At 73.7% G+C, this 57671-nt stretch carries 45 protein-coding genes (1 of these 45 cut by a window edge); 26 read left to right on the top strand and 19 right to left on the bottom strand.

The features are described from left to right. The 5 genes from ACFY0X_RS01235 to ACFY0X_RS01215 form a co-directional block, all read right to left on the bottom strand. Positions 1–151, bottom strand: the start of a protein-coding gene (locus tag ACFY0X_RS01235) for an acyl-CoA thioesterase (RefSeq protein ID WP_387747470.1). Its footprint begins 347 nt before the window's first position; only the first 151 of its 498 coding nucleotides appear in the window; it begins with the start codon at positions 149–151; the stop codon falls past the left edge of the window. After that, positions 151–6042 (bottom strand): SDR family NAD(P)-dependent oxidoreductase, encoded by a 5892-nt coding sequence (locus tag ACFY0X_RS01230; protein ID WP_387747468.1) that lies wholly within the window; start codon positions 6040–6042, stop codon positions 151–153. The genes ACFY0X_RS01235 and ACFY0X_RS01230 overlap by 1 nt, the downstream gene beginning before the upstream one ends. A gap of 275 nt (positions 6043–6317) precedes the next feature. Continuing rightward, positions 6318–7379 carry a carboxymuconolactone decarboxylase family protein gene (locus ACFY0X_RS01225; RefSeq protein ID WP_387747466.1) on the bottom strand — a complete coding sequence of 354 codons (1062 nt, stop codon included), beginning with the start codon at positions 7377–7379 and terminating at the stop codon, positions 6318–6320. A 39-nt stretch (positions 7380–7418) separates the two neighbouring features. After that, positions 7419–9074, bottom strand: coding sequence for a GMC family oxidoreductase N-terminal domain-containing protein (locus ACFY0X_RS01220; RefSeq protein ID WP_387747464.1), 1656 nt, complete (start codon positions 9072–9074; stop codon positions 7419–7421). After that, positions 9071–9601 (bottom strand): DUF5987 family protein, encoded by a 531-nt coding sequence (locus ACFY0X_RS01215; RefSeq protein WP_387747462.1) that lies wholly within the window; start codon positions 9599–9601, stop codon positions 9071–9073. The genes ACFY0X_RS01220 and ACFY0X_RS01215 overlap by 4 nt, the downstream gene beginning before the upstream one ends. A 447-nt stretch (positions 9602–10048) precedes the next feature. Between ACFY0X_RS01215 and ACFY0X_RS01210 the strand changes: the two genes are divergently transcribed. Next, positions 10049–10828 (top strand): helix-turn-helix transcriptional regulator, encoded by a 780-nt coding sequence (locus ACFY0X_RS01210; protein ID WP_387747460.1) that lies wholly within the window; start codon positions 10049–10051, stop codon positions 10826–10828. Positions 10829–10935: 107 nt separating this feature from the next. Here the strand turns inward: ACFY0X_RS01210 and ACFY0X_RS01205 are convergent, their stop codons facing one another. From ACFY0X_RS01205 to ACFY0X_RS01195, 3 genes are all read right to left on the bottom strand, one after another. Further along, complete coding sequence (locus tag ACFY0X_RS01205) at positions 10936–12294, bottom strand: cytochrome P450 (protein WP_387747458.1); 1359 nt, start codon at positions 12292–12294, stop codon at positions 10936–10938. A gap of 2 nt (positions 12295–12296) precedes the next feature. Beyond that, positions 12297–13271, bottom strand: coding sequence for a DUF1702 family protein (locus ACFY0X_RS01200; protein ID WP_387747456.1), 975 nt, complete (start codon positions 13269–13271; stop codon positions 12297–12299). Between the two features lie 91 nt (positions 13272–13362). Continuing rightward, positions 13363–14388, bottom strand: a complete 1026-nt coding sequence (locus tag ACFY0X_RS01195; protein ID WP_387748052.1) for a DUF1702 family protein — start codon at positions 14386–14388, stop codon at positions 13363–13365. A 237-nt stretch (positions 14389–14625) separates the two neighbouring features. Between ACFY0X_RS01195 and ACFY0X_RS01190 the strand changes: the two genes are divergently transcribed. Beyond that, on the top strand, positions 14626–15351 hold the full coding sequence (locus ACFY0X_RS01190; RefSeq protein WP_387747454.1) for a maleylpyruvate isomerase family mycothiol-dependent enzyme: 726 nt from the start codon (positions 14626–14628) through the stop codon (positions 15349–15351). A gap of 121 nt (positions 15352–15472) precedes the next feature. Here the strand turns inward: ACFY0X_RS01190 and ACFY0X_RS01185 are convergent, their stop codons facing one another. The 4 genes from ACFY0X_RS01185 to ACFY0X_RS01170 all read right to left on the bottom strand — a co-directional run bounded on the left by ACFY0X_RS01185 (position 15473) and on the right by ACFY0X_RS01170 (position 21551). Continuing rightward, entirely contained in the window at positions 15473–16480 is a 1008-nt protein-coding gene (locus tag ACFY0X_RS01185) for an enediyne biosynthesis protein (RefSeq protein WP_387747452.1), read from the bottom strand. Continuing rightward, on the bottom strand, positions 16477–18405 hold the full coding sequence (locus tag ACFY0X_RS01180) for a CRTAC1 family protein (RefSeq protein WP_387748050.1): 1929 nt from the start codon (positions 18403–18405) through the stop codon (positions 16477–16479). The genes ACFY0X_RS01185 and ACFY0X_RS01180 overlap by 4 nt, the downstream gene beginning before the upstream one ends. A 402-nt stretch (positions 18406–18807) precedes the next feature. Next, positions 18808–20184 (bottom strand): FAD-binding oxidoreductase, encoded by a 1377-nt coding sequence (locus tag ACFY0X_RS01175; protein WP_387747450.1) that lies wholly within the window; start codon positions 20182–20184, stop codon positions 18808–18810. 125 nt (positions 20185–20309) lie between these two features. Next, entirely contained in the window at positions 20310–21551 is a 1242-nt protein-coding gene (locus ACFY0X_RS01170; protein WP_387747448.1) for an acyl-CoA dehydrogenase family protein, read from the bottom strand. Positions 21552–21732: 181 nt separating this feature from the next. Between ACFY0X_RS01170 and ACFY0X_RS01165 the strand changes: the two genes are divergently transcribed. Continuing rightward, on the top strand, positions 21733–23121 hold the full coding sequence (locus ACFY0X_RS01165) for a condensation domain-containing protein (RefSeq protein ID WP_387747446.1): 1389 nt from the start codon (positions 21733–21735) through the stop codon (positions 23119–23121). 58 nt (positions 23122–23179) lie between these two features. Here ACFY0X_RS01165 and ACFY0X_RS01160 read toward each other — a convergent pair whose 3' ends face one another. Next, a complete protein-coding gene (locus ACFY0X_RS01160; RefSeq protein ID WP_387747444.1) occupies positions 23180–24517 on the bottom strand; it encodes an extracellular solute-binding protein in 1338 nt (445 codons plus the stop codon). A gap of 203 nt (positions 24518–24720) precedes the next feature. Between ACFY0X_RS01160 and ACFY0X_RS01155 the strand changes: the two genes are divergently transcribed. The 10 genes from ACFY0X_RS01155 (at position 24721) to ACFY0X_RS01110 (ending at position 35313) form a co-directional block, all read left to right on the top strand. After that, complete coding sequence (locus ACFY0X_RS01155; protein WP_387747442.1) at positions 24721–26295, top strand: 4-hydroxyphenylacetate 3-hydroxylase family protein; 1575 nt, start codon at positions 24721–24723, stop codon at positions 26293–26295. A gap of 38 nt (positions 26296–26333) precedes the next feature. Beyond that, on the top strand, positions 26334–28085 hold the full coding sequence (locus ACFY0X_RS01150) for an amino acid adenylation domain-containing protein (RefSeq protein WP_387747440.1): 1752 nt from the start codon (positions 26334–26336) through the stop codon (positions 28083–28085). Beyond that, positions 28082–28303, top strand: a complete 222-nt coding sequence (locus ACFY0X_RS01145) for an MbtH family protein (RefSeq protein WP_387747438.1) — start codon at positions 28082–28084, stop codon at positions 28301–28303. The genes ACFY0X_RS01150 and ACFY0X_RS01145 overlap by 4 nt, the downstream gene beginning before the upstream one ends. 13 nt (positions 28304–28316) lie before the next feature. Continuing rightward, the gene (gene hppD, locus ACFY0X_RS01140) at positions 28317–29399 is read left to right on the top strand and encodes a 4-hydroxyphenylpyruvate dioxygenase (RefSeq protein WP_387747436.1); all 1083 of its coding nucleotides are present in this window, start codon (positions 28317–28319) and stop codon (positions 29397–29399) included. After that, positions 29389–30231, top strand: a complete 843-nt coding sequence (locus ACFY0X_RS01135) for a hypothetical protein (RefSeq protein ID WP_387747434.1) — start codon at positions 29389–29391, stop codon at positions 30229–30231. The genes hppD and ACFY0X_RS01135 overlap by 11 nt, the downstream gene beginning before the upstream one ends. A gap of 107 nt (positions 30232–30338) precedes the next feature. Continuing rightward, positions 30339–31487 carry an LLM class flavin-dependent oxidoreductase gene (locus tag ACFY0X_RS01130; protein WP_387747432.1) on the top strand — a complete coding sequence of 383 codons (1149 nt, stop codon included), beginning with the start codon at positions 30339–30341 and terminating at the stop codon, positions 31485–31487. A gap of 153 nt (positions 31488–31640) precedes the next feature. Further along, complete coding sequence (locus ACFY0X_RS01125) at positions 31641–33194, top strand: FAD-binding oxidoreductase (RefSeq protein ID WP_387747430.1); 1554 nt, start codon at positions 31641–31643, stop codon at positions 33192–33194. After that, the gene (locus ACFY0X_RS01120; RefSeq protein ID WP_387747428.1) at positions 33187–33960 is read left to right on the top strand and encodes an SDR family oxidoreductase; all 774 of its coding nucleotides are present in this window, start codon (positions 33187–33189) and stop codon (positions 33958–33960) included. Before ACFY0X_RS01125 ends, ACFY0X_RS01120 begins: the two co-directional genes overlap by 8 nt. A 34-nt stretch (positions 33961–33994) precedes the next feature. Further along, positions 33995–34711, top strand: a complete 717-nt coding sequence (locus ACFY0X_RS01115) for a DUF2306 domain-containing protein (protein WP_387747426.1) — start codon at positions 33995–33997, stop codon at positions 34709–34711. A gap of 239 nt (positions 34712–34950) precedes the next feature. Continuing rightward, positions 34951–35313, top strand: a complete 363-nt coding sequence (locus tag ACFY0X_RS01110; RefSeq protein ID WP_387747424.1) for a YciI family protein — start codon at positions 34951–34953, stop codon at positions 35311–35313. Between the two features lie 261 nt (positions 35314–35574). Here the strand turns inward: ACFY0X_RS01110 and ACFY0X_RS01105 are convergent, their stop codons facing one another. From ACFY0X_RS01105 to ACFY0X_RS01090, 4 genes are all read right to left on the bottom strand, one after another. Continuing rightward, positions 35575–36969 carry a multicopper oxidase family protein gene (locus ACFY0X_RS01105; RefSeq protein WP_387747422.1) on the bottom strand — a complete coding sequence of 465 codons (1395 nt, stop codon included), beginning with the start codon at positions 36967–36969 and terminating at the stop codon, positions 35575–35577. Between the two features lie 117 nt (positions 36970–37086). Next, on the bottom strand, positions 37087–38106 hold the full coding sequence (locus tag ACFY0X_RS01100) for an alcohol dehydrogenase catalytic domain-containing protein (protein WP_387747420.1): 1020 nt from the start codon (positions 38104–38106) through the stop codon (positions 37087–37089). Between the two features lie 21 nt (positions 38107–38127). Next, positions 38128–39360 (bottom strand): cytochrome P450, encoded by a 1233-nt coding sequence (locus tag ACFY0X_RS01095; protein ID WP_387747418.1) that lies wholly within the window; start codon positions 39358–39360, stop codon positions 38128–38130. 89 nt (positions 39361–39449) lie between these two features. Next, positions 39450–40628, bottom strand: coding sequence for an acyl-CoA dehydrogenase family protein (locus tag ACFY0X_RS01090; protein ID WP_387747416.1), 1179 nt, complete (start codon positions 40626–40628; stop codon positions 39450–39452). Positions 40629–40889: 261 nt separating this feature from the next. Between ACFY0X_RS01090 and ACFY0X_RS01085 the strand changes: the two genes are divergently transcribed. The 11 genes from ACFY0X_RS01085 to ACFY0X_RS01035 all read left to right on the top strand — a co-directional run bounded on the left by ACFY0X_RS01085 (position 40890) and on the right by ACFY0X_RS01035 (position 53242). Continuing rightward, positions 40890–41303, top strand: coding sequence for an SgcJ/EcaC family oxidoreductase (locus ACFY0X_RS01085; protein WP_387747414.1), 414 nt, complete (start codon positions 40890–40892; stop codon positions 41301–41303). A gap of 83 nt (positions 41304–41386) precedes the next feature. Continuing rightward, positions 41387–42544 (top strand): epoxide hydrolase family protein, encoded by a 1158-nt coding sequence (locus ACFY0X_RS01080; RefSeq protein WP_387747412.1) that lies wholly within the window; start codon positions 41387–41389, stop codon positions 42542–42544. Between the two features lie 82 nt (positions 42545–42626). Next, on the top strand, positions 42627–44216 hold the full coding sequence (locus ACFY0X_RS01075) for a PQQ-binding-like beta-propeller repeat protein (RefSeq protein WP_387747410.1): 1590 nt from the start codon (positions 42627–42629) through the stop codon (positions 44214–44216). Between the two features lie 657 nt (positions 44217–44873). After that, entirely contained in the window at positions 44874–46157 is a 1284-nt protein-coding gene (locus tag ACFY0X_RS01070; RefSeq protein WP_387747408.1) for a PQQ-dependent sugar dehydrogenase, read from the top strand. A gap of 38 nt (positions 46158–46195) precedes the next feature. Further along, the gene (locus tag ACFY0X_RS01065; protein WP_387747406.1) at positions 46196–47362 is read left to right on the top strand and encodes an inositol-3-phosphate synthase; all 1167 of its coding nucleotides are present in this window, start codon (positions 46196–46198) and stop codon (positions 47360–47362) included. Continuing rightward, a complete protein-coding gene (locus tag ACFY0X_RS01060; protein ID WP_387747404.1) occupies positions 47359–48285 on the top strand; it encodes an SCO3242 family prenyltransferase in 927 nt (308 codons plus the stop codon). Before ACFY0X_RS01065 ends, ACFY0X_RS01060 begins: the two co-directional genes overlap by 4 nt. Then, on the top strand, positions 48282–49181 hold the full coding sequence (locus tag ACFY0X_RS01055) for a sugar phosphate isomerase/epimerase family protein (RefSeq protein ID WP_387747402.1): 900 nt from the start codon (positions 48282–48284) through the stop codon (positions 49179–49181). Before ACFY0X_RS01060 ends, ACFY0X_RS01055 begins: the two co-directional genes overlap by 4 nt. Beyond that, positions 49178–49885, top strand: coding sequence for an EboA domain-containing protein (locus ACFY0X_RS01050; RefSeq protein WP_387747400.1), 708 nt, complete (start codon positions 49178–49180; stop codon positions 49883–49885). The genes ACFY0X_RS01055 and ACFY0X_RS01050 overlap by 4 nt, the downstream gene beginning before the upstream one ends. Next, a complete protein-coding gene (locus ACFY0X_RS01045; protein WP_387747398.1) occupies positions 49882–50742 on the top strand; it encodes a TatD family hydrolase in 861 nt (286 codons plus the stop codon). The genes ACFY0X_RS01050 and ACFY0X_RS01045 overlap by 4 nt, the downstream gene beginning before the upstream one ends. After that, positions 50739–51857 carry a metabolite traffic protein EboE gene (gene eboE, locus ACFY0X_RS01040; RefSeq protein WP_387747396.1) on the top strand — a complete coding sequence of 373 codons (1119 nt, stop codon included), beginning with the start codon at positions 50739–50741 and terminating at the stop codon, positions 51855–51857. Before ACFY0X_RS01045 ends, eboE begins: the two co-directional genes overlap by 4 nt. Next, the gene (locus tag ACFY0X_RS01035; RefSeq protein ID WP_387747394.1) at positions 51854–53242 is read left to right on the top strand and encodes an alkaline phosphatase family protein; all 1389 of its coding nucleotides are present in this window, start codon (positions 51854–51856) and stop codon (positions 53240–53242) included. The genes eboE and ACFY0X_RS01035 overlap by 4 nt, the downstream gene beginning before the upstream one ends. Positions 53243–53248: 6 nt before the next feature. Here ACFY0X_RS01035 and ACFY0X_RS01030 read toward each other — a convergent pair whose 3' ends face one another. Both ACFY0X_RS01030 and ACFY0X_RS01025 read right to left on the bottom strand, forming a co-directional pair. Further along, complete coding sequence (locus tag ACFY0X_RS01030) at positions 53249–54499, bottom strand: RNA polymerase sigma factor (protein WP_387747392.1); 1251 nt, start codon at positions 54497–54499, stop codon at positions 53249–53251. 4 nt (positions 54500–54503) lie between these two features. Then, complete coding sequence (locus tag ACFY0X_RS01025; RefSeq protein ID WP_387747390.1) at positions 54504–54866, bottom strand: YciI family protein; 363 nt, start codon at positions 54864–54866, stop codon at positions 54504–54506. Positions 54867–55077: 211 nt separating this feature from the next. Between ACFY0X_RS01025 and ACFY0X_RS01020 the strand changes: the two genes are divergently transcribed. After that, positions 55078–56670 carry an MFS transporter gene (locus ACFY0X_RS01020; RefSeq protein ID WP_387747388.1) on the top strand — a complete coding sequence of 531 codons (1593 nt, stop codon included), beginning with the start codon at positions 55078–55080 and terminating at the stop codon, positions 56668–56670. A gap of 144 nt (positions 56671–56814) precedes the next feature. Continuing rightward, on the top strand, positions 56815–57459 hold the full coding sequence (locus tag ACFY0X_RS01015; protein ID WP_387747386.1) for a dihydrofolate reductase family protein: 645 nt from the start codon (positions 56815–56817) through the stop codon (positions 57457–57459). The last annotated feature ends 212 nt before the right edge of the window (positions 57460–57671 follow it).

The raw sequence follows: 57671 nt of genomic DNA, 5'->3' as shown, positions 1-57671 counted from the left end.
GCAGCTCGGCGAGCACCTCCGGCGCCTTGTCCTTGAGGAACATCTCCCGACAGCGCCCCTGCCAGCGCAGGTAGTTCACGTAGTAGACGTTGCCGACGAGGTTGGTCTCCTCGAACCCGACGGTGTGCCGGATCTCGTAGTAGGCCGACATCAGTTCTCCTTTCCGACGAGGACCGCGAAGAGCACCGGCTCCGTCCGGTCGTTGACGGTGGTCACCCAGGTGGCGACGGACGCGTCACCGGCGGACAGCACCACCCAGCCGCCCGGGTGGACCCGGTCGAGGGTCAGCGCCTGGGTGGTGGCGCCGGACTTGCGCAGGCATTCCAGCGCGCTCCAGACCCGGGTGCCGGCCACCGCCGGGCTGCAGCCCGCATCGGTCACCAGCAGGTCCCGCAGGGCGAGTTGGCCGGCGCCCAGCAGCGCGTCCCAGTCCTCGGCGGTCCGCTCCAGGACGGTCTCGACGTCGCAGGCGAGCCGCCCGCGTCCGGCCACCGCGAGGGTCAGGCCGGCGGCGTGCGAGGCCGACACCGTGGTGCCGTCGAGTTCCGGCGCACCGGCGAGTTCGGGCTTGCCGTCCGGCCGGTGGCGCAGTTCCACCGGCCGGCCCAGCGCCCGGCCGAGTGCGGTCGCGGTGCGGGCCCTGCGGTCCCCGTCCCGGGCGGCGGCCTGGGCCGTGCCGTCCGCGGCGGGCTTCGCCTCGGGTTCGACCACCACCGCGCGGCGGCCGCCCAGCACCCGTTCCAGACCGCGTTCCAGGTACGAGCCGAGCATCGCGGGCACCCAGGGCCCGGCTCCGTCGCGCTTGCGGACGGCGACCAGGGTCAGCCCCTCCCAGCGCTCGACCACCTTCCCGGCCGGGGTGCGCACGTCGAGGTCGTAGACGTAGCTGTCCCCGTCCTGCCAGCGCTCCCTGGCGTCGAGCACGACGTACTCGGAGTCCTGGTCGGCCGGGTCGGCCAGCCAGAGCCGTTCGATGCCCTGCGGCAGCAGGGTGGCGTCCGGCACGCAGCACTGGATGGCGTGCATCATCGCGTCCCGGGTGCCGGGGTCGGCGAGCCGCTGGTCCTGCGGCAGGAAGGCCGCGAACCACGGCGCCTGGGCGGTGGTGGAGATCTCCGCCAGCGCGTGCCGGGCGCTCGCCCGCCGGTACTCCAGCAGCCGCTGGAACCGCTTGCCCTGGAAGAGCACGCTGCCGTACAGCTCGGTCACCGGGTCCACCGGCACCGCCGGCAGGCCGAACTCGGCCGGCACCGGCGTCCCGGGCACCTCGGGCCGCGGGTAGCGCAGCGTGGCCCGGAAGTGGTCGGTGGCGAAGTCGGTGCCCTCGCTGCGCAGCACCACGTCGACCGTCCCGGGATCCCGGACCAGGGCCGCGATCCGGATGGTGGTCGAGCCGCCCGGCCGGACCACCACGGGCCGCCGGAACTCGACGTCCTCCAGCAGCGGCGGGCCCTGGTGGCCACTCACCGCGGCGGCGACCTGGGCCATCGCCTCCATGCCGAGCACGGCCGGGAAGAGCAGGTCGTCCTGGAGCCGGTGGTCGGTCAGGTACGGGTCGCCGCCCTCGGTGAGCTCGGTCTCGGTGATCAGCTCGATGCCGGGGTGGTGCGCCACCACCCGCTCCACGAACCTGGTCAGCGGCAGCTCCTGGCGGACGGTGGCGAGGGTCGGCAGGCCGCCGGCCCGTCCGCTCACCACCAGGACGGGGCCCGCCGACGGGTCCGCGAGCACCTCGCGGAGCACCTGGATGCCGTTCTCGGTGGAGATCGGCGTGATGCCCTCGCGGATCAGCGCCTCGACGACGCCGAGCCGTTCGCCCATGCCCGCGCCCGACCAGACCGACCACTCCAGCGCGAGGGCCCGGGCCTTCGGGTACCGCTGCTGGAAGCGGAGGGTCAGTTCGGTCATCCAGTCGTTGGCGGTGGCGTAGTGCGCCTCGCCGCGCAGGCCGGCCCGGCCGATGATCGAGCCGAAGGTGATCAGCAGCTTGAGGCGCTCCGGCCGGACGGCCGCGAGGACCGCCTCCAGGCCGTCGGTCTTGGGCGCCAGGGTCTGCCGGAAGTCCTCGGCGGTCAGCGCGTCGAGGGCGGCCGGGTGGTTGCGGCCGGCGCCGTGCAGCACCGCGGTGACCGGGCCGAGCCCGCTCTCCAGCAGGGCCACCGCGGCGGCGACCTCCTCGGCCGAGGTGACGTCGGCGCGGGCGTAGCGATAGCGCAGGCCCGCGTCGTCCATCCTGGCGAGGTTGCCGGCGAGTTCGCGGTCGGTGGCCGGGTCGGCGCGGCCGATCAGGGCCAGGGCGGCCCCGGAGTCCTTGGCCATCGCGATGGCGCACTCCGCGGTGATGCCCTTGCCGCCGCCGGTGACCAGCAGGACGTCCCCGGCGTCGAGCGGGGAGCCGCCCTCCGCTGCCGGGCGCAGCTGCAGCGGCCGCAGCAGCGGGACGGTCCGGCCGCCGTCCGCCTGGTAGCGGACCTCCGCGAAGCCGGCCGTGGCGGCGGTCTCGGCGACCACCCGGGCCACCGCCTCGTCGCGGGCGGCCCCCTCGGGCGCGGTGTCGGGCAGTTCGACGACCGTGGTCGGGACGGTCGGGTGCTCCAGGTGCAGGGTCTTGGCCAGCCCGGCGGCGCCGAGCCGGTGCTGGACCACGACCAGCCGGGTGCCCTCGGGGGCGGCCAGCACGGCCCGCCCGGCGGCCAGGAAGAGCTCCGTCTCGTCCGGTCCGCACGCGTCCGGGAGGCAGAGCAGCACGCCGTTGCCGAGGCCCGCGGCGGCGAGCGCGGTGCGCAGCGGCTCGGCCAGCGGGTGGCCGGGCGTGCTGTGGACCGTCCAGTCCCCGGCCGGGCCCGCGGGGCCGGGCTGCGGGCGGGCCGGCAGGGCGGTCGGGACGTGCTCGACCGCGAAGGGCCGCACCCACGGGGCCACGCCGTCGACCTCGCCCGCCGGCGCGGCGCCGTCCTGCGCGGTCCCGGCCAGCTGGTCGATCAGCTCGGCGATCCCGCCCAGGTTCACGGTCGCGTAGTTGGGCGTGGCGGCGAGCACGGGCCGGCCGAGCGCCCGGGTGACGTCGTTGACGATCTGGCCGATGGTGATCGAGCTCAGGTGCAGGTCGTCCATCGGGTGGGTCTGCGCGGTGACGGAGTCCAGCGGCAGTTCGACCCGCTCGGCGGCGAGCCGGCGCAGCAGCTCCAGGGTGGAGTCCTGGGCCGCGTCGGTGTCCGCGGACGCCCGCGCGCCGTCCCGCTCGTCCCGGCCCGGTCCGCCGTCCCGGGCCACCGGGTCGGCCAGGTCCGCGTCGATGGCCGGAGCCGCCTCGCAGGGGTTGGCCAGGAAGGTCATCGCACCGTCGGCCGGCAGCGGCCGCACCAGGCGGTCGCCGAACAGGGCCTCGGTCCGCAGCGGCACGCCGAGCACGTAGGCGGCGCCGGCGACCCTGAGCAGCGGGCCGAGCGAGGCGCTGTCGGTGTCGACCGCCAGGGTGGTGAGGTCCGGGGCGATCTCCGCCAGCAGGCCGGACAGCACCCGGCCCGGGCCGACCTCCACGACCAGGTCGGCGCCGGCGGCCGCCGCGGTGGCGGCCTCCTGGAACCGGACCGGGAGCAGCACCTGCTCGCGCAGGACCTCCCGCAGGTCGGCGGACGGGTCCAGGAACCGGCCGGTGACGGTGGAGGCGATCGGGCGGACCGGCTCGCTGAAGTCGAACTCCGCCAGTTCGGCCGCCATCGCGACCGCGGCCGGCTCGACCAGCGGCGAGTGGAAGGCGTGCGACACGTTCAGCCGGGTCGCCGTGACGCCCTCGGCCGCGGCCCGGCGGCAGACCTCGTCGACCGCCTCGGCGGGGCCGGAGAGCACGGTCTGCCGGGGCCCGTTGTAGCCCGCGACGACCACGTCCTGACCGGCGGACAGCCGGGCGGCCTGCTCCGGGGTCGCCGCCAGGCCGGCCATCGCGCCGCCGCCGCGGCTCGCCCGCGCCATCACCCGGCCGCGGACGGTGGCCAGGCGCACCACCTGCTCCTCGGTCATCGTGCCCGCCCAGTGCAGGGCGGTCAGCTCCCCCAGGCTGTGGCCGACGGCGGTGTCGGCCCGGATGCCGATCGCGTCGAGCACCCGCAGGGCGGCCAGCGAGCCGGTGACGATCCGCGGCTGGGCCACCTGGGTGGCGACCTGGTCGTCGCCGGTGGGCACCGCGGCCGCCCGGAACACCTCCTCCGCCGCGGCGAACCGGCGCCGGATCGCGCCGACGGCGCCGCGGCCGGAGCCCTGGCCCGGGAAGAGGTAGACGATCCGCGGGGCGGTCCGGGCGCGGCCGAGGAAGACTCCCTCACCGGCCGAGAACGCCTCCCGCGCGCCGGAGTCGAGCAGGGCCAGCAGCCGTTCGAGGCCGCGTACGGCGTCGTCCGGCGTGGTCGCGACGACGGCGGCGCGCACCGGGCCGCCGGCCTGCCGGTCGGCCAGCGTGCCGGCCAGGTCGGCCAGTTCGGCCTGGGCCAGCTTCGGCACGAGTTCCAGCAGCCGGGTCGCTTCCGCGCGCAGCGCGGCCGTGTCCGGCCCGTCCAGCAGCAGCAGTTCGGCGTCCTGGCGGCCGGCGACCAGCCGGGTGGTGCGCTCGTCGAGCGCCTCGCGCCGGGTGCTGCCGGGCGCCTGGGCGACCGCGACGTGGGTGTTGATCCCGCCGAAGCCCATCGCCGACACCCCGGCCCGGACCGGCTGGTCGGCCGGCCAGAGTTCGGCCTGGCGCGGGACGTACATCGCCGCGTCGTCACCGAGCAGGCCGGGGTGCGGGTCGACGTGGCCGGTGGCCGGGGGGATCACCTGGTGGTGCACGGCGAGGGCCGCCTTGATCAGACCGGCGACGCCCGCGGCGGCCTTGGTGTGCCCGAAGTTCCCCTTGACCGTCCCCAGCGCGGCCGGACGGGCCGTCGGGTCGGCGAGGCGGCGGGCGGAGGACAGCGCCTCGATCTCGGTCGCGTCGCCGAGGGCGGTGCCGGTGCCGTGGCCCTCGAAGTAGGAGACCGTCTCGACGCCGTAGCCCGCCCGCTGGTAGGCGCGGGTCAGCGCCAGCCGGTGGCCGCCGGCCTCCGGCCGGGTGATGCCGCCCTTGCCGTCGGAGGAGACGCCCCAGCCGCTGATGCTCGCGTAGATCCGCCGGCCCTGCGCCACCGCGTCCCGCTCGCGCATCAGCACGAGCATGCCGGAGCCCTCGCCGGGCCAGAAGCCGTTGGAGTCCCGGTCGTAGACCTTCATCTCGCCGGTGGCCAGCGCGCCGGTCTTGGCGAAGCCGATCACCTCGAACGGGTCGATGGAGAGGTCGACGCCGCCGGCGACGGCCACGTCCAGCTCGCCGTCGGCGAGCGCCTTGGCCGCCGTGACGACGGACAGCAGGGAGGAGGAGCAGGCGCCGTCGACCGTGTAGCCGCCACCGCGCAGGTCGAAGTGGTTGCAGATCCGGCCGGCGATGGTGTTGGCGAGGCCGCCGGCCAGCGAGTCCTCGTCGATGGCCGGGAACGGCGCCTTGTACTGCGGCTCCAGCTCCTGGAGGAACTTGGCGACGTCGCCCTCGGACCAGCCCTGGCCGGCCAGCGCGGCGGCCACCGTGCGGCGCACGTACGGCCACCGCAGCCGCATGATGTTGGCCCGCGAGAATTCCCCGGTGAGGCTGTTTCCGACCACCACGCCGGTGCTCTGGTGGGGAAGGCCCGAACCGTCCGGGAATCCGGCGTCGGCGAGCGCCTCGGCGGCCACGTCGAGGGCCAGCCAGTGCGTCAGGTCGGTCGCCCGGTAGGTGCTCCCGGCGACGCTGTACTTGATGCGGTCGAACGCGTAGTCCCGGAGGACGGCGGCCTTCTTCGTGTAGTGCCGGTCGGGCGCGCTCCGGTCCTCCGACCAGTAGTCCGCCTGGTTCATCCGCTCGTCCGGCAGCCGCCGGAAGGCCCGCCGACCACCCAGTACGTTGTCCCACAGTTCGCTCGCCGAATTGGCGTCCGGGTAACGGAGGCCAATTCCCACGATAGCGATCCGCTCACTGCTCACGTATTCACCACCCATGGAGATGAATTGACGGCGAATATTGTCGCCGGCTCGACTCTCTGCACTGTCGTCAAGCGTGCATCCGCGGCCGTCCGGATGTCTTCTCCGAGTTTGCTTTCCGGCTGGTCCGGGCCGGTGCTTTTCCATAACGGCGTGATGCCGCTTTTCCATAACGGTGTGATTTCCTGGCCGCGCTATTCGATAACGCCGTGATTCGCCGGCCGGCCGCGCCGGGAACGCACCGAGGCCCCCGCCGGTCGGCGGGGGCCTCGGTGGTGCGGGCGTACGCGGGGTCAGGGGCCGGCGGCCGCCGGGACGCGGTCGCCGAGCCGGGCGCCCAGCTCCCGGGCCGCCGTCAGGGCGGCCCAGGAGGTGAGCTCGATCAGCGCGGCGTCGCCCGGCCGGTCGCGCCGGAATCCGGCGACGGTACCGTCGTCGACCTGGTACGAGGCCTTGGCGGTCAGCAGGGCCAGCCGGCCCGCCGCACGCTCGTCCTCGGGCAGCGCCGACACCGCCTCCTCGACCCAGCCGCGGCCGAGCCCCGGCGGCCGGCCGTCCCACCCGGCCAGCTGGTCCACGACCAGGCCGCGGACGCCGTCCGGCACGGACCGGGCGCCCGCCGCGTCGATCACGGCGGCCGCCCGGGCGAACGCCCCGGCGACGCTCGGGGTGCCCGCCGCCCAGCGCAGGTCCCCGGGCAGCGGCGCGGACGCCAGCAGGTCGAGCGAGGTCCCGGCCGGCGGGGCGACCCGCGCGCCGCGGCGCATCAGCCGGCCGAGGACGGCCCGCGCCGCCGACCGCGCGGCCGCCGGGAGGCCGGCCGGGAGCGGGCTGTCCGCGAGGAACAGGTTGACCATGCGGTTGAGGTAGTGGAAGGTGACCGCCACCCCGACCAGTTCGGGCGCCGCCTCCGCCGGGAACGGCGGCCCGGCGTCCGGCGTCCGCCCGTGGTCCCCGTCCGCGCGGAACCAGTCGGCCGCCGCCTCCGCCGCCGCGCGGGCCGCACCCGGGGCGCCCGCCCCGGGCAGCAGCGCGCCCAGCGTCGTGCTGTGCACCTCCACGCAGTACGGGCAGGCGTTGGCGGCCGAGACGGCCGCGGCCACCGCCTCCTTGGTCGCCCGGTCGACCCGCCCGCCGGCGACCAGGGTCTCCCGCAGCATCACCCAGGAGGCGGCGAGCACCTCCGGCGCGGCGGCGTGCAGGCCGATCGGCGGTGCGAGCATCCCGAACTCCCGCTCGACCTCGGCGAAGACGCGGGCCACCTCCTCCCCCGCGTCGGCCGGCCGCACCGGGGCGACCCGGTGGATCCCCGCCATGGACCTCCGCAGGGCCGGCCGCAGGAACGGTGTCGTCATGTGCCCTCCTCGATGGCTCGATCCGGCGCCGGGTGTCCGCTACCGGCGCATCAGGCCGGGCAGCTGCACCTGCACGCCCCGCCGTCCGCTGGTGCCGCCGTCCGGCGCGGGCGCGCCGTACCTGACGTTCACGCCGCGCTCCTGGGCGGCGGCCACGATGCCGGGGATCGCGCGCTCGGCGAGCGCGGAGATGGTCAGCGCGGGGTTGACCGTCAGCGCCCCCGGGACGGCGGAGCCGTCGGTGACGAAGATGCCCGGGTGGTCGCGCAGCTCCTGCCGGTCGTCGAGCGCCGAGGTCCCCGGGTCGTCGCCGATCCGGCAGGACGCCAGCGGGTGCACGGTGTAGGCGCCCACCAGGTCGTTGGTCCACGGCATCACGCGGGCCAGGCCGTCGCGCTCCAGGATGTCCTTCACGACCGCGTCCGACTCCTCCCAGGCGCGCAGGGTGTTGGCGGTCGGCCGGTAGGAGATCGTCCCGCGCCCGAGCATCTGCTGGGAGATCCGCTGCGCGTTGCCGGTGGCCGGCGGCGGGCCGAAGACGCCCTCGTTGTCGTCCTCGATCATGGTGAAGACGGTCAGCCAGGACTGCCACTGCCGGACCAGTTCCTTCTTCTCCACGCCGAACCAGCTGGGCCCGCTCGCGTCGGGCACCTGGGCCAGGATGGTGCCGAACCCCGGCGGGAAGTAGAGCTGCTCCAGGGAGAACCGGCGGTGCTCCGGCAGCGAGCCGTCGAGGTTGTCCCAGCTGGCCACGACCGGGCCCTTGCCGATCTGGTTGGCCCGGAACGCCCGGCCGTCGGAGCGCTTGAGCCCCAGCAGGTCGCGGGCCCGGTCCTCGTCGACGACGGCCGTGTTGAGGCGCTCCCCGTTGCCGGAGAAGTAGCGGCCCACGGCGTGCGGCATGGTGCCCAGGGTCGCCTCGGAGCGCTGGAGGATCACCGGGGTGGCGCCGGCGCCGGCGGCGAGCACGATGATCTTCGCGTCGATCGTGCCGCTGCCGACGTGCACCCGGTAGTCCTCGTCGTCGACGACCGAGTAGTGCACCCGGTAGCCGCCGTCGTCCGTCCGGGACAGCTGCTGCACCTCGTGCAGCGGCCGGATCTCGGCGCCGTGCGCGAGGGCCGCGGGCAGGTAGTTCAGCAGCAGCGACCGCTTGGCGTCGAAGCGGCAACCGGACATCATCCAGTTGCAGTTGGTGCACTTGGCCCGGTCGATGGCGGCCGGGACGGGGTTGGCGCTGCGTCCCGCGTGCTCGCAGGCGGCGGCGAACAGCCCGCCCGCGTACGTGACGTCGTTCCAGTCCTGCCGGGTGATGGGCAGCGCCTCCTCCACCCGGTCGTACCAGGGGTCGAGGACGTCCCGATCGATGGCGGCCGGCCACATGCGCCGGCCGATGCTGCCGCGGCGCTCGAAGACGAACCGCGGCGCGCGCGGCATCGCGGCGAAGTACACCACGCTGCCGCCGCCGACGCAGTTGCCGCCGAGCAGGCTCATGCCGTCGCCCACCACGAAGTCGAAGATCCGGGTGTACGAGGAGCCGAGCATGAAGTCGTGGTCGAAGTCGTCCGCCTTGAGCCACGGGCCGCGCTCCAGGATGGTGACCTTCGCGCCGCCGGCCGCCAGGTGGTACGCCGCGATCGCGCCGCCGAAGCCGCTGCCCACGATCAGGACGTCGGTGCTCTCGGTGCTCGTCATGCGGGACTCCCTGAAGACGTGGTGTCCGGGTGGGGATCGGCCAGCTGCTTGCCGTACGAGAAGTCGGGGAACCGCCACAGGCCGTCCTCGTCCGGCTTCATGAAGCCCATCCCGGTGAGGCCCGGGTGGCCCGCCGCGAGCGCGTCCGTGGTGTGCATGTGGGCGGCGGTGTCGAAGGCCATGTTGGCGAACAGCGCCAGCAGGACCCAGAGTTCGCGTTCCTGGTGGTCCTTCCCGGTCAGTGCCTGCACCAGGCTGGTCCGGTCGGCGAACGGCAGGGCGACGAACGGCGGCACCGAGTCGTCGAGCCGCAGGCCGTGCTCGTCCGCGTACGTGGCCGCGTGGCGGTTCAGCGCCTGCTCGTAGTCGTCCAGGGCGTCCGTGAGTCCGGTCGCGGGGGTCTCCAGCAGCTCGATGGCGCCCGCCTGGACGGCGCCGCCGCCGGTCGAGGCCCCGGCCACCGCCCGGTCGTCGGGGGAACGCTTCTCGCCCGGGACGATGGTGTCCGCGAACGCTTCGAGCGTCATGGTCCGGTAATCGTGTCGATCTGAGGTAGGCGAGCCCACCGGCATCTCCTCAGGTTCTTGTCGAAAAGCGGGCCGGCGCGCATCGGCCGATCCCGATTCGCATACGCGACTGTGGCATCGTGCGCGCAATTCGCCCTCGCCTGCATCTCCCGTGTTGCTGAGGGCCACCGGCGGCCGTTCAAACCTGAATTCCGGGACTTCTCACCGGTCGGGCATGCCAGCGGCAAGTGCCACCGAACCATTGCGACTGTCATGTGCCTGCTGCTACGGTCGTCACTTGCTATGGCGGCGACAATTGTCAGCTTCGCCTTTCCGAAGGGGGTCCTCCCTTCGCTTGCCTGGCACGGACGGTCGGTCGGTCACCGCGGCCGCGACTTTCGTTCCCGATCATCGCCAGGATGGAATTTCCGTTCATCCGCAGGTGCAGCGGAGAATCTGGAGCCAAAGATGACATCTGCCATCGAGCAAGCCGTTTCCCGGGCCATCGAGACCATGCACGACAACATCGGTGAGCTGCTGACCATCGACGACATGGCGCAGGCGGCCATGTACAGCAAATTCCACTTCTCCCGGGAATTCCAGCGGATGACCGGGGTCTCGCCGCGGCGGTTCCTCTCCGCCATCCGCCTCGAAACGGCCAAGCGCCTCCTCATCGAAACGTCGTTCACGGTGACCGAGATCAGCCACCGCGTGGGCTACAACAGCGTCGGTACGTTCAGCTCGCGGTTCGCCAGCAGCGTCGGCGTCCCCCCCACCACCTACCGCCAGCTCGGGGGTTTCACTCCCCGGATCGAGGTCGACTTGCGCGGCGTGGCCCGCGGCACGGAGCTCTCCGCCTTCCGCGGCGAGATCCGCGCCCCGATCGCCGGGGACCTCGGCCGGGTCTACGTCGGGCTGTTCCCGACCCGGGTCCCGGAGGGGCGGCCGGCCGCGTGTACCGTCCTCCCCCGCCCCGGGGTCTTCTTATTCGACCAGGTGCCGGCCGGCACCTGGTACCTGCTGGCGCACTCCGTCCCGGCCGCGTTCGACGAGGTGCTGACGGGTGACCGCGAGGTCTCGGTGGGATCGGTCGGACCGGTCGAGGTGCGGCCGGACGTCCCGCTGCTGCCGATCGAACTGCGCCTGCGCCCGGCCCGCGTCCTCGACCCGCCGGTCCTGCTGGCCCTGCTGGACGCCCGGGCGGTGGCGCTGGCCACCGAACGTGCCCTGATCACCGACACCGCCTGATCCGGCGCGGCCGGCACCACGGCGGCCTCCGCACGGAGCCCCCGCGACGGACGTCGCGGGGGCTCTGCCGTGCGGGCTCCGCCGGACGGGACCGGCGGGGCGGTTCCTCAGCCGACGGACCGCACGGTCATCGGCAGGCCGCCGCGCACCCGCAGCGACAGCATCGGCTCGGCCACCACGCGGTAGCCGGGCACCTTGGCCAGCCGGAGGTCGCGGGCGACCATGGCGATCGTGAAGGTCGCCTCCAGCAGCCCGAGGTGGTTGCCGATGCAGAACCGCGGCCCCGCCCCGAACGGGATGTAGGCGTAGCGCGGCCGCTCGGTGGCCCGGTCCCGGTCGAACCGCTCCGGGTCGAACTGCTCCGGGGCGTCCCAGAACCGGGGGTGGCGGTGCAGGGTGTACGGGCAGATCAGGACGTCGGCGCCGGCCGGGACGTGGTACCCGCCGACCTCGTCGTCCGCCTGGGCCTGCCGGGGCAGGATCCACACCGGCGGGTAGAGCCGCATGACCTCCTCCACCACCATCGAGGTGTACCGCAGGCGGTGCAGGTCGTCGAACCCGGGCAGCCGGTCGCCGAGCACCTCGACGGCCTCGGCGTGCAGCCGGTCCATCACCTCGGGGTGCCGGTCGGCCAGGTAGAAGGTCCAGCCGAGGGTGCTCGCCGTGGTCTCGTGGCCGGCCAGCAGCAGGGTGACCAGCTCGTCGCGCATCCGCTGCCGGGCGACCGCGGCGTCGGGCTCCTGGCGGGTGGCGACGATCAGCCGGGACAGCGCGTCGTCGCCCTCGACCTCCCCGCCGTCGCGGGAGACCCGCTCCGCCACCAGCCGGTCGACCACCTTCTGCAGGTCCTGCCGGGCCTTGCGGAAGCGCAGTTGGGTGGACAGCGGCACCCAGCCGGGCACCATGCCCATGGTGACCATGTCGAACATCGCCTGGTCCTGCACGGCCTCGAAGTCGTGCCCGACCGCCTCGAAGGCGCTGAGGTCGACGTCGAGCAGGGTGCGGCCGAGCACCCCGAGGGTCAGCGCCGTCACCTCCTTGACCACGTCGACCGGTCCGCCGCCCTCGTGCGCCCGCAGCCGGCCGACCAGCTTGGCCGCCTCCTCCGCGACGGCGTCGGCCTGTTGGACGATCCGCTTGTGCTGGAAGGCGGGCTGGATCTGCCGGCGCTGCTTGCGCCAGAGCTCGCCCTCGCTGGTCAGCAGGCCGTTGCCGAGGGCGCGCCGGGCCTGGGCCAGCCCGATCCCCTTGTGGTAGTTGGCCGCGTTGTCCGCGAGCACGTGCTTGGCGTGGTCGGGGTGGTTGAAGAAGTAGAGCGTCTTGGGGCCCATGGAGATCCGCACCGCGTCGCCGTACTCCGCGGCGGCGGAGCGCATCATCGAGAGCCGGTCCCCGACCAGCCTGCGCAGCAGGACGGGGGCGGCCCGGCGCGGCGGGCCCGGCGGCACCCGGTGGCCGGCGGCCACGGCTAGCACCCCCCGACGGCGGGGAAGCGGTCGGCGATGGCCTGGCGCCACACCTCGTACGCGGGCAGCGCGCCCGGCACCGGCCCGGCCGGCCGCACCTCCTGGGTCACCGCGGCCGCCTGGGCGGACGACATGCCGCAGAAGACGCGGGTGGCCAGCTCGGTGTGCGGCACCAGCAGCCCGGCCCGGATCCGGGCCTCCGCGGCGAACGCGCTGCCCTGGGCGACCATCGCCCGGTGGACGCCGGCCCGCTCGCGGAACGCGCACAGTTCGGCCTCGCCCACGCCCCCGGCGTAGGTGGCCGCGAGGCCGGCCCCGCCGTAGAGGTCGGACCACCGGGACTCCGGGAACTTCTCGATCATGGTCGCGACCAGGTCCGCGTCGGTGCCGCCGACGAACCACAGGGCCCGGCCGATGCCCTGGTCGATGGCCCGGCCCGCGTACGACGGGTGGTCGTGCGCCGGCCAGGGGAACGCCGGGTCCCGGTACTGCTGGTGGACGTACCGGTCGGTGCGGAAGTAGGCCTGGTGGAAGCCGTACCCGTCGAGCACCAGCCAGCGCAGCAGCGGGTCGAGCGCGTCGATGTCGGGCCAGCGGAACCTCGGCAGCCGGGCCATCGCCCAGCCGATCCCGACGTAGACCATGTAGACGTGGTCGGCGCCCCGGCCGGCGAGGAAGCGGGCCACCGAGTCGCGGCCGGTCAGCCGCAGCCCGTCGAGCATGGCGAAGCCCATTCCGGCGCCCTCGTAGGCGAAGCCGCGGAACCGGACCGGGATCTCCTCCAGCGGGTGTTCCGCCTCCGCCGGGTTCCGGGCCTCCACGGCGTGGGCGTAGCCCTCCAGGAAGCGCGCGCCGACCGTCTCCAGGATTTCCTGGGCGGCCGGCGACTTCCGGTGGAAACCACGCGTCTCCAAGAGCGTTTCAGAGGTGTTCGGGGTGAGAATTCGACGTCGGAGCGTCCGCCATGCACTGGCCACGCCATACTCCTCTCAGGTTCTCCCGCGAGGCGGCCGATCCGCCCCGCGGCTGGGTTCGCACCCGTCCGGCCCGGGCCCTGCGCGCGGGCGCTCAGCGCGTCCGGGCCGTCGGGAGCGGCGCGGGCCCGCCGTCCCCGAAGTGCGCGCGCACGTTCGCCCGCCACAGCTCGTACGGGGGCGTCCCGCCGGCGGCGCCCGGGGCGGGACCGTCCACCGCGCAGTCGTCGGCGAGCTTCGCGGCCGCCTCCACCGACAGGCCGGTCAGGCTCGTCGAGGCCACCTCGGAGTGCGCGGGGACGAAGCCCGCGTACGCGCGCGCCTTGGCGGCGAACACCGACCCCTGGGCGAGCTCCGCCCGGTGCGGTCCCGCCGTGTCGGCCAGCCCGGCCAGGCCCTCGGCCGTGCCGCCCCCGGCGAAGGTCGCGGCCAGTCCCACGCCGCTCCACAGGTCGCCCTGCCGGTCCGCGCCGAACTTCCGTACCGCGGCCGCGACATGGGTCGGCGATCCGCCGTGGATGAACCACAGCGCCCGTCCGACGCCCTGGTCGACCGCCCGCTGGAAGTAGCCGGGCGCGCCCTGCCACGGGTACGGCTTCGGCCGGCTCTGCTCGTCCACCCAGCGCCGGGTGTGGAAGTAGGCGAGGTCGAAGCCGTAGCCGTCGACGGCCAGCCAGCTCATCGTCGGGTGGTAGGGCGTCCCGGTGAGGTCCGGCAGCACCTTGCGCCACAGCGACCTCGGCAGCCGCGCCATCGCGAAGCCGATGCCGATGTACGCCAGGAAGATGTGCGGCTGCCCGGGCCCGGCCAGCAGGTCGCGGGTGCGGTGGCCGCCGCCCGTCGCGTCCAGGACGGTGAAGGCCATCGTGGCGCCCTCGTACGCGAATCCGCGCTGTTCCGGCTCGACCAGGCCGAGCCTGCGCTCGACCTCCCACTGGCTCCGGGCGTCGATCCCCCACTCGAAGCCGCAGACCACCGCCTGGGGCACCGCCTCCAGCCGTTCGGTGGCCTCCGTCGGCGTCACCGGGAAGCCGCGCCCGGCGAAGGTCACCGAGGCCAGTGACGGTGTCAGTACCAGCCGGCGCAGCGATCCGAAGGTCGTCGGCACGATGCCTCCCATGCTCACGTCCAGAAATCCACGGTCCCCCCATGGTCCTGACGTCCTGTCACGGTCCGCATCTCCGCGGTTGCGTTCCTGGCCCCGCCCGGCCCGCGGGCATCTTCGGACGTGCTCCGCCCGCCTGCGCCGGCCTTCCCGCGGGGCCCCGGCACCACAATGGAACCGGCCCGCGCGAGACCGGAGTTCCGGCGTCGCCGGTCCGTCCCGTCACGGCCGTCCAACCGAAGGAGAGCCCGTATGAGCACGTACCAGCGCAACGCCGAGGCCACGTCCGGGTCGCTCTGGGAGCGGGTGCCCGACCACCTCGCCTACCGCGGTTCCCGGGAGTACATCACCGGATTGGTGGAGCGCCCCGGGGTGGCCGGCGTTCCGGTGCCCGCCTGCCCGGGGTGGACCGTCCTGGACGTGGTCGGCCATCTGCTGGAGGTCTGCCGGACGGTGGCCGCCGACGCGCCCGGCAACCTGTGGGAGGTCCCGCACGACGGCTCCGGCGACGGCCTCGCCGGCCTGCTCGCCGAGTGGGCGCGGCTGGACGGCCCGGTGGAGCGGGTGGTCACGGAGTCCCCGCAGCTGCGGCACACCATGCTGATGATGGACGCGTTCACCCACGAGCTCGACATCCGGGGCGCGCTGGGGGTGCCGGTGGTGCCGGAACACCCCTCCTACCCCTCGTCGTTGGACCTGGTGGTCCGGGGCTTCTCCGCCGCGGTGCGCACCCTGGGCCTTCCGGCGCTGCGGATCGAGACGCCGGGCGCCGAGTGGCTGGCCGGCGACGGCGAGCCGGCCGCCGTGCTGCGCGGGCACCGGCACGACCTGCTGCGGTCGCTCACCGGCCGGCGGTCGCTCGGCCAGATCGCCGAACTGGCCTGGAGCGCCGCGCCCGGGCCCTGGCTGCCGGCGTTCACCTGGGGGCCGTTCCACCCGCCGGCGAAGCCCGTCGAGGCGGTGCTCGCCGAGCGGTAGGCGGCCGGCCCGCCCTTCCGGCGGAACGGCGAACGGCGCTGTGGCGCTGCCCGGTCGGGCAGCGCCACAGCGCCGTTCGCGGTGTCACCCGCGGTGGTTCAGCGGTGTCACCAGCGGTGGTTCAGGCCGCGACCGCGCCGATCTGCTGCGGCTGCGCGGCCGTCCCGTCCGCGGCGCCCGCGCCGGTGGCGGCCGCCTGCCGGGACCGCTGGAGCAGGTGGGCGACCCACCAGCCGATCCCGCGCAGGGCGCAGACGATCGTGGTGGCGTAGAACAGGGTGTAGACGACGTTGAACACCATCAGGACGCCGTAGACCATGGCGACCGAGGAGCCGAACATGAACTGGGCGCGGGCCTTCATCGGCGTCGTCCCCGGGTCGCTGATCATGTAGTTGGTGAACAGCACGAAGGCGACGCCGGTCATCGCGCCGAGCGCGGAGAACAGCGCGACGTCCCAGATCCAGTGCCGGACGAACGCCTGGATGGCGAACGCGCCGAGCCAGCCGACGATCAGCGGGGTCCGCTTGGTGAGCAGCGCGTTGATCACCGTGCCCGCGGTGGCGATGATCAGCGGGATCATGACGCGGAAGAAGGTGTTCGCGTTCTCGGTGAACTGGTACGGCGGCGAGATGCTGAACCAGGAGCCGAAGCACAGCAGCGACATGGTGATCCCGAAGTTGGACGGGTTCATGTAGTGCCGCATCCGGCCGGCGATCGGCGCCTGCAGGGCGTGCTTGCCGCCGACGCCGACGACCACCCCGAAGAACAGCGGCAGCAGCTGGTTGTTGCCGTACGTCAGCATGTTGACCGCGAGCGCCGTGATGTGCGCCGGCAGCAGGAACTCGTAGAGCCCCCGGCCCCCGTTGCCGCGGAAGCGCGGCGCGCGGCGCTGGGCCCAGGCGCTGATCAGCTCGAAGCCGAGCTCACAGGCGTAGGCGGTGAACACCGCGATGAACGGCCACAGCCAGGGCTGTTCGAAGCCGAGCAGGGTGTAGCCGAAGGTGTTGAACACGCTGATGGAGATCGCGAAGTTCCGCAGGGCGAGGTAGCGGGGGTCCTTGGGCTTCGCGGGGGCGGCCGGCGCGGCCGCCGGGGCGCCGCCGGGCTGGGCTTGCGCGGTCGCGCTCATCGGTTCGGGACCTCCTGGACGTCACTGGTCAGCATCAGGGAGTGGGTGCCGGGGGTGATCTCCTGGGTCTTCTCGTGCAGCCCGCCGGCGGCGTCCCGCCAGGTCAGCTTGACGGTGACCGGGCCCTGGTGGGAGCCGAGGCCGAAGCGCACGTCGAAGCTGCGGTAGCCGCCGTGGCCGCCGCCGCCGTCGAGCTGGGAGATCTGGTTGCCGTCCGGGGTCATGACGCACACGGTGGCGCCGTACGCCGGGGCCCCGGTGTTCACCAGGCCCTGGCCCGCTCCGCCCTCGGCGGTCGGCCGGTAGAGCCGCAGGTTCAGCTGGTTGCCGAGGTTCGGCGAGGTGTTGGCGTAGAAGGCGGGCGGCCCCCACTGGCGGGCGACGGCGAAGTCCAGCTTGCCGGTGCCGGTGGTGTCGCCGGTGGCCAGGCCGCGGGTCGGGGTCGGCACGTCGATGCCCAGCTCGGAGCTGATGTTGACGTACGGGCCGCCGGGGGTCTTGGCGTAGAAGGCGATGGCCTCGTCGCCGGCGATGTCGTCGCCCGGCTGGACGTTGGGCCACATCGCGGGGTTGGAGAGCAGGTCGTCGTTGGTCATGGCCATCTCCTGCAGCCACGGCCAGCGGTTGATCTTGCCCTTCACGAAGCCGGTCGCCTGGAGGACGTTGAGCTCGCCGCTGTTGAGGAAGTCGCCCATCTTGGCGTCCCAGCCCCAGCCGCTCCAGGCCATCCCGTGCTCCTGGGCCTCCTGCTTGAACGGCGCGATGCCGGCGGCGAGTTTGGCCCGCATGTCGGCCTCGTCCTTGGACTTGTTGATCCAGACGAAGTTGCTCTCCTCCAGGCCCCAGGCGACGGCGATGTTGCTGACCATCATGTCGAACTTGCCGTCGCGGCCGAGGTCGCCGAAGTCGACGCCCATGCCCTTGAAGGAGCCGTTGCCGAGCACGAAGGACTTGGGCGTGGTCGGGGTGCGCTCGCCCTTGGCCTCGGTGAGCTCGATGTGCCCGGGCGTCGACCGGTTGTACAGCAGGTGCCCGTGGCCGAAGTCGTTGGCGATGTACAGCTCGGGCAGCCCGTCACCGGTCAGGTCGGCGCCGGAGATGGCGAGCGTCCACCCGGTGGACGCGTCGTAGGGGATGGCGCCCTTCTCCTCCACGTAGGACACCGTGGGCTCGGGGCCCGAGGTGCTCTGCTGCCAGCGCAGGACGTGGTCGCCGCCGGCGTTCTTGGCGCTGGACAGCGAGTCGTTCATCTCGACGTTGTTCAGACCGTTCGGGTCGAGCACGTCGGAGTCGGGGAAGTAGTTGCCGATCACGATCGACGGGTGTCCGCTGCCGTCGAGGTCGCCGACGTAGTCCGCGTCGGTGTTCCAGCGCGGGCCGTGGTACCTCCCGTCCAGCGACTCCGAGGGGATCAGCTCCCGGGGCACGTAGGCGCTCGGGGACACGGTCGTGGCGTCCGACTTCGCCATGAACAGGATCGGCGTCCGGCCCCAGTACGTCACCAGGAGGTCCATCCGGCCGTCCGCGTTGAAGTCCCCGGGCGTGCAGGCGGTGGGCGCCATGGCCTCGTCCATCGGCAGCGGCTTGCCGTCCAGCACGAAGGGCGTGAACCGGTCGGCCTCCCGGGCGGTCGGCGTGTACGTCACGATCACGCTGTCGGTCCTGGTGTCGACGATGCACATGCTGTCGGCGACACCGTGCCCGGTGAGGTCGTTGATGGCGATGCTGGCCCCGACCGAGGAGATCCACGAACGGATCTTCTGGTAGGCCGGGTTGACGTTCCGGACGGTCTTCATCGGCCGCTGGTCGTAGCCGGGCGGCATCGCGATGGGCATCTCCTTGAAGCCGTACTTCTTCGCGACGTCCTCCGCGCCGGCCACCGCGACCGAGCTCCTCGCCGCGAAGAACAGCGAGGCGGCCACCATGATCACCACCAGGCCCGGTACCAGTCTGCGGAATCGTTCACGGTTTGACACCGAATTCCCCTCTCAGCAGATCGCGTACGACCCTGCTCTCGCATCGAGTGCACGACGCGGCCGACTCCTGCGGGCCGGAAAAGGCCCGGGGTCCGGAATCCGCGTTCCCGGAATGCGACGGTGAATCCCACTTCACGCGCAGGTCTACTGCACGAGCATGAACTCCGCGCGCTGACAAAGGCATCTCTCACATTGCTCACCGACCCGCCCCGGCTTTTACCGGGAATTGGCCGGCGGGGGAATCCCGCCGTTCGGCCGGCCGGACACGCCGAAGCGCCCTCCGGAGGTACGCGGAGGGCGCTTCGGCGGGTGCGTGCGGTGTCGCCGGCGGTCGGTTCCCGCCGGCGCGGGTCAGTAGCGGGCGGAGGCCCCCGGCGGCACGTCGTGGCGCATCCACCCCGACGGGTCCACCCGGCGGCGCACCCGGTCCACCCGCTCGACGGCGGCCGCGGACAGGTGCCGCTGCGGTTGCTCCAGGCGCTCGACCAGGGTCGGCGCGGTCCGGCCGGTGTCCCAGGGCGCCAGGGCGGAGCGGACCTCGGCGCAGTGCGCCCGGACCGCCGCCGCCGAGGCCTGGTCGACCGCCAGGCCGCCCGCCGTGAACGCGAAGGCGGCGTCGAGGTGGCTCAGCGCCCCGCCGTTCGGATCGGGCACCGCGAGCGCCCCGCCCAGCTGCCGCAGCTCGGCGTTGACCAGCGGCGAGCCCGAGCCCTCGCCGAGCACCTTGAGGAACGTCTCGGCGCCGTCCGCGCCCAGTGCGGAGAGCAGCTGGTGGTCCCCGAGCACCGGCACCGGGTCGGTCGGGTCCATGTGGGTGCCGACCACCGCCGACGGGGTGGTGGTGCACCAGGTGTCCAGCACCGGTCCGGCGACCGCCCGGAACCGGCCGAGCAGGTCCGCGGCCCGGCGTTCGGCCGTCGCCAGGCCGTCCTCGGTCGGGCTGAGCACCACGCCGGCCAGGCACACCACCGGGCCGCCGGTCAGCTCCGGCGGGATGCCGGGCACGGCCGGCAGGTTCATCACCCGGAACACGGTGGTGACGGCCTCCGGCGCGTCCCCGGTCCAGTCCAGCCAGCGGGACAGCAGCTCGGGGCCGTGCGACGCGGGCCAGAAGGCCGCGCCGGTGACCACCCGGGCCGCCGGGAAGAGCCCGACCTCGATCGCGGTGACGACGCCGAGTCCGCCGCCGCCCCCGCGCAGCGCCCAGAACAGCTCCGGGTCCTCACTCGCCGAGACCCGGCGGAACTCGCCGTCCGGGGTGACGAGTTCGACCGCCCGGACGCTGTTCACGGCGAGCCCGGCCCGGCGGCCGTAGAAGCTGATCCCGCCGCGCAGCAGGAAGCCGACCACCCCGACCGTGGGCGAGGTGCCGTGCGGCGCGGCCAGCCCGTGCGCGGCGGCGGCCTCGACCACCTCGCCCCAGCGCGCGCCGGCCGGGACCCGGGCGGTGCGGGCCACCGGGTCGACCACCACCGGGCCGTCGGGCTCGGTGCGGATCAGCAGGCTGTCGTCCATCGGGCGGGCCGAGGAGGCGGCGTGCCCGGTGGTGTGCACCCGGACCCACCGCCCCTCGTGCCGGGCGTGGCGCAGCGCCGCCCGGACCTGCTCGACGGTGCGGACCGTCACCGCCGCCGCGGGCCGGACCGGGGCGGCCAGGTTGAACACGGCGGTCGCGGCGGCGTAGCCGGGCTCCCCGGGCAGCGCGACGGCCTGCTCGGTCTCGGTCATGACGGGAACTCCTCGGGTCGACGGGCTGCTCGGCGGACGGCTTCGGCGGACGAGTTCGGCGGACGGGTTCGGCGGACGGGTTCGGCGGACCGCCTGACGGACTGCGTGACGGGCTGCTCGACGCGCTACTTGACACCGAACCGGGCGCGGGCGAGCTCCCGGGTGGTCACCGCGGACAGGAAGACGCCGATCCCGGAGTGGCTGTGCAGGGTGGACAGGTCGCGCCAGACCCGCTCGATCCGCTCGCCGTGCCGCACCGAGCTGGAACCCGCCGTCGGGAACAGCTGCCCCTCCACGGCGTGCCAGCACAGCCGGATCACCTCGCGGCAGATGGTGGCCAGGCGCAGGTCGTGCTCCCGGGTGAAGGCGCCCGGCCCCCGGGCGCACAGCTCCTGCCACTGGGTGACCGCCTGCCGCACGGCCGCCTCGGCGGTGGCGATCATGCCGGCCGCCTCGCCGTACCAGAACTGGTAGTCCGGGTCCTCGGCGCGGGTGACCACGGGCGGGAACAGCGTCGTGCGGGAGACCATCAGCTCCCCGTAGGCGTCCAGCGCGCCCTGGGCCATGCCCACGGCGAGCGAGGCGACCTCCAGCACCATGAAGCTGAGCGAGCCGCCGCCGTACTCCGGGTTGCCGTGCAGCCGGTAGCCGGGCGTGCCCCCGTCGACGAGGACCTCGCTCATGTGGGTCCGCGGCAGGGTCAGGTGGTCCGGGACCCGGCCGTCCTCGATCACGATGCTGTGCGAGCCGCTGCCCTTGAGGCCCAGCTGGCCGCCCCAGTCGTCGAGCCGGCGGAACTGCTCGCGCGGGGCGACGAAGAGCATCGGCGCCGGCGGTTCGCCGTCCTCGCCGGGCATCGGCACGTGTCCCATGAAGTGGGTCGCGTACGGCGAGCCGGAGCAGTAGTTCCAGGTGCCGTCGATCCGCCAGCCGCCGTCCCCGTCCCGCTCCGCCGTGCCGTTCGGGACGATGGTGGCCGGGCAGATGAAGTCGCCGCCGGCGAACAGCTCGGCCTGCGCGCGCTCGCCGAACAGCGAGGCCGCGGGCAGGGCGTGGGTGGCGCCGAGGCAGTACATCCAGCCGGTCGACGGGCAGCCGCGGGCCAGCGTCGTCGCCACCCGCAGGAACGTGTCGATGCCGAACTCGTAGCCGCCGTACCGTTTCGGGACGAGGATCCGGTAGAAGCCGGCCCGGGCGAACGCCTCGTGGGTGTCCTGGGCGTAGTAGGTACGCTGTTCGGTCTCGGCCTGCCGGGGCACCAGGAGCGGCGCGATGGCCTCGGCCCTGGCGATGATCTCCTCGGGTGTCAGACCGGGCTCGGGCGGCTGCGGCGAGCCGGACCCTGCGGCATTCGTGGCGACCGTCATGTGCGCGCGGCTCCTCTGCGGTTCGAGCGGGCTTTCCCGCGGGACTTTCCCGGCCAGCGTCGCGCGCGGACCGGCCGGGCCGCATCTCCCTGATTGCCAGCACGATCGAAGAACCGCGGCGGCGGGGCGGTTGCTACGGTTCCGGGGCGAATTCGCCCCGGAACCAGTGAGAGGAATTCCCATGAGCCTCGATGGAAAGCCGCAGTCGGACGCACCGGTGGGCAGGACGCCGCTCTCGTTCAACCAGGAATTCCTCTGCGGCTTCGACCGCGGCGACGACGAGGGGCCGTTCGGGCCGCGGTTCCACATCGTGCACGGCTGGCGGCTGCGCGGGAAGGTCGACGCCGCGACGCTGCAACTGGCCCTGGACGACGTGGTGGTGCGGCACGAGGCGCTGCGGACCGCGATCGTCCGGGGCGAGGGCGAGCGGTACCAGGAGGTCCACCCGCCCACCCCGGTCCGGCTGGAGCTGCGGGAGCTGCCCGGAGCGGATCCGGCGGCGCGCGAGCAGGCGGTCGAGGACCTGATCACCGAGGTCGAGTCGGGCACCATCAGCGCGCGCGAACTCCCGCTGCTGAAGGCCACCCTGCTCCGCTTCGACGAGGACGACGCGGTCCTGGCGCTGGTCGTGCACCACACCGCGGCGGACGGCTGGTCGGTCCGGCTGATCATCCGCGACCTCGCCGTCCGCTACGCCGAGCGCCGCGGGCACCGGCAGCCCGAGCTGCCCGACGCCCTGCCGTACCGCGAGTTCTCCGCCTGGCAGCGGGAGTACGCGGCGGACCCGGCGCTGGAGGAGTCGCGCGCGTTCTGGCGGGAGCGGCTGGCCGGCGCCCGGATCCTCTCGGTGCCCACCGACCGGCCGAAGTCCTCCGGCCTGCCGGAGGCCACCGCCGTCCACCGCTTCACCGTCGACGCCGAGTTGACCGCCCGGGCGGTGGAGATCGGCCGCGCGCTGCGCAGCACGCCGTTCATGGTGCTGCTGGGCGCGTTCGCGGTGATGGTCGCGCGGTCCACCGGGACCACCCGGGTGGTGGTGCCGACCTTCTCGCCGGGCCGCGGCGAGGACCGCTTCCACCACACCGTCGGGCCGTTCTTCAACTTCCTCCCGCTGTGCACCGAGCTGGCCGGGTCCCGCGACTTCGCCGAGGTGGTCTCCCGGATCCGCACCACCAGCCTGGAGGCGTACGCCCACGACATTCCGTTCGGGCAGATCCTCGCGCAGGCACCGGAGTTGATGCTGCCGACGCTGGAGGACGGGCGGGCGGCCTGCGTCTTCCAGGTGTTCCCGTTCCCGTTCCTGCTGGACGGCGAGCTGATCGGGGACCTGGAGTACACCGAGGTGCGCCGCCGGCTCACCTCGCAGCCGGTCGGCTCCGACGTGCCCAACGGCGCGCTGTGGACGCTCAACCTCGACCCGGCCGGCGACGTGGTGGCCGGCATCCAGTACAACAGCAACCTGTACGACGAGAGCTCGGTGGCGGAGCAGGTGGACCGCTTCCGCGAGGTGCTGCGGGAGCTGGTCGGCGCGCCGGACGCGCCCCTGGACCTCCGCCCCGAGCGTTCCTGAGCCCGGGGACCGGGTCCGACGGCCGCCGCCGGGCGGGGCCGTCGGACCCGGTCCGTTCTCAGCCGACCCTGATCGGGCCGCGCGGGCGCAGGCCCCGGCAGGCGTCGTTGTAGTGGTCCAGCAGCCGCTGGGCCTCCGCGTTGGCCCGGGCGAAGCGGACCCGCGGGTCCACGTCGGTGACCAGGACGTCGTGCATGGCGGTGGTCAGGACGTCCTGGATCCCGGCGAACTCCCCGAGCAGCGCGCCCCGGGCGGCCGGCGAGCCGGAGTTGGCGGCGAGCTGGTCCAGCGCCGTGCGGAAGTGCGGGTTGCGCCGGAACCAGCCCTCCTGCTCCAGCAGGTCGATCGCCCCGCCGGTGACCGGGATGAACCCGGTCTCCCGGTGCCGCTCGGCGGCGGTCCGCGGGGTGTTCAGGTACTGCATGAAGGCCAGGGCGCCGTCCTGGGTCCGCTGGTCCAGGCCGGCGGCCAGCCAGAGCGCGTCCCCGCCGATCACGTTGCCCGCGTACGGCACCCGGTCGTTGTACGGCATCCGGCAGGCCCGCACCTCGAACCCGCCGTCCCGGCCGGCCTGGGCCATCCGGGCCGCCTCGACCGAGGTGGTGAGGGTGAAGGCGACCTCCTGGTCGGCGAAGGCGCGGAAGTTGCCGTCCCAGTCGACCTCGGTGTTCACCCGGCTCGGGTGGTAGCGGTACAGGCCCGCCCGGTGCAGCCCCCGCCACCACTCGACGTAGGCCAGCATCGCGTCCGAGTCGAGGTACAGCCGCTCGGCGCGGCCGGACCGGCCGTTGTCCTGGTCGGCGAGCAGGGCGCCCTGCTGGGCCACCGACTGCTGGAACCACCAGCCGTGGTTGGGCCAGGTGATCGCGTGGGCCGGCCCGTCCGGGAGCGCGGCGACGGCCCGGCAGGCCGCCTCGATCCCGGCCCAGGTCTGCGGGACCTCGGTGATCCCGGCCCGCTCCAGCAGGGTGGTGTTGGCGTAGAGCAGCGTGGTCGAGGTGAGCGGCGGCATGGCCGCCACCGCGCCGTCGTAGGTGTAGTAGTGCCGGGCGGCGGGCGCGACGTCGCCGAGCACGACCGGCTCGCCGAGGATCTCGGTGCGGCCCGCGATCGCCCGCTCGACGGAGGTGAACAGCGGTGACCCGTCGGGCCGTCGGGCGTCGAGGGCGTCCCGGGTCGAGGTGTAGAAGTACTGCGCGATGGTCGGCGCCTCCCCCTTGCCGACGGCGTCGTGCACCGCCTGGGGCACCGACAGCCAGTCCGCGCCGGTGACCCGGATCCGGTACTCGGGGTGGTTGGCCGTGAACTTCTCCGCCAACTCCCGTGTCCGGTCGAGAAAGTACGGCATGAACGGATAGAGCGGGACCACGATGTCGATGTCGGTTCGCTGGCTCATTCCGGAGTCCTTCCTGCACAGGCCGGGCGATTCAGATGCTCATGCTCCGGGGGCGGCCGGACCGGGGCATCTCCGCAAGTGCTGAGTCCGGCGGGCCTGACCGCCCGGGTGAGGGCAAGCGCGCACGCCGGGAGAAGCGGCCTCCGCATCCGGGCTGGCACGCTCGATCCGTCCGGTGAACTGGCAGCAAGGAGAGGCGTCTGATGGCCGAAGCCCGGGAGACCACCGCCGGCGATGCGCGCGGGACCCGCCCGCTGACCGGGGCGGAGTACATCGAGAGCCTTCGCGACGACCGGGAGATCTATCTCTACGGCGACCGGGTCAAGGACGTCACGACCCACCCGGCGTTCCACAATCCGGTCCGGATGACGGCACGGCTCTACGACGCCCTGCACGATCCCCGGCATCGGCCCGTACTGACCGCGCCGGTCGACAGCGGCGGCGAGGGCTACACCCACCGCTTCTTCACCACCCCGCGCAGCGCGGAGGACCTGGTCGGCGACCAGCAGGCGATCGCCGCCTGGGCGCGGATGAGCTACGGCTGGATGGGCCGCAGCCCCGACTACAAGGCGTCCTTCCTCGGCACCCTGGGCGCGAACGCGGACTTCTACGAGCCGTTCGCGGACAACGCCCGGCGCTGGTACGCGGAGTCGCAGGAGAAGGTGCTGTACTGGAACCACGCGATCGTGCACCCGCCGGTCGACCGGAGCCTGCCGCCGGACCAGGTGAAGGACGTCTTCATCCACGCCGAGCGGGAGACCGACGCCGGGCTGGTCGTGTCCGGCGCGAAGGTGGTCGCCACCGGCTCCGCGCTGACGCACTACAACTTCATCGCGCACTACGGCCTGCCGATCAAGGACCGCACCTTCGCCCTGGTGGCCACCGTGCCGATGGACGCTCCCGGGATGAAGCTGATCTGCCGCCCGTCGTACACCGCGACGGCGGCGGCGATGGGCAGCCCGTTCGACCACCCGCTGTCGTCCCGGCTGGACGAGAACGACACCATCCTGGTGCTCGACAAGGTGCTCATCCCGTGGGAGAACGTCTTCGTCTACGGGCAGCCGGAGAAGATCCGGATGTTCACCGGCCAGTCGGGCTTCATCGAGCGGTTCACCTTCCACGGCTGCACCCGGCTCGCGGTGAAGCTGGAGTTCATCGCCGGGCTGCTGGCCAAGGCGCTGGACATCACCGGCACCGGAGACTTCCGCGGGGTGCAGAGCCGGCTCGGCGAGGTGCTGGCCTGGCGCAACCTGTTCTGGGGGCTGTCGGACGCGGCCGCCCGCAACCCGGTCGCCTGGCGCAACGGCGCGGTGCTGCCCAACTCCCAGTACGGGCTGGCCTACCGGTGGTTCATGCAGACCGGCTACCCGCGGATCAGGGAGATCGTGCTCCAGGACGTGGCCAGCGGGCTGATCTACGTGAACTCCAGCGCCAAGGACTTCGACAACCCGGGGATCCGGCCCTACCTGGACCGGTTCCTGCGCGGCTCCGGCGGCGTGGACGCGGTCGAGCGGGTGAAGGTGATGAAACTGCTCTGGGACGCCGTCGGCAGCGAGTTCGGCGGCCGCCACGAGCTGTACGAGCGCAACTACGCCGGCAGCCACGAGAACACCCGGATCGAGCTGCTCTTCGCCCAGCTCGCCAACGGCCAGCTGGACTCCTACAAGGGCCTGGTCGACGAGTGCCTGGCGGAGTACGACCTGAACGGGTGGACCGTACCCGATCTGTCCTCCTTCGCCGACCTGAGCGACTCCGTCCACGGGCTGCTCGACAGCTGATCCGGGCACCGACAACCAATCGATCAGGATCGGAGGGCATGGTGGCTTCCCCTTCCCTTCAGGGGCATTTCACGGAACAGGCGCTCAGGACACCGGACGCGATCGCCGTGTCGTCCGGCGAAGTCCGGCTCACGTACCGGGAGTTGGACGAACGGGCGAACCGGCTGGCGCACCGGCTGGGCGAGCTCGGCGTGGTGGCCGAGTCGCCGGTCGCGGTGCTGATGGAACGGTCGGCGGACCTGGTGGTGGCGATCCTGGCCGTGCTCAAGGCCGGCGGCTGCTACCTCCCGCTGCACAGCGCCTACCCGCTGCCGCGCAAGCAGTGGATCGTGGAGCACTGCGCGGCGCCGGTGCTGCTGACCGACGAGGCGATGCGCCGGCAGGGCCTGCCGGAGGTCCCCGAGGTGGTCGTCGTCGACGGCGAGAAGGGCCTCGCCGACCACCCGGCGACGGACCCGGCCGTCCCCGTCGGCCCGGACGGGCTCGCCTACGTGATCCACACCTCGGGCTCCACCGGGGAGCCCAAGGGCGTCGCGATCGCCCACCGGGACGCGCTCGGCCTGGCCCTGGACTCGATCTGGGCGGACGGCCGGCACGAGCGGGTGCTGATGGTGGCGCCGTACGCCTTCAACGTCTCCACGTACGAGCTCTGGGTGCCGCTGCTGCACGGCGGGCGGATCGTGGTGGCGCCGCCCGGCGACCTCGACGTGCACGCCCTGCGCGGGCTGATCGCCGAGGAGCGGATCACCGGCATCCACCTGACCGCGGGCCTGTTCCGGGTGCTGGCCGAGGAGGACCCGGGCTGCCTGGCCGGGGTGCGCGAGGTGCTCACCGGCGGCGACGTCATCGCCCCCTCGGCCGTCCGGCGGGTGCTGGAGCACAACCCCGGCCTGGTGGTGCGCGCGATGTACGGCGCGACCGAGGCGACGCTGTTCAGCACCAGCTCGCCGATGACCGCCCCCTTCCGGGCGGACGGCCCGGTGGGCGTCGGCCGGCCGATGGACGACGTGCGGCTGCACGTCCTGGACGCCGAGCTGCGGCCGGTGCCGGTCGGCGGGGTGGGAGAGCTCCACATCGCCGGACGCGGCCTGGCCCGCGGCTACTACAACCGGCCCGACCTGACGGCCGAGCGCTTCGTCGCCAACCCCTTCGACGCGCCGGGCGGGCGGATGTACCGCACCGGGGACCTCGTCCGGGTCGACCGGGACGGCCTGCTGGAGTACCTCGGCCGGGCCAACGACCAGCTCAAGGTGATGGGCTTCCGGGTGGAGCCCGCCGAGGTGGAGGCGGTGCTGGCGCGCTACCCCGGCCTGGCCCACGTCGCCGTGGTGGCACGGGAGTCGGAGTCCGGGGACAAGCGCCTGGTCGCCTACTACGTCCCGGAGTCCGACGTCGAGGCGGGCGCGCTGCGGGCGCACGCGGTGGAGCAGCTGCCGGCCTACATGGTGCCGACGGCCTTCGTGAGCGTGCCCGCCCTCCCGCTGACGCCCAACGGCAAGCTGGACCGGCGGGCGCTGCCCGAGCCGGTGGCCGATGCCGCCCGCCGGGCGCCGGCGACCGAGCGGCAGCGGCAGCTGTGCGCCCTGTTCGCCGAGGTGCTCGGGGTGCCCGAGATCGGCGTCGACGACAGCTTCTTCGAGGTCGGCGGCCAGTCCCTGGACGCGATGCGGCTGGTCAGCCGGATCCGCGCGGCGCTGGACGTCCGCCTCACCGTCACCGACTTCTTCGACGTGCCCTCGGTGGCCGCCCTGGAAGCCCTGCTGGACCGGGCGGAGGGGGAACGGGGATGACCAGCCCCTTCGACGCCGACGACGGCGAGTTCACGGTCCTGGTCGACGCGGAGGGCCGGCACTCGCTCTGGCCGGCCGCCGTGGCGGTGCCGGCGGGCTGGACGCCCGTGCACGGGCCGTCCGGACGGGCCGCCGCCCTCGCGTACGTGAACGAGCACTGGACCGACCTGAGGCCGAAGAGCCTCACCGGGCGCCCCGCCGGGCAGCCCGACGACTGACGAGGAGTCTGACATGAGCCTCGACGCGGGTCAGGAGACCTTCTGCGGCATGCTCGTCGACCACATCACCTGCTACGTCGCCGACCTGGCGGTCACCACCGAGTGGCTGGTCCGCGGGTACGGCCTGGAAGTGTACGCGGGCTCCGCCCCGCAGGCGTCGGACCTCCGCTCGGTGGCGGTCGGCCGCAACGGCATCCGGGTGCTGCTCAGCCAGCCGCTGCCGGGCGACCACCCGGGGGCGGCGTACGTGGAGAAGCACGGGGACGGGGTGGCCGACATCGCGCTGCGCGTCCCGGACGCCCGGGCCGCGTTCGCGGCGGCCGTGCGGCGCGGTGCCCGGCCCGTCGCCGGGCCGGTCGCCGACGGCGAGCTGGTCACCGCGACCATCATGGGCGTCGGCGACATCGCCCACACCTTCGTCCAGCGGTCGGACCGGGCGGACGAGCGGACGCTGCCCGGGCTGACGCCCGTCGCCACCGACCCGGCCGCGCCGGACCTCGGCCTGCGGGAGGTCGACCACTTCGCGATCTGCGTCGAGCCCGGGCAGATCGACGCGACGGTCGCCTTCTACCGCGAGGTCCTCGACTTCGAGCTGATCTTCACGGAGCGGATCGAGGTCAACGGGCAGGTGATGATCACCAAGGTGGTGCAGAACGGCACCGTCACCTTCACGCTGATCGAACCGGACCAGGCCCAGGTCAGCGGCCACCTGGACGAGTTCCTGAAGGACCACGGCGGCCCGGGGGTGCAGCACATCGCCTTCACCACGGACGACATCGTGCGCTCGGTCGACGCGATCGCCCGCCGGGGCGTGGAGTTCCTGGGCACCCCGCAGGCGTACTACCGGCTGCTGCCGGACCGCCTCACCCCGCTGCGGCACTCGGTGGCGGAGCTGGAGCGGCTGAACCTGCTGATCGACCAGGACCACGACGGCCAGCTGTTCCAGATCTTCGCCAAGTCCGTGCACCCCCGCAACACCCTCTTCCTGGAGGTCATCGAGCGGATGGGGGCCCGCTCCTTCGGCAGCGGCAACATCAAGGCGCTCTACCAGGCCATCGAGCACCAGCAGGGCAGGGGCACCGGCGATGACGCGTGACGGGATCTTCGACGACCGCTTCCGCACCGCGGTGGAGCGGCTGCGGGTGCCCGGCATGGGGACCGAGGTGGTGGCGCCGCTGCTCTCCCACCTGATCCACCTGGCCCGGCCCCGCCGGGTGCTGGAGGTCGGCATGGGGTACACCACGCCGTTCCTGGCGAAGGCCCTGGCCGAGGCCGAGGAGCTGGCCGAGGCCGAGGCGGCCGCGCTGGTCCGCAAGACCGGGCCGTACCTCGCGGACGGCCGGGAGCTGGACGAGGCGTGGATCGACAGCGAGCCCGCGCTGCTGCTGCCGGCCGGCTACCGCGAGCCGTACCGGCCGCGGTTCGTGGCGATCGACGACCTCTCGGACTCCGGCTCCTCGGCCCCGCTGGTGACGGAGGTGCTGGGCGAACTCGGCCTCGCCGAGCGGGTCACCGTCGTCAACTCCGACATGCGCGGGGCCGTCGGCCGCCTCCCCGAGGAGTTCCGGCCGATCGACTTCGCCTGGGTGGACGCCTGGGACTGCCTCTACTTCTTCGAGAACTTCTGGGAGTTGATCGACCCGGACGGCGGGATCGTGGTCATGCACTACCTGATGACCTACCCCGAGGGCGAGGCGATCCTGGAGTACATCGCCGACACCCAGCGGATGGCCCCCGGCGAGTTCGAGATGCTGAACCTGCTGGAGAGCCGGAAGCTGCGGCAGAACAGCATGACCGTGCTGCGCCGCACCAGCGGCAGCCGGCCCAGGCAGTACTCCGACACCGGTCAACGCCCGCGCCTCGGCGGCCGGGTGCGCGAGGACGCCGTCGCGCTGGCCCGGTCGCTGGAGGCCCGCGGCACCGGCTGAACCGGGGCCGGACCGCGCGGGCAATCTGGAAGATGGCGGCCTCCGCCTGCCTGGATAGATTGATTCACATCCACTGCGAGCCTTGCGAACAGAGGGGAACCACCGGCATGAGCACACTCTCCGAGGACCCGAACAGCGTCAAGTTCGTCTACTGGGACAACCTCACCTACGCGCCCACGGGCTCGCGCTCGCCGGAGGAGTGGGATCCGGTCCTCGGCGCCCGCCTCTACGAGAGCTACCTCGACCACTGCGTCGAGGCCGAGCGCCTCGGCTACGCCGGCCTGAGCGTGCCGGAGCACTTCGGCCCGTCGTCGATCTCCCCGCACCCGAACATCCTGCTGGCCGCGCTCGCCGCGCGGACCACCCGGGCCCGGCTGGTCACGGGCGTGAACCTGGCCCTGCTGCACCACCCGCTGCACCTCGCCGAGCAGTTCAACATGATCGACGTGCTCTCCAACGGCCGCCTGGAGATCGGCCTCGGCCGACGCGGCGACCGGGCCGCCTTCGAGCACAGCGCCGACCTCGTCGACGGCGCCGTCAACCGGATCGACCACCCGGTGGCGAAGGACGACCTGACCGCCACGTACACCGCGTTCCTCCAGGACACCGAGGTCGCGAAGGTCACCGTGTGGCCCCGGCCGGTGCAGCCGAGCGTGCCGCTGTGGGTGGCCGCCGAGACGGACGGCTCCCTCGCCATGGCGGCCCGCCGCGGCTGGAACGTGTTCACCGGGCTGAACCTCGACCCGTCGGCCGGCGGCATGTCCAAGATCAGCGTGGACGAGATGGTCACCCGCCTGCACCGCTACTTCGAGGTCGGCAAGGAGCACGGACACGAGCTGTCCATGGCGAACACCGCGGCGAGCTGCTTCACCGTGGTCGCCGACACCGACCGCGAGGCCGCCGAGATCGTCCGCGCCGGCTTCGTCTCGCACATCGAGACGGCCGGCGGGGTCCTGGCGCGGATGGCCGGAGCCTCGCCCGCCGACAGCCCGCTGTCGGAGCTCGCCAAGGAGGGCGACACCGGCGTGCAGGGCGTGTTCGAGGCCCCCGCGGAATCCTACCTCCGCAACCCCTTCGCCCTGGTCGGCTCGCCCGAGACGGTCCGGGCCAAGCTGGACGCGCTGGTGTCCGCCGGCTTCCGCCGGTTCGTGCTGTTCTGCGGCGGCGTCGGCACCGCCCACGAGGTCGGCTGGCAGTCGGCCCGGGCGATGGCCGAGGACGTGGCCCCCGAGCTGTTCGCCCCCAACGCCGGCTAGCCGGCCGTCCCGGCCCGGGGAACGCGCCCCGTCCCGACGGCGAGGGATCGGGACGGGGCGGGTTCCCCCGGGCCGTGCGGGAGGACCCCGGGACCCGACGGCCGGCACCCGGGGCGACCTGGGCCGGCCGCGCACGTGGAAGGACGAACGAGCATGAGCGACAGGACCGTTGATCCGACCGGGCCGACGGTGGTCAGGCCGGGGGACCCTCGGTACGAGAACCTCGTCCAGGGCTACAACCACCGCTTCGTCGGACGACCCGACCAGGTACACGTGGTGACCGGCACCGAGGAGGTGGTGGCGGCCGTCGACGAGGCGGTGGCGGCGGGCAGGCGGATCGCGGTCCGCAGCGGCGGTCACTGCTTCGAGGACTTCACCGCCTCCCCCGACGTCCAGGTGCTGCTGGACGTGTCCCAACTGAACGGCGTCTCCTACGATCCCGCCCGGCGCGCGATCGAGGTCGGCTCCGGCGCCCTGCTGGGCGACGTCTACCGGACCCTCTTCAAGCGCTGGGGCGTGACGGTCCCGGCCGGCACCTGCCTGGAGGTCGGCGTCGGCGGCCACTTCGCGGCCGGCGGCTACGGGCACCTCTCGCGCCGCGACGGCCTGGTGGTCGACCACCTGTACGCCGTCGAGGTGGTGGTCGTCGACGAGTCGGGCAGGGCCCGCGCGGTGGTGGCGACCGCCGACCCCGAGGACCCCCACCACGACCTCTGGTGGGCCCACACCGGCGGGGGCGGCGGCAACTTCGGCGTGGTGACCAGGTACTGGCTGCGCACCCCCGGGGCCGACGCCGCGAACCCGGCCCTGCTGCTGCCCAGGGCTCCGGCCCGGGTGTGGAAGCGGACGGTGATGTGGCCCTGGGCGGAGATGACCGAGCGGTCCCTCACCACCCTGCTGCGCAACTACTGCACCTGGTACGAGGACCACGACGACGCCGACGCGCCGGCGGCCGGCCTGTGGAGCAACCTGATCGTCACCCACCGGGACTCCGGGGCGTTCGGGATGGTCGTGGTGATCGACCACGACGGGCCCGACGCCGAGAAGGTGCTGGCGGAGCACTTCGACTCGGTCAGCGCGGGAGTCGGCGTGGAGCCCTCGGTGCACGTCACCGAGGTCGTGCCGTGGCTGAGCTCCTGGCTGCCCTCGTACAGCTTCCCGAACGACCCCAAGGGGCGCTACAAGGACAAGGCCGCCTACCTGCGCAAGGGCTTCACCGACCGCCAACTCGGGGTGATCTGGCGCTACCTGACCGATCCGGAGCACATCAACCCGATGTCGTGCCTGGTGGTCGCCGGCTTCGGCGGGAAGGTCAACACCGTCGCCCCCGACGCCACCGCCGCCGTCCAGCGGGACTCCGTCCTGAAGGTCCTCTACGGAGGCGGCGTCTGGCAGTCCGCGGACCAGGACGAGGCCTGCGTCTCCTGGATCCGGGAGTTCTACCGCGAGGTCCACGCCGGGACCGGCGGGGTCCCCGTCTCCGACGCCTTCACCGACGGCGCCTACATCGGCTACCCCGACAGCGACCTGGCCGACCCCGCGTGGAACACCTCGGGGGTGCCGTGGTCGACGCTCTACTACGGCGCCAACTACCCGCGCCTGCAGCGGGTCAAGCGGACGTACGACCCCCGGAACGTGTTCCGCCACGCACTGTCGATCGAACCAACCGACGCACACCCGGACTTGCTGGAGGATCAGGATGCTTGAGGACAAGGTCGTCGTGGTCTCGGGGGTCGGCCCCGGCCTGGGACGCTCGATCGCCCTGCGCGCCGCGCACGCGGGCGCGGACGTGGTGCTCGCCGCCCGGACCGGCTCCCGGATCGCGGAGATCGCCGCGGAGGTCGAGCGGACCGGGCGCCGGGCGCTGGCGGTACCGACCGACATCACCGACGACGAGTCGGCGGCCGCCCTGGTCAAGGCCGCGACGGAGACCTTCGGCCGGATCGACGCCCTGGTGAACAACGCCTTCGCGGTGCCGCCGCTGGTCGACCTCGGCGAGGTCGAACTGTCGGACGTGCGGGCCGGGTTCGAGACCAACGTCTACGCCGCACTGCGGCTCACCCGGCTGTTCTCCCCCGCCCTGGCCGAGAACCGGGGCTCGGTCGTGATGATCAACTCCGCGGTGATCCGGCACTCCAAGCGGCTGTTCGGCGCCTACAAGATGAGCAAGGCCGCCCTGCTGTCGCTGGCCCAGAGCCTGGCCACCGAACTCGGCCCGCAGGGCGTCCGGGTGAACACCGTCGCCCCCGGCTACATCTGGGCGGACGCGCTGCGCGAGGGCTTCGGCCAGTGGGCGGCGCAGCGCGGCGTCACCGTCCAGGACATCTACGACGAGGTCGCGGCCACCCTCGACCTCGGCCGGCTCCCCGAGCCGGACGAGGTCGCCGACGCCGTGCTGTTCCTGATGTCCCCGCTCTCCCGCGCCGTCACCGGCCACTGCCTGGACGTCAACGCCGGCGAGTACCACCACTGAACCGCCCGGACCCAACGGAAGTCGAGGATCAGCGGTGACACAGAACACGGAGCCGTCCGGGGCGCTGGCCGCCGGACGGGAACGCGCGAGACCCGGCGGCGGTGCGGCCGCGGCCGCACCGAGCTGGTGGCAGAGCCCATGGGTGGCGGCCCTGGCCGTCCTGGTGGTCTTCAACCTGGTGTACGCCTTCCCCCGCTACCTGACCGGCGGGCCGGGGCAGGCGCGGATCCCGCTGGACGCGGGCTTCCCGGCGCACTACGCCGTCCTGGTGGGGCACGTCGTCTTCGGCAACATCTCGATGGTGACGGTGTTCCTCCAGGTCCTGCCGTGGATCCGCCGCCACTACCCGGCGGTGCACCGGGTGAGCGGCCGGGTGTACGTCTTCGCCGGGGCCCTGCCCGGCGGGCTGCTGGCGCTGGTGCTGCTGCCCTACTCCACCGCCCCGAGCGGCCAGATCGGCCTGGCCATGATGGGCGGGCTCTGGCTGCTCACCACCGTGCTCGGGCTGCGGGCCGCCCTGCAGCGCCGGTACGTCGACCACCGGCGCTGGATGGTCTACAGCTTCGCGATGGCCCTCGGCACCAGCTGGGGCCGGGTGGTGGTCGAGCTGATGGGGTACATCCCGGGCTTCAAGCTCGACCTCCCGACGCTGCTGGAGGTCGCCAACTGGGCGGGCTGGGTGGTCAACCTGCTGGTCGCCCACTGGTGGCTGGAGCGGACCGGCCCCCGGGCCGCCCAGCTGGTGCGCTGACACCGGTCCCCGCGCGGCCGGCCGTGAACCCTCACGGCCGGCCGCGCGTTTTCGTGCCCCCGACCGCCCCCTGCACCGCGCCCGCGCCCGTCCCGTTGCCGCGGCCCCGACGACCGGAGCCCCCGCGGGCACAACAGACCGGCGGGCCGGAAAACGTCGAGAACGGCCCGTCGGCTCCGACGTCTCCAGTGAGGACCCTCCGGAGACGCCCGGGGGCCACGGCCCAAGGAGTGAGAATCATGAAGTACCTGCTCGTGATGCACATGGACCCGGTGCTGTGGGACGGCCTGTCCGTGGACGAGCAGCAGGCGGTGTACGCCGGCCACCGCGACTTCATGAAGCTCATCAAGGAGTCCGGCGAACTGGTCACCACGCAGGCGCTGGCGGTGCCGGAGCAGAGTACGACCGTCCGGGTCCGCGACGACGGCCCGGTGCACAGCGACGGGCCGTACCTGGACACCAAGGAGTTCGTCTGCGGCTTCTACCTGGTCGACGTCGAGACCAGGGAGCGCGCGATCGAGCTGGCCGCGCTGATCCCGGACGCCCGGCACACGGGGGTCGAGGTCCGTCAGGTGATGTTCGAGCAGGGCCTGGAGATGTGACGGCCCGGGGGCCCCGGGGGGGGGGCGGCCCCCCCGGGGGGGGGGGCGGGGCGGCCGGCGGGGGGGCGGGCGGCCGGGGGGGGGGGGGGCGGCGGGCGCGGGGGGGGGCCCCCCCCCCCCCGGGGGCGGCGCCCCCCCCCCGGGGGGGGCGCGGGGGGCCCCCCGGGGGGGGGGGGGGGGGGGGGGCCCCCCCCCCCCCCCCCCCCGCCGGCGTTCGCGGATCAGCGGATCAGCGGATCAGCGGGTCAGCGGGTCAGCGGATCAGTCGACGATCTCCAGCTGGCCCATCATCCCCGCCGAGGAGTGCTCCAGCATGTGGCAGTGGTACATGTAGCGGCCGAGGTAGTCGGTGAAGGTCGCCTGGACCCGGACGGAGGTGCCGGGCGGAAGCGGCACGGTGTCCTTCAGGCCGGCGTCACCGGGCAGCGGCGGGCGGCCGTCCCGGTCCAGCACCCGGAACTGGGCGAGGTGCAGGTGGAACGAGTGCTGGATCGGGCCGTACTTGGTGGCGCTGTCGCCGTTGGTGACCGTCCAGATCTCGGTGGCACCGCGCCGGATCCGCTGGTCGACCCGGTCCGGGTCGAAGGCGAGCCCGTTGACCAGGCCGACCGGCGTGCCGTCCAGGTCGAAGGAGAGCGTCAGCTCGCGGTGGACCGTGGCCGGCGGCAGCTCGGGCAGCGGGCGCAGGACGGCGGGCACCCGGCTGCGGTCGTGCCCCCTGCGGTCCACCCTGAACTGCAGCACCGGCTCGGTCCGGTCGTCGCCGGTGAACTGGCCCTGGTTGGTGAGCGCGGCCCGGCTGCCGACGGACAGCCCGGAGAAGTCCACGACCAGTTCCACCCGCTCACCGGCGGCGAGCGGGAAGTCCGTGCCGGTCCGGTCGACGGGCGCGGGCAGCAGACCGCCGTCCGAACCGATCTGGAGGACCGGCAGGGAGCCGAAGTTCAGCTTCAGGAACCGCAGCGTCGAGCTGTTCAGCAGGCGCAGCCGGTACTTGCGGGCGGCCACCGGGAAGTACGGCTTGGAGCGGCCGTTGACCAGGATCACGTTCCGCTTCGCCGGGTCGCCGTGCACCAGTCGGCCCTCGGCGTCGAACTCGGCGTCGCGGATCGCGATCGGGACGTCGTACTCGCCGCCGGGCAGGTCGTACCGGCGCTCGTCCTCGCCCTCGATCAGGTAGAAGCCGTGCATGCCGCGGTAGACGTGCTCGGCCTCGCTGTGATGGCTGTGGTCGTGGTACCAGAGCGTGGCGCCGGGCTGGCGGTTCGGGTACTCGTAGCGGCGCTCGCCGCCCGGGTCGATGAGCTGCATCGGGTGTCCGTCGCTGTCGGCCGGGACGTGGCCGCCGTGCAGGTGCACGTTGACGGCCTCGGGCAGCCGGTTGCGGTAGGTGACCAGGACCCGGCGGCCCTCCCGGGCGCGGATCGTCGGGCCGACGAAGCTCCCGCCGTAGGTCAGGCAGCTGGTCCGGACGCCCGGGAGCAGCTCCAGGTCGGCGGCCAGGACGTCGAGCCGGTAGACGTCGGTGTCGTCGGTCCGCGCCACCGGCCGCAGGGTCGGCGGGACGGGCATCCGCACGGCGAACGGCCCCTTGGCCGGTCCCCCGGCGGCGGCCGGTCCGGGCGGCAGCGGCTTCCCGCCGACCAGCGCGCTCACCGGCAGCCCGACACCGGTGGCCGCCGCGATGCCCGCGAGGCCCAGAAATCTTCGCCTGTACAGGGTGTCCTCCCCACCTCGGTACGCATGCGTTCACATCGGGGCTGTGACGGTTCGTCAGGCGTAGGTCACGACCGCGCGGAAGCGCGCCTCGCCCCGGTCGGCCCGCTCGACGGCCTCGGCGACCCGCTCCTTGGGGAAGGTCTCGATCATCGGCGTGACGGCGCCGGACGCGACCAGGTCCAGCGCCTCGGTGAGCTGGTCCAGGCCGTTGTGGGTGGCGCCGATCACCTGCTGGCGCTGCGCCCAGAACGGGCTGGTGGGCGGGATCGTGAAGGAGTCGACCGGGTCGATCGTGGCGAGCACGATCCGGCCGTTCGGCCGCAGCCCCTGGAGGGAGTCGGTGGCCGCCCGATAGGAGGTGCCGGTCACCAGGACGACGTCGGCGCCGCCCGCCGCCCGCAGCTGCTCGCCGTCGGCGACCACGTGGTCGGCCCCGAGCGTGCGGGCCAGCCCGTGCTTGTCCGGCGAGCGGGTGACGGCCACCGTCTCGAACCCGGCGGCGTGGGCGAACTGCACGGCGAGGTGGCCGAGTCCGCCGATCCCGAGGACCGCGACCCGCTCGTGCGGCTCGGGGTTGGCGGCACGCAGCGCGCTCCACGCGGTGTACCCCGCGCACAGCACCGGCGCGGCGGCCTCGTACGAGAGGGCGTCCGGCAGCAGCACCGTGCTCCCGGCCGCCACCGCGACGTACTCCGCGTGGCCGCCCTGGACGGTGAGGCCGCTCATCACCGACTCCGGGCAGTTCATCCCGGACTGCCCGGTGAGCGGGAGGTTGAGCCGGCAGTAGTCGCACCGGCCGCAGGTCGCCTGCACCCAGGTGGTGCCGACCCGGTCGCCGACCCGGCGGGTGGTCACTCCCGGGCCGACCTCGACGACCTCGCCGGCGGCCTCGTGGCCGACCACCACCGGGTCGAGCGGCGGGAAGGGGAAGACGCCCTGGCTGACCCAGAGGTCGTTGTGGCAGAGCCCGCAGGCGTGGACCCGGATCAGCACCTGGCCCGGACCTGCCTTGGGGGTGGGGACCTCGCGCAGTTCCCAGCGCGCCTTGGCCTCGGGTACGACGGCAGCCCACATCAGGCCGGCCTCCCTTTCGTGTCAGCGGGTTCGCGGCGTGAGGCGGACCGGGAGGGTCTGCACGCCGTTCATGATGAAGGTGACCTGCGGCTCCAGTTCCCCGGCGGGGACGGCGAGTTCGAGGTCGGGGAAGCGGTCGAACAGCGCGGCGAGGGCGATCTCGGCCTCCATCCGGGCCAGCGGCATGCCGATGCAGCGGTAGACGCCGTGGCCGAAGGAGAGGTGCTCCTTGTCCGGCCGGGTGGCGTCGAAGGCGGCCGCGCTGTCGCCGTGCACGGCGCGGTCGCGGCCCACCGCCGCGAAGTTGATCAGGACCGGTTCGCCCTTGGGGATGACGACGCCGCCGAGCTCGATGTCCTCCACCGCGAAGCGGAACGGCAGGTGGGCGACCGGCGCCTCGACCCGCAGGGTCTCCTCGATCACGTCCGCCCAGCTCACCGCACCGCTGCGGAGCAGCGCCAGCTGCTCGGGGTGGGTGAGCAGGGCCCGGGTCGCGTTGGCGAGCAGGTTCATCACCGGCTCGGTGCCGGTGGCGAGCAGCAGGTGCAGGGTGCCGACGAGTTCGGAGTCGTTCAGCCGGGAGCCGTCCTCCTCCTGGGCCTGGACCAGGTCGCTGGTCAGGTCGTCCCCGGGGCCGCGGCGCTTGGACTCGACGAACTCCGTCATCTCCCGGTGCCACTGCTCGACGTTGGCCGCCGACTCCTCCGGGGTGAGGGTGGTGTCGATGTTCGCCTCGCCGCCGCGCAGCATCTGCGCGCGGTCCTCGGCCGGCACGCCGAACAGGTCGCAGATCACCCGGGCGGGCATCGGGCGGGCGAAGCGGGCCTTGAGGTCCACCACCTCGCCGGGCGCGCAGCGGTCCAGTTCGTCCAGCAGTTCCTCGACGGCCTTCTCGACCTCGGCCCGCATGGCCTCGACCCGGCGCGGGGTGAAGGCCCCGGCGGTCAGCTTGCGCAGCCGGGTGTGGTCGGCGCCGTACCGGGTGGTGAGGTTGTCCATCAGCACCCAGCCGATCAGCGGGAAGTCCTCGCCGATCCGGCCCTCGGCGAAGGCCGTCCAGTGCTGCCGCGGGTCCTTGGACAGCCGGTGGTCGGTCATGGCCTGTCGGGCGATCTCGTGGTCGGTGATCGACCAGGCGAGCACGCCGCCGGGCAGTTCGATGCGGGCGACCGGGCCGTTCGCCCGGATCCGGGCGGCCTCGCCGTGGATGTCGTGTCCGGCGGGGTCGATGACGACGGGTTCGGGGATTGCCATGGTGGGCCTCCGGCGGTCGGTGGGAACGGTGGGAGGGGCACGCCGGGGACAGGGCCGCCGGCGGGCGGCCCTGTACCGCGGAGCATCGGCTACAGGTAGAGGGTGTTGGGCCCGAGGCCGCAGGCGACCCGCCCGTACAGTTCGAGGTTGGTGTTGGGGTGCAGGATGCCGTGCAGGTTGAGGGTCTGGACGTCCCGCTCGATGCGCTGGATCGGCACCGTGGTGTAGATCGAGGAGCCGCCGCTGGCGGTGTTGAGGATGTCCACCGCTTCCTTGGTGCGCGCGCAGACCGCGCCGAGGTCGAGCCGGATCCGGGCCCGCTCCTCCAGGGTCCACTCCTCGCCGGTGGGGCCCTTGGTGTCGAGCAGGGTGGCGGCGCGGTGGGCGTGGAACTCCACCTCGTCGATCCTGGTGATGGCGTCGGCCACCTGGATGTGGGTCACCGGGGCCTCGGCCTGGTTGGCGTACTCGGTGTAGCTGATCTTCCGGCCGGGGAGCCGCTCGAAGAACGCCTCCCGGGCGGCCTTGGCCAGCCCGAGGGCGGGCGCGGCGACCGTGGCGCAGGCGGTGGGCATGAACGGGGCGCGGTAGATGGGCGCCTCGGCGTTCGCCAGGGAGCGGTGCCGGCCCTGGAGCACCGGGACCATCGGCAGCACCCGCGGCTCGGGGACGAACAGGTCGGTGGCGACGGTGGTGACGCTGCCGGAGCCGCGCAGGCCGGTGGTGTGCCAGTCGTCGACGATCTCCAGCTCCGCGAGCGGGACCGCCACCATGATCGGCTGCGGGCCTTCCGGGGTCATCAGCACGGCCGCGTTGGTGTTCCAGGCGCTGTGCAGCGCACCGGAGTTGAAGGTCCACTTGCCGTTCAGCAGCACGCCGCCCTCGACCGGCACGGCGACCGCGGTCGGGCTGAGGATGCCGCTCACCCGGACGTCCGGGTCAGCGAAGACCTCGTCCTGTACCTCGTCCGGGAACAGGCCGGCCATCCAGGAGCTGATCGCGTAGACCGCCGCGACCCAGGCCGTGGAGCCGTCGCCGCGGGCCAGCTCGGCGATCACGTCCACCGCGGTGCGCATGTCGGACTCGTAGCCGCCGTAGCGGACCGGAACCCGCATCCGCAGCAGCCCGGAGTCCCGGAGCGCGGCCAGCGTCTCGTCGGACAGCCGGCGGTGCTCCTCGTGCCACAGCGCGTTCTTCTGCAGCAGCGGCACCAACTCGGCGGCACGGCTCACCAGTTCTTCCCTGGACGGGGATTCCTTGGCTGTCATCTGGACTCCTCCGGAGTGGGCGGCCCGCTCGGAACGGTGGGCCGTCCGGGGGCCGCGGTCGTTGATCGGCCCTGTCGAGGCTGGCAGCCGGGCGGGGTGCCCGCATCTCCCGGATTGCGGCGCACCCGGAGCGCGGCCTGGCCGGGTGCCCGGTCAACCGAGCATCGCAATCGGGGAGTTGTCGCCCTCCGCGGGCTGCTGTGAGGCTGGCCGTCACCCGGCCGCCGTGATCGCGGCCGCGACCAGGAGAAGGAGAGAGCCATGTCCGCCACTCCCCCGTCCCACACCCCCGACGCCGCCGCGCTGCGCGCCGTCCCGGAGCGCATCGTCGCCGCCTGGGCCCAGCACGACGCCGACGGCTTCGCCGAGGTCTTCACCGAGGACGCCACCCTGATCCTGCCCGGCGACGTGTTCCTGACCGGCCGTCAGGCGATCCGCGCCTTCATGACCCAGGCCTTCGCCGGCCCGTTCAAGGGCACCCGGGTCACCGGCGAGCCGGTGTCGGTCCGCCCGCTGGCCGAGGACGTGGCCGTGGTGGTCACCCGGGGCGGCGTGCTGGCCCCCGGGGACACCGAGGTGACGGCCGAGCGCGCGATCCGGGCGACCTGGGTGCTGGCCCGCCAGGGCGGCGACTGGCGGATCGCCTCGTACCAGAACACCCCGATCGCCGCCTGAGACGCGGCCCGCCGCCGGCCCGCCGCCGCCCGCCGCGGCTGCCCGCCCCGGAGACCCGACCGTCCCACCGAGAGGACTTTGACATGCGCCCCTTCCGTATCGACGTCCCGCAGGAAGCCCTCGACGACCTGGACCGCCGGCTCGCGGCGACCCGCTGGCCGGGTGAACTGCCGGGCGTGGGCTGGCAGCGCGGTGTGCCGCTGGGCTACCTGAAGGACCTGGCCGAGTACTGGCGCACCGGCTTCGACTGGCGCAAGGCCGAGGAGCAGCTCAACGCGTTCCCGCAGTTCCTGACCGAGATCGACGGCGTGGACATCCACTTCCTGCACGTGCGCTCGCCGGAGCCGGACGCCATGCCGTTGATCATCACCCACGGCTGGCCCGGCTCGGTGGCGGAGTTCCTCGACGTGATCGGCCCGTTGACCGATCCGCGGGCCCACGGCGGCGACCCCGCCGACGCGTTCCACCTGGTCATCCCCTCGCTGCCCGGCTACGGCTTCTCCGGCCGCCCCCGGGAGACGGGCTGGGACACCGCCCGGGTCGGCCGGGCCTGGGCCGAGCTGATGCGCCGGCTCGACTACGACCGGTACCTCGTCCAGGGCGGCGACTGGGGCATGCCGATCTCGCTCCGGCTCGGCCTGGCCGATCCGGCGCACGTCGCGGGCGTCCACCTCAACATGCTCGCCACCTTCCCGCCGCAGGACCCGGCCGAGTTCGCGGACCTGGACGAGGCGGACCGGGCCCGGCTGGAGTTCGCCGCGCACTTCGAGCAGGACGGGGCCGGCTGGCGGAAGATCCAGTCCACCCGCCCGCAGACGATCAGCTACGCTCTGACCGACTCGCCGGTCGGCCAACTCGCCTGGATCGTCGAGAAGTTCAAGGAGTGGACGGCCGCCGACACGGCTCCGGAGGACGCCGTGGCCCGCGACCGGCTGCTGACCAACGCCGCGATCTACTGGTTCACCGCCTCCGCGGGCTCCAGCGCCCAGCTCTACTACGAGTCCAACCGGCTGGACTCCGAGTTCGTCGGCACCTGGGCCGGCCCGTGGCAGCTCGCCGCGCCGGTCGGGGTGGCCGTCTTCCCGGAGGACGCCGTCCGGCCGATCCGCCGGTGGGCCGAGCGGATCCTCCCGACCCTCGCCCACTGGTCCGAGTTCGAGCGCGGCGGGCACTTCGCGGCGCTGGAGGAGCCCGGGCTGTTCGTCGGCGACGTCCGGACGTTCGCGCGCCGGGTGCGCTGAGCGCCGTTCCGGGTCACCCTGATCCGGTCCCCTTCGACCAGGCCCGGGGTCGGCAATGACCTTGGGCGGAAAAGGAGTTGAGTTGTCCTTCATCCTGAAGAGCCGCGGCGCCGGGCGGCGCGGTCGCCGCCGGCCCGGCTGGCTGGCGGCCACGGCACTGGCGGCCGCCGCGCTGGCGATCGTGCCCGGCATGGCCGCCCCGGACCTGGCGGCCGCGGGGCCGGAGTCCGCCGCGGACGGCCACGACCGCCGGGTCAACCCACGGGACTGGGCGCTGTCCAACGGCGATCTGACCAACACCCGCAACGTCACCCGGACCCCGATCAACTCGCACAACGTCAAGGACCTCAAGGTCAAGTGGCGGCTGCCGCTGGAGGGGGACCCCACCTTCGCCGGCATCATGGCCTCCAACCCGGTCGTGGTGGGCGACACGGTCTACCTGATCACCCTCAACTCCGACGTCTACGCGGTGGACAAGGAGACCGGGAAGGTCCGCTGGAAGCGCGTGTTCAACAGCCCCTCGGTCGGGCCGAACGGCGTGGCCTACGCGCGCGGGGTGCTCTACGGCACCACCTTCACCGGCGTGTTCGCCCTCGACCCGAGGACCGGCCGGACGCTCTGGGAGCGGGAGCTGATCGCCTCCGGTGCGGGCGGCATCGACGTCGCCCCCCAGGTGTACGAGGACACCGTCGTGGTCAGCACCGTCCCCAACACCTTCGGCCGCTACGTGCCGGGGGCGATGGGGACCATCTACGCGCTGGACACCGCCACCGGGAACCCGCGGTGGAGCTTCAACACGGTCAAGGACGGCGACCTCTGGGGCCACCCGGAGATCAACAGCGGCGGCGGGACGTGGTTCGCGCCGGCCCTGGACGAGCACGGACGGCTCTTCCTCTCCATCGCCAACCCCGCCCCGCTGCCCGGCACCCCCGAGTACCCCAACGGCAGCAGCCGGCCGGGCCCCAACCTCTACACCAACTGCCTGCTGGCCCTGGACGCCAGGACCGGCAAGCTGCTCTGGTACCAGGCGACCGCGCCGCACGACCTGCGCGACTACGACCTCCAGGAACCCCCGATCGTGACCAAGGTCAAGGTCCGCGGCGTGCCCACCGAGATCGTGGTGACGGCGGGCAAGATGGGCAAGGTCTTCGCCTACCGGGCCGACGACGGCACGCCGCTGTGGACCCTGCCGGTCGGCGCCCACCTGAACGACGAGGGCCCGCTGCCGAACACCCCGACCACCGTCCTGCCGGGCATCATCGGCGGGGTGGAGACGCCGATGGCGCTCTCCCGCGGGCGGCTCTTCGTGCCCTGGGTCGACAACCCCGCCAAGCTCGACGCCACCGGCGGGCTGGCGCTGCCCGACTACACCATCGGCCGGGGAGGCCTCACCGCCGCCGACGTGGCGACCGGCAAGGTGCTCTGGCAGCGGGACCTGCCGCAGATGGCGCTGGGCGCCGCCACCGTGGCCAACGACGTGGTGTTCACCTCCACCTTCGACGGCCAGGTCTACGGGTTCGACACCGCCACCGGAGCGACCCTGTGGACGGCCAGGACACCGGCCGGCATCATCTCCTTCCCGGCGGTGAGCGGCAACCTGCTCCTGGTCGGTGCGGGCGCCCCGGCGTTCACGACCAACCCGTCGTTCGAGCTGATCGCCTACTCGCTCTGATCCTCCGTTCGCTCTGACCCCGTTCCGCACACCGCTCCACCGAGCCCGACCACCGACGGCCACCGGCCCGGCGACCCACGCCGCGCCGGTGGCCGTCGTGCGTGCGTTCCGGCCCGCGCCCAGAGCTACGGCCCGAGGTTCTCCCGAGAAATCTCCCGTCGGATGTCGATCCGCGGCCACCGGCTCCGTCTACCAAGTGCCGGGCCTGGACCCCGGCGCGGTCGAGGCCCCCTGCCTCGACAACGGTCACGGTCGCCGGGGACGGAGTGGACGCCCTCCCCGGCGACCGTCGGCCTCGGCCGACAGTCGGGAAGGGAGCCAGCCAGGGACTACCGGGAGTGACTGGAGAGCGGCGGTCCGGACTCCGGCCCACGCGTGGACGGCACCCGCGGACGGCCCGTCACCGATGGGCGGCAGCGCCCGGGCCTTCTCGCGTCGTGCGGTGCCCAGCAGACCCCACGGCCCCGTTCCGAGCCACCCTCCATGGCCTTCACACACCGCCTGACCTGCGCGTTCCCCAGCCGTGCCGATCGCCGCACGGCCATCGGCGGGCGCTCGGGCGGTTCTTGACCATGCTTCGTGGACGCTGCTACACATCGTCCGTCGCCGACCGTACCGGGGCGGCGGATCTTCTGTGGGCACGACCGTGGAGGAGCCATGGTGCAATCACTCACCGTACTGGCCGATGGGCTCGACTTCCCGACCAGCCTGGCATTCGACGACGAGGGCCGGACGTACCTGGCCGAGTCTGGACTGCCCTTCGGGGGCGCCGCCCCCGGGGGCCGGATCTGGCGTCTGGAGCCGGGGACCGGCACCTCGTCACGCACACTCCTCGCCGACGGCCTGGCCGCCCCGGTGACCGGACTGCTCTGGCACGAGGGCGACCTCTACGTCTCGGAGGGCGGGGCCGGCCGGATCACCCGGATCGGCCCGGACGGGCGGCGGACCGTCATCGTCGACGGCCTGCCGGGGCCCGGCAACTACCACGTCGACATGGCCGTGGCCGGCCCGGACGGGAAGCTGTACTTCGCCCAGGGCGCGATGTCCAACCTGGGGATCATCGGTCTGGACGCCTACGAACTCGGCTGGCTGGGACGGCTTCCGCACTCGTACGACGTCCCCGGCCTGGACATCGAGCTCACCGGTGTCAACGTGACCACGGACGACCCGCTGGCCGGCCGGGCCGGGGCGCGGACCACCACCGGCGCGTTCGTCCCCTTCGGCACCCCGACCCGGGCCGGGCAGCGGATACCGGCCGGACTGCCGTGCAGCGCGGCCGTGCTGCGCTGCGACCTCGACGGCGGCAACCTGGAGCTGGTGGCCTGGGGGATGCGCAACGCCTTCGGCCTGGGCTTCCTGCCCGACGGCCGGCTGCTGGCGGTCGACCAGGGCGCGGACGACCGCGGCAGCCGCCCGATCGGCAACGCCCCCGACCTGCTGTTCGAGGTGCGCGAGGGAGCCTGGTACGGGTGGCCGGACTTCATCGGCGGCATCCCGGTGACGGACCCGGCGTTCAAGCCCACCCGCGGCCCGCAGCCGACCTTCCTGCTCGCCAACCACGACGAGCTCCCGCCGCCCGAGCGGCCGGTGCTCGACTTCGAGTCGCACGTCGCGGCTACCAAGTTCGCCGTGGCGCCGCCGAGTTCGCCGCTGGCCGGACGGCTGGTGGTCACCCTGTTCGGGGACGAGGCGCCGATGACCCTGCCGCCGGGCGGCCCCCAGCTGGGGCGCGACCTGCTGCTGGTCGACCCCTCCGACTGGTCCACCCGGGGGCTGCCGTCCGGTCCCGAGCTGCACCGGCCGATCGACGTCGGCTTCGCCCCGGGCGACGACGCGCTGCTGATCCTGGACTTCGGCGAGTTCGAGATGACCGACCACGGCGTCGAGTCCCGCCCGGGCACCGGCCGGCTCTGGCGCTGGGCGGGCTGGGACCAGTCGTAGGACCAGTCACCTCCGCCTCACCGAAAGGGAGTTGAACCATGGCAGGCAGGACCGGACTATGGCTGATCGGCGGCCGGGGGTCGGTGGCCACCACCGCGGTCTGCGGGCTCGCCGCGTTGCGGGCCGGGCTCGCCCCGGCGACCGGCAGCGTCAGCGAACGGCTCGACCTCGACCCGGGCGTCTTCCCCGGCTGGTCCGAGCTGGTCACCGGCGGCCACGACGTCGTCCCCACCCCGCTGGGCAAGCGGGCGGAGGAGCTCGCCGCCGCGGGGGTGCTGCCCGCCTGGCTCCCGTCGGCGGTCGCCGGGGAACTCGCGGCCACCGACCGGGAGATCCGCCGCGGCCACGACCCGGCCGACGACACCCCGGCCACCCAGGCCGAGGCGGCGGCCCGGCTCGCCGCCGACCTCGCGGACTTCCGGCGCTCCCACGGCCTGGAGCGGGTCGTGGTCGTCAACGTCTCCTCCACCGAGCCCCCGCTCCCGCCCCGGCCCGAGCACGCCGACCTGGCCGCCCTCGACGACGCCCTCGCCCGGCCGGGCCAGCGGGTGCTCGGCCCGGCCGCCCTCTCCGCGTACGCCGCGTTCTCGGCCGGCTGCCCCTACGTCGACTTCACCCCGTCGCCCGGCCTGCGCATCCCGGCGGTCACCGAGCTGGCCGACCGGCACGGCCTGCCGTACGCGGGCTGCGACGGCAAGACCGGCGAGACCCTGCTGCGCAGCGCGCTGGCGCCGATGTTCACGGCCCGCGGGCTGCGGGTGCGGTCCTGGTCGGGGACCAACCTGCTCGGCGGCGGGGACGGCGCCAACCTGGGCGTGGCCGGACGGGCGCGGGGCAAGCTGGAGTCCAAGGCCCGCGGTCTGGCCGCGCTGCTCGGCGGGGACGTCACCGCGCCGCTGCACATCGACCACGTGCCCGACCTCGGCGAGCGCAAGGTCGCCTGGGACCACGTCTCCTTCGAGGGCTTCCTCGGCACCCCGATGAGCCTCCAACTGACCTGGGACGGCTACGACTCGACGCTGGCCGCGCCGCTGGTCCTCGACCTCGCCCGGCTGGTCGCCGGTGCGCACGCGGCCGGGATCTCCGGGCCGCTCGGCGCGCTGGCCTTCTTCTTCAAGGACCCGCTCGGCAGCGACGAGCACCGGCTCGCCCGGCAGGAACAGGACCTGGTGTCCTGGACGCGGCGGATCGCGGTGGCCCGATGAGGGTCGCCCTGCGCCCGTGGCTCGACCTGGTCCGGGCACCGGCCGCGCTCACCGTCCTCGGGGACACCGTGGCCGGCGCGGTGGCGGCCGGCCGGCCGCTGCGCGGCCGACGGCTGGCCCTGCCGCTCGCCTCCGTCGCCCTGTACTGGTCGGGGATGGCGTTGAACGACTGGGCGGACCGCGACGTCGACGCGCTGGAGCGCCCCGAGCGCCCCATCCCCTCCGGCCGGATCGCGCCCGGGACCGCGCTCGCGGCGGCCGCCGGGCTCGGCGCCACCGGGCTGGCCCTGGCCGGCCTCGCCGGCGGCGCCGACGCGCTGCGGATCGCCGTCCCGCTCACCGCGGCGGTGTGGGCCTACGACACGGTGCTGAAGCCGACCCCGGCCGCTCCGCTGGGCATGGCGGCCTGCCGCGGCCTGGACGTCCTGCTCGGCGCCGGATCCGGGCACTGGCGGGCGGCCGGCGTCCCGGCGCTGGCGCTGGCCACCCACACCCTGGGCGTCACCGCGCTGTCCCGCGGCGAGGTCCACGGCGGCCGCCCGGCCGACACCCGGCTGGCGCTGGCCGCCACCGTGGCCACCACCCTGCTGACCGACGCCGGCCGGGCCGCCTCGGCCCGGCACCGCACGGCCGCGGCGCTCTGCGCGCTGGGGTACGCGGCCACCACCGGCACCGCCCAGCTCGCCACCGCCCCGGCCCGCCCCACCGCGGCGGCGCCGCACCGCACGGCGGCGCCGCACCGGACCGCGGAGGCCGACCGCACCGCCGTCGCGGTCCGGACCGCGACGGTGGCCGGGATCCACGGCATGCTGCCGCTGCAGGCCGCACTGGCCGCACGGCGGGGTTCGCTGCCGGCCGCCGCCCTGGTGCTGGCCGCCCTGCCGCTGGCCCGCCGGCTGTCCGCCCGCAGGAGCCCGACGTGAGCGCGATCGCCATCGGGTACGGCACCAACGGGTTCGCCAACCACCGGCTGGACGACGCGATCCGGGTCATCGCCGACCTGGGCTACACGTCGGTCGCCCTCACCCTCGACCACCACCACCTCGACCCGTTCGGCCCGGACCTGGCCAGCGAGACCGACCGGCTCGCGGCGCTGCTCTCCTCGTCGAAGCTGCGCTGCGTGGTCGAGACCGGCGCGCGCTACCTGCTGGACCCCTACCGCAAGCACCACCCCACGCTGGTGTCCGAGGACGCCCGGCCGAGGATCGACTTCCTGCTGCGCGCCGTCCGGATCGCCGAGTCGCTCGGCGCCGACTGCGTGTCCTTCTGGTCCGGGGTGAGCGAGCCCGGGGCGGACCGCCGGACCAACCGCGCACGGCTGGTCGAGCACCTCGCCCCGGTCCTGGCCGAGGCGGGGCGCCGGGCCGTACGGCTCGGCCTGGAGCCCGAGCCCGGCATGGTCGTCCAGCACCTCGACCAGGCGCTCGACCTGCGCCGCGAACTCGGCGAGCCCGAGGCCCTCGGCATCACCCTCGACGTCGGGCACTGCGTGGCCGTGGAGCCGGTGGACGCCGCGCGGTGCGTCCGGCAGGCGGCCGGGCTGCTGGTCAACGTCCAACTGGACGACATGCTCCCGGGCGTCCACGAGCACCTGGAGTTCGGACAGGGGCGGCTCGACCTCGCCGCGACGCTGGCCGCCCTCGACGGGATCGGCTACACCGGCGTCGCGGCGGTCGAACTGCCCCGGCACAGCCATGCCGCGCCGCAGACCGCACGGACGGCCCTGGCGGCGATACGCCGGGCCCAGGAGACCGTTTCCGTTCCGCCGGCGCACACGGGTGCACCGGCGTCGTCCACGATCGGAGACCGCCAGTCATGACCAACCCAGAGCACCACCGCTGGCTCGAAACCAGCGTCTACGGCGGGAGCTGGCCGGTGCCGCCGGCGGACCCGGAGGACGACTGGCCGACCCGCGCCGAGCGCCGGGTCCGCGAGTGGCCCGGCACCGTCCACCAGGAGTTCCCGCTGGCCGGCCGGATGGTCGGCCGCGACCCGGTCCGGCCGGACGCCGACCCGCAGGGGCTGGTGCACGGCACGGTCGACGACCTGGCCCGGGGCCGGCTGCTCGCGGCGCTGGCCGGGGCCCTGCCCGGGGCGGTCCTGGCGGCCGAGGTCGAGAAGCTCTACCGGCACGGCGACGACGCCGAGCGGCGCGGGGTGCTGCGCGCGCTGCCGGAACTGCCGGACAGCGTGCGACGGCTCGGCCTGGAGCTGGTCGCCGACGGCCTGCGCACCAACGACCCGCGGCTGGTCGCGGCGGCGATGGGCCCCTTCGCGGCCCGGCACCTGCCCCAGGACCAGTGGCGCCACGGCGTGCTGAAGTGCCTGTTCACCGGGGTTCCGCTGGCGGCCGTGGCGGAGCTGGTCGCCCGCACCGACTCCGAACTGCTGCGGATGGCCCGCGACCTGGCCGAGGAACGGCGGGCGGCCGGCCGGGAGATCGACCCCGACCTGCGGGCGCTGCTCGGCATGACCGTCCTGCTGGCACTCGTGCCCCCGCGCCCGGAGGAGGCCCGGTCATGAGGATCTTCGACCCGCACGTCCACATGAGCTCGCGCACCACCGACGACTACCGGGCGATGCGGGCGGCCGGGGTCCGCGCCGTCGTCGAGCCGGCCTTCTGGCTCGGCCAGCCCCGCACCAACCCGGGCTCCTTCACCGACTACTTCGACGGCCTGCTCGGCTGGGAGCGGTTCCGGGCGTCCCGGTTCGGGATCAACCACAACTGCGCGATCGCCCTGAACCCCAAGGAGGCCAACGACCCGCGCTGCGTCGGGGTGCTGGACGTCCTGCCCCGCTACCTCGGCAAGGACGGCGTGGTCGCGGTCGGCGAGATCGGCTACGACTCGATGACCAGGGCCGAGGACGAGGCGTTCGCCCGCCAGCTGGAACTGGCCGTCGACCACGGCCTGCCGGCCCTGGTCCACACCCCGCACCGGGACAAGCACGCCGGCACCCGCCGCACCCTGGACGTGGTCCGGGAGTCCGGCATCGACCCGGGCGCCGTCCTGGTGGACCACCTCAACGAGGTCACCGTGGCCACCGTCGCCGACTCCGGCTGCTGGATGGGCTTCTCCATCTACCCGGACACCAAGATGGACGAGCAGCGGATGGTCGCCGTGCTGAAGGAGTACGGCACCGCCCGGATCCTCGTCAACTCCGCCGCGGACTGGGGTAATTCGGACCCGCTCAAGACCCACCTGGTGGGCCGGGCGATGCTGACGGCCGGCTTCACCGCGGCGGACGTGGACACCGTGCTGTGGCGCAACCCGGTCGAGTTCTACGGCCGGAGCGGGCGGCTGATCCTCGACGAGGAGCTCCGGGCCGACACCGGCACCGCCTCCTTCGCGGGCAACTCGGTGCTCCGGGGCGGCTCGTGAACCGGCTCTGCTACTCCACCAACGTCCATCCGGCCGAGGACCTGCCGGGGATCCTCCGCCAGCTCGACACCTGCGCCGGCCCGATCCGCGAGCGGACCGGCTTCGACCGGCTCGGGCTCGGACTGTGGCTGGCCGCCGACGCCGCGGCCGAACTCGCCGCCGACCCCGCCCTGCTCCGCCGGCTGCGCTCGGAACTGGACGCCCGGAGCCTGTCGGTGCTCGCCATGAACGCCTTCCCGTACGGCGGCTTCCACCGGCGGGTGGTCAAGCACGCGGTGTACCGGCCGGACTGGACCGAACCCGCCCGGGCCCGCTACACCGCCGACTGCGCGACCGTGCTGGCCGGCCTGCTGCCCGAGGACGCCGACGGCGGCAGCGTCTCCACCCTGCCGCTGGCCTGGCGCCGGCCGTGGTCCCCCGCCGCGGACCGGACCGCCGAGGAGGCGCTGCGGCGCACCGCGGCGGCGTTCCGCGCCGTCTCGGACCGGGCCGGCCGGCCGATCCGGCTCGCCGTCGAGCCGGAACCCGGCTGCGTGCTGGACGACGTCGCGGACGCCGTGCGCTGGCTCGCCACCCGGGCGGACCTCGACTTCGTCGGCCTCTGCCTCGACACCTGCCACCTGGCGGTCTCCTTCGCCGACCCGGAGCGGACGGTGGCCGACGCCGAACGGGCCGGCGTGCGGGTGGTCAGGATCCAGGCGTCGGCCGCCCTGCACGTGGACGACCCGGGGGACCCGGCGGCCCGCCGGCTGCTCGCCGACTACGCCGAACCCCGCTACCTCCACCAGGTGCGGGAGTCGGACCGCTCCGGCCGGGTGCTCACCGCCGACGACCTGCCGGAGGCACTGGACCGGCTGCCCGGCCGTGGCCCCTGGCGGGTGCACTTCCACGTGCCGCTGCACGCCCCGCCGCCCGCGCCGCTGAGCGCCACCACCGACGTGCTCCGCCGGGCGGTGGCGGCCGTCCGGGAACGGACGGTGGTCGAGGTCGAGACGTACACCTGGCCGGTGCTGCCCGGCCGGCCGGCCGGGGCCCCGGTCGACGTCCCCGCCGGCACGGCCGCCGAACTCCTGTGGGCCGAACGCGAACTGATCAGCGAAAGGGTGGACGGTTGAAACCCGTGGTCCTGCTGGACGTGGTCGGCCTGACCCCGCGCCTGCTGCCGTACATGCCGAACCTCACCCGGCTCGCCGGGCGCGGCGGGTCCGCCCCGCTGCGCACGGTGCTGCCCGCCGTCACCTGCAGCGTGCAGTCCACGCTGCTCACCGGTCGGCTGCCCGCCGAGCACGGGATCGTCGGCAACGGCTGGTACTTCCGGGACCTCGGCGAGATCCACCTCTGGCGCCAGCACAACCGGCTGGTCCGGACGCCGAAGGTGTGGGAGACCGCGCGCGCCCGGCACCCCGGCTACCGGGTCGCCAACGTCTGCTGGTGGTACGCCATGGGCGCCGCCACCGACCTGCTGGTCACCCCGCGCCCGGTCTACCACGCCGACGGCCGCAAGTCGCCCGACTGCTACACCCGGCCGGCCGGGCTGCGCGACGAACTCACCGCCGAGCTGGGGCCCTTCCCGCTCTTCCAGTACTGGGGCCCGACCGCCGGGATCGCCTCCAGCCGCTGGATCGTCTCGGCGGCCCGCCGGATCCTGCGCACCGAGCGGCCCGACCTGCTGCTGGTCTACGTCCCGCACCTGGACTACGACCTGCAGCGCTTCGGGCCCGACTCCCCGCAGGCCGTGGCGGCGGCCCGGGAGGTGGACGCCGAGCTGGCGCCGCTGCTGGAGCAGGCGGAGGGGGCCGGCGCGAGCGTGGTCGCGCTCAGCGAGTACGGCATCACCCCGGTCCGCCGCCCGGTGGACATCAACCGCGAACTGCGCCGGGAGGGCCTGCTGGAGGTGTACACCCAGGCCGGGATGGAGTACCTGGACCCCTGGGCCTCGCGGGCCTTCGCCGTCGCCGACCACCAGATCGCCCACGTCTACGTCCCCGACGAGGCGGACCTGCCCAAGGTGCGCGACCAGCTGCTCCGGCTCCCCGGCGTGGCCGAGGTGCTGGACCGCGCGGACCAGGCCCGCCACGGCCTCGACCACCCGCGCTCCGGGGAGCTGGTGGCGGTCGCGGCCCCCGACTCCTGGTTCACCTACTACTACTGGCTGGACGACGCGCGGGCCCCCGACTTCGCGCGGTCCGTCGAGATCCACCGCAAGCCCGGCTACGACCCGGCCGAGCTGTTCTTCGACCCGGCGGACCCGTGGGCCAGGGCCCGGGCCGCGGTCGGCCTGGCCCGCAAGAAGCTCGGCCTGCGCCACACCATGAACGTGGTGCCGCTGGATCCGACCTGGGTCCGCGGTTCGCACGGCCGCCTCCCGGACTCGCCCGCCGACGGCCCCGTGCTGATCTGCTCGGACCCGGCCTGGCGGCCCGTCCTCGACGCGGCCGGGGCGATCGGCGCCACCGACGTCCCGGAACTGCTGCTGGGGCTCCAGGGGCTCACCCGCTGACGGCCGTCACCGGTCGTTGAGCGCCTCGGCCCTGGTCTCCAGGTAGCGCCGCTCGGGGATGCTGCCGGTGCGCCGGGCGGCCTCCCGGAAGCTGTTCCGGGCCGCCTCCCGGTCGCCGTTCATCTCCAGCAGGTGGGCGCGGACCGCGGCGAGCCGGTGGTGGTCGGCGAGCCGGCCGTCGGCCTCCAGCGTGGCGAGCAGTTCGAGCCCGGCCGCCGGGCCGAGGGCCATCCCCCGGGCGACGGCGTGGTTGAGGGTCACCATCGGGCCGGGGGACATCTCCTCCAGCACCTCGTACAGCGCCATGATCTGCGTCCAGTCGGTGTCCTCGGCGTGCGCGGCCTCGCCGTGCACGGCCGCGATCGCCGCCTGCACCTGGTACGGCCCGGCCACCATCCGCGGAAGGGTCTCGGCTATCAGCGCCAGCCCCTCCTTCAGCGCGGACTGGTCCCACGCCGAGCGGTCCTGCTCGGCGAGCGGGACGAGGCTGCCGTCCGGCCGGGTGCGGGCCGGCCGGCGGGCGTCGGTCAGCAGCATCAGCGCCAGCAGGCCCGCCACCTCGCCCTCCTCGGGCAGCAGCCGGTGCAGCTCACGGGTGAGGCGGATGGCCTCGCGCGCGAGCTCGGGCTGCAGGAGGTCGGGGCCGCTGGTGGTGGTGTAGCCCTCGTTGAAGATCAGGTAGAGCACCTGGAGCACGACCCCCAGCCGCTCCTTGCGCTCGCTCTGCGGAGGCATCCGGAACGACGACCCGGTGGACTTGATCCGCTGCTTGGCCCGGCTGATCCGCTGGGCCATGGTCGCCTCGGGGACCAGGAAGGCGTGCGCGATCTGCACGGTGGTCAGACCCCCGACGGCCCGGAGGGTCAGCGCGACCTGCGAGCCGGGGGTGAGCGAGGGGTGGCAGCAGAGGAACAGCAGGGTGAGCATGTCGTCCTGCTCGGCCGCCTTCGGCTCCTCGCCCGGGCCGGGCGTCACCGTCTCGTCGGTCGGGGTGAGCGCGGCGGCGGTGGCCTCGCGGCGCTGGCGGGCCTGCTCGCTGCGCAGCCCGTCGATCACCCGGCGGGCGGCCACGGTGATCAGCCAGGCCCGGGGGTTGCCGGGCACGCCCTGGTCGGGCCACTGGACGGCGGCGGCCAGCAGGGCGTCCTGGACGGCGTCCTCGCAGGCGTCGAAGTGCCCGTAGCGGCGGACGACCGCGCCGAGGACCTGCGGTGCGAGCGATCGGAGCAGGTCCTCGACCCGGACGTCACGGTTCATCGGCTCAGCTCTCCGTATCGGCTTCGAAGACGACCTGGCGGACCTCGACGCCCGTGTACCGGGCGTCGGGGATCAGACCCGCCAATTCGATCGCGCGTTCCCTGGACGCGCACTCGACCAGGTAGTACCCGGCCAGGAACTCCTTGCCGGCCAGGTAGGGACCGTCGGAGACCGCGGGCCGGCCGGCGCGGACGCGGACCGTGGCACTGCCGGCCGGGTCGGCGAGGGCTTGGGTCACCACCATCTCACCGGAGTCGAGGATGTTCTGCTGGAACGTGGCGTGTCCGGCAAAGACCTCGTTGCGCTCTCTCTCGGACAAGCCGTCCCAGACTACCGGGTTCATGTGGATCAACAGCATGTACTTCATCTCATCATTCCTTGGTCCCTCGTGCGGCGGACTGGTGCCATGCACCTGAGACGTCGCCGCCGGAGGGCCGCCCTCGACATCCAAGCCGAGATCACGGCGCTCCGCCCGGGTTTCCGGCGCGGACGTCGAGACCGTGTCGCCTGGTCCGACGTACCGGGTGTGACGGCACCCGCGGGTGCCACGTGCCCCGAGAATCCGGAAGGACCCCGCGATGAGCGACACCACACCCCCCAGCGCGCCCGCGCCCCGGGCCGGACGGCGGGAGTGGATCGGGCTGGCCGTCCTCGCCCTGCCCGCCCTGCTGGTCTCCATCGACGTCTTCGTCATGCTGCTGGCCCTGCCCAGCGTGGCGGACGCCCTCGACGCCGGCGGCGTGCAGCAGTTGTGGATCACCGACATCTACTCGTTCATGCTCGCCGGCCTGCTCGTCACCATGGGGTCGCTCGGCGACCGCATCGGCCGGCGCCGGCTGCTGCTGATCGGCGCCGCGGCGTTCGGTGTCGCCTCCGTCGCCTCCGCCTACGCCGTCAGCCCAGGCATGCTGATCGCGGCGCGCGCCCTGCTCGGCGTCGCCGGCGCCACCCTCGCGCCGAGCACCCTCTCGCTGATCACCACCATGTTCCAGGACGCCCGGCAGCGCGGCGCCGCCTTCGGCATCTGGGGCGCCTGCTTCTCGGTCGGCGCCGTCGCCGGTCCGATCATCGGCGGCACCATGCTCGACCACTTCTGGTGGGGCTCGGCCTTCCTGCTCGGCGTCCCCGCGATGGTGCTGCTGCTCGTGCTCGGCCCGGTCCTGCTGCCCGAGTTCCGCGACCCCGACGCCGGGCGCCCGGACCTGATCAGCGTGCTGGAGTCGCTGGCCGCCGTCCTCCCCGCCATCTGGGGCCTGAAGGAGATCGCCAAGGACGGCTGGCAGCCGATGCCGATCGCGGCCGTGCTGGCCGGCATCGGGTTCGGCATCCTCTTCGTCCACCGCCAGCGCCACCTCCCGCACCCGCTGCTGGACCTGGGCCTGTTCGGCCACCGCGCCTTCACCGCGGCGCTGCTCAGCCTGTTCCTCGGCACCATGCTCACCGGCGCGGTGATGTTCTTCGTCACCCAGACCCTCCAACTGCTGTACGGGCGCGACCCGTTCCACGCGGGCCTGTGGATGCTGCCGGCGATCGCCGCCAACACGGTCTCCTTCACCCTGTCCCCCCGGCTCGGCCAGCGCTTCCGTCCGGCGTACCTCATCGGCGGCGGCCTGGTCCTCTGCACGCTCGGCATGCTGGTGATCACCAGGGCGGAGCCCGGGTCCAGCCCAGCGGTGCTGATCACCGGCTTCGCCGTGGTCTTCCTCGGCTCCGGCCCGATGGTCACCCTCGGCATGGGCCTGGTGATGGGATCCGCCCCGGTGGAGAAGGCCGGCTCGGCGGCCGCGCTCAACGAGACCAGCGGCCAACTCGGCTTCGCCCTCGGCGTCGCGGCCCTCGGCAGCGTCGGCGCCGCCGTCTACCGCGGCGCCCTCGACCTGCCGGACGGCCTGCCCGCCGACGCCGTCCGGGCCGCCCGGGACTCCCTCAACGGCGCCCAGGAGGCCGCCCGTTCGCTCTCCGGCCAGCTCGCCGACGCCCTCCTGACCCCCGCCCGGGCCGCCTTCGCCGACGAGCTCCACACCGTGGTCGCCGTCGCCGGCGTCCTGCTGCTCGCCACCGCCGCCCTGGTGACGGCGCTGCTGCGCCACCTGCCGCCCACCGGCCGGCCGCCGGGCGCCGCCGCCGACGGGCACCCGGCGGACCCCGGCACCGCCCCCGCGGCCGGCTGACCGCCCTCCGCACCGCCCGCCCGACGCGGCGATCACCTGTACGGCGTACCGCACCGTGCCCCCGCCTCCGCTCCGGTCGTTGGGGGCGCGGGCGCCCGGTCGTACGGATGCCCGGATCGCCCCACGAGGAAAGGTGCGGAACGCATGTCGCAGCTGGTGTCGGTGCAGTGCTTCAACCTGTCGCGCGACGGGTTCGGGGCCGGCGAGGGACAGTCCCTGGAACGGCCATTCGGCCACGCGGACCCCTCCCCCTTCTTCTCCTGGGCGGGTGCCACCGCGAGCTGGGTGAACCGCACGGACCCCGGCGGCACCCGCGGCCTGGACGACTACCTGACCCGCGACCACGCCCGCCCGCCGGGCGCGGTGATCATGGGACGCAACAAGTTCGGCCCCCAGCGCGGCCCGTGGGAGGACCACGACTGGAAGGGCTGGTGGGGGCCGAACCCGCCCTTCCACGCGCCGGTCTTCGTGCTCACCCACTACGAGCGCCCGTCCTTCACGCTGTCCGACACCACCTTCCACTTCCTCAACGCGACGCCGGCCGAGGCGCTGAAGCACGCGAAGGAGGCCGCCGAGGGCCGGAACGTGCGCATCAGCGGCGGGGTCACCACCGTCCGCGAGTTCATCGACGCCGACCTGGTCGACACCATGCACTTCGCCGTCGCGCCGGTCGACCTCGGCCGCGGGGAGCGGCTCTGGGAGAGCCACACCGAGCTGCTCGACCGCTACCACCTCGACACCGTGCCGAGCCCCAGCGGAGTCACCCACCTCCTGTTCTGGAGGCGGTGACCGGCGGCGCGCACGAACCGCGCGCTCCCCTCCGTACGACCATCGAGAAATAGTGACGGACCGTCACAAACCGCACGGCCGTGGGCGGGGGCCCGCGCCCCCGCCCCCCCCCGCCCCCCCGGCCGGCCCCCCCCCCCCGGGAGCCCCCGGCCCCCCCCCCGTGGGAAAAAAGTTTTTGGAACAAAACCCCCCCGGACGGGAAACAAGCGCGG

Origin of the sequence: Kitasatospora sp. NPDC001547 (assembly GCF_042894165.1) — a bacterium.
Classification (GTDB): Bacteria; Actinomycetota; Actinomycetes; order Streptomycetales; family Streptomycetaceae; genus Kitasatospora.
Note: the sequence above shows the minus strand (reverse complement) of the source record. Positions and strands in the feature narration are given on the sequence as shown.

Excerpts from the sequence above, each read along its gene's own strand:
- ACFY0X_RS01165 (WP_387747446.1), top strand. The coding sequence starts at position 21,733 with ATGAGCCTCGATGGAAAGCCGCAGTCGGACGCACCGGTGGGCAGGACG.
- ACFY0X_RS01145 (WP_387747438.1), top strand. The coding sequence starts at position 28,082 with ATGACCAGCCCCTTCGACGCCGACGACGGCGAGTTCACGGTCCTGGTC.
- ACFY0X_RS01100 (WP_387747420.1), bottom strand. The coding sequence starts at position 38,106 with ATGTGGGCTGCCGTCGTACCCGAGGCCAAGGCGCGCTGGGAACTGCGC.
- ACFY0X_RS01215 (WP_387747462.1), bottom strand. The coding sequence starts at position 9,601 with ATGACGCTCGAAGCGTTCGCGGACACCATCGTCCCGGGCGAGAAGCGT.
- ACFY0X_RS01130 (WP_387747432.1), top strand. The coding sequence starts at position 30,339 with ATGAGCACACTCTCCGAGGACCCGAACAGCGTCAAGTTCGTCTACTGG.
- ACFY0X_RS01120 (WP_387747428.1), top strand. The coding sequence starts at position 33,187 with ATGCTTGAGGACAAGGTCGTCGTGGTCTCGGGGGTCGGCCCCGGCCTG.
- ACFY0X_RS01175 (WP_387747450.1), bottom strand. The coding sequence starts at position 20,184 with ATGACCGAGACCGAGCAGGCCGTCGCGCTGCCCGGGGAGCCCGGCTAC.
- ACFY0X_RS01150 (WP_387747440.1), top strand. The coding sequence starts at position 26,334 with ATGGTGGCTTCCCCTTCCCTTCAGGGGCATTTCACGGAACAGGCGCTC.
- ACFY0X_RS01045 (WP_387747398.1), top strand. The coding sequence starts at position 49,882 with ATGAGGATCTTCGACCCGCACGTCCACATGAGCTCGCGCACCACCGAC.
- ACFY0X_RS01225 (WP_387747466.1), bottom strand. The coding sequence starts at position 7,379 with ATGACGACACCGTTCCTGCGGCCGGCCCTGCGGAGGTCCATGGCGGGG.
- ACFY0X_RS01065 (WP_387747406.1), top strand. The coding sequence starts at position 46,196 with ATGGCAGGCAGGACCGGACTATGGCTGATCGGCGGCCGGGGGTCGGTG.
- ACFY0X_RS01195 (WP_387748052.1), bottom strand. The coding sequence starts at position 14,388 with ATGGGAGGCATCGTGCCGACGACCTTCGGATCGCTGCGCCGGCTGGTA.
- ACFY0X_RS01220 (WP_387747464.1), bottom strand. The coding sequence starts at position 9,074 with ATGACGAGCACCGAGAGCACCGACGTCCTGATCGTGGGCAGCGGCTTC.
- ACFY0X_RS01170 (WP_387747448.1), bottom strand. The coding sequence starts at position 21,551 with ATGACGGTCGCCACGAATGCCGCAGGGTCCGGCTCGCCGCAGCCGCCC.
- ACFY0X_RS01015 (WP_387747386.1), top strand. The coding sequence starts at position 56,815 with ATGTCGCAGCTGGTGTCGGTGCAGTGCTTCAACCTGTCGCGCGACGGG.
- ACFY0X_RS01095 (WP_387747418.1), bottom strand. The coding sequence starts at position 39,360 with ATGGCAATCCCCGAACCCGTCGTCATCGACCCCGCCGGACACGACATC.
- ACFY0X_RS01025 (WP_387747390.1), bottom strand. The coding sequence starts at position 54,866 with ATGAAGTACATGCTGTTGATCCACATGAACCCGGTAGTCTGGGACGGC.
- hppD (WP_387747436.1), top strand. The coding sequence starts at position 28,317 with ATGAGCCTCGACGCGGGTCAGGAGACCTTCTGCGGCATGCTCGTCGAC.
- ACFY0X_RS01190 (WP_387747454.1), top strand. The coding sequence starts at position 14,626 with ATGAGCACGTACCAGCGCAACGCCGAGGCCACGTCCGGGTCGCTCTGG.
- ACFY0X_RS01085 (WP_387747414.1), top strand. The coding sequence starts at position 40,890 with ATGTCCGCCACTCCCCCGTCCCACACCCCCGACGCCGCCGCGCTGCGC.
- ACFY0X_RS01020 (WP_387747388.1), top strand. The coding sequence starts at position 55,078 with ATGAGCGACACCACACCCCCCAGCGCGCCCGCGCCCCGGGCCGGACGG.
- ACFY0X_RS01050 (WP_387747400.1), top strand. The coding sequence starts at position 49,178 with ATGACCAACCCAGAGCACCACCGCTGGCTCGAAACCAGCGTCTACGGC.
- ACFY0X_RS01070 (WP_387747408.1), top strand. The coding sequence starts at position 44,874 with ATGGTGCAATCACTCACCGTACTGGCCGATGGGCTCGACTTCCCGACC.
- ACFY0X_RS01160 (WP_387747444.1), bottom strand. The coding sequence starts at position 24,517 with ATGAGCCAGCGAACCGACATCGACATCGTGGTCCCGCTCTATCCGTTC.
- ACFY0X_RS01210 (WP_387747460.1), top strand. The coding sequence starts at position 10,049 with ATGACATCTGCCATCGAGCAAGCCGTTTCCCGGGCCATCGAGACCATG.
- ACFY0X_RS01030 (WP_387747392.1), bottom strand. The coding sequence starts at position 54,499 with ATGAACCGTGACGTCCGGGTCGAGGACCTGCTCCGATCGCTCGCACCG.
- ACFY0X_RS01135 (WP_387747434.1), top strand. The coding sequence starts at position 29,389 with ATGACGCGTGACGGGATCTTCGACGACCGCTTCCGCACCGCGGTGGAG.
- ACFY0X_RS01155 (WP_387747442.1), top strand. The coding sequence starts at position 24,721 with ATGGCCGAAGCCCGGGAGACCACCGCCGGCGATGCGCGCGGGACCCGC.
- ACFY0X_RS01125 (WP_387747430.1), top strand. The coding sequence starts at position 31,641 with ATGAGCGACAGGACCGTTGATCCGACCGGGCCGACGGTGGTCAGGCCG.
- ACFY0X_RS01090 (WP_387747416.1), bottom strand. The coding sequence starts at position 40,628 with ATGACAGCCAAGGAATCCCCGTCCAGGGAAGAACTGGTGAGCCGTGCC.
- ACFY0X_RS01110 (WP_387747424.1), top strand. The coding sequence starts at position 34,951 with ATGAAGTACCTGCTCGTGATGCACATGGACCCGGTGCTGTGGGACGGC.
- ACFY0X_RS01230 (WP_387747468.1), bottom strand. The coding sequence starts at position 6,042 with ATGGGTGGTGAATACGTGAGCAGTGAGCGGATCGCTATCGTGGGAATT.
- ACFY0X_RS01185 (WP_387747452.1), bottom strand. The coding sequence starts at position 16,480 with ATGAGCGCGACCGCGCAAGCCCAGCCCGGCGGCGCCCCGGCGGCCGCG.
- ACFY0X_RS01180 (WP_387748050.1), bottom strand. The coding sequence starts at position 18,405 with ATGGTGGCCGCCTCGCTGTTCTTCGCGGCGAGGAGCTCGGTCGCGGTG.
- ACFY0X_RS01080 (WP_387747412.1), top strand. The coding sequence starts at position 41,387 with ATGCGCCCCTTCCGTATCGACGTCCCGCAGGAAGCCCTCGACGACCTG.
- ACFY0X_RS01060 (WP_387747404.1), top strand. The coding sequence starts at position 47,359 with ATGAGGGTCGCCCTGCGCCCGTGGCTCGACCTGGTCCGGGCACCGGCC.